Genomic DNA, 56,729 nt, shown 5'->3' with positions numbered 1-56,729 from the left:
CGGGCGAAGATGCCGGCGGGCTCGAATGTCTGGCAGACCGCCAGGATCCTTGCCACCGCCGTGGCGTCCGTGCCGAGGCGGGCCGCGATCTCGGCCATGTCGGCACGCATGTAGCCGGCCTCGTCGAGGCCGTCGGCAAGCTCGCTGGCGATCAGGCGCGCCGCCGGATCGGCAAAGGCGAGCGCTACCTGCTCGCCGACATGGTCGCGCAGCGTGATGGCAGCCGCCGCCATGTCCGCGACGTCGAAGCCGTCGGAGGAAGAGGTGGAACCGTTGCCGGACGCCGATTTCCATTGCGCCGTCAGGTCGGGCCCGAGCCGCTCGCTCGTACCAGGATCATCGGGAAACAGGTTTTCCAGCGATGCATCGAGCTTTTCCGAGATCGCCTCGGCGCTCCACGCCGTCTCCGCTTCGAACCAGTCGCCGTCGGCAGCCGGTTCCGGTGCAGCGTCGCCCTTCTGCGCCTGGTCGCTGGCGGCGTCCTCCTGCGGTTCGGCACGTTCCAGCAGTGGATTGCGTTCGAGCTCGTCGTCGATGAAGCGTTCCAGCTCTAGGTGGGTGAACTGCAGCAGGCGGATCGACTGCATCAGTTGCGGCGTCATCACCAGCGACTGCGACTGTCGTAGCTGTAGTTTTGCCGCCAACGCCATGGTTCGGTTTCAAACGCCCCGTCTACGCACCCGCACTGCTGGAAGGAATTTTCCAGGCCAGCATAGAAACTGGCCCGGCTTTTGCTTGTCAAGGCGAGGAGCGGTAAAACTCGCCTGCCGACACGTTTTCAGGCAAAAAATTGAAGAAAAAGCTGCTGGACTACGCCGGAAATCCCGCTCGAACCGGAATTTCGCACTTAGAGCGTAAATCCCTCGCCGAGGTAAAGCCGCCGCACATCGGCATTTGCGACTATCTCGTCGGCCCGGCCATGGGTCAGCACCTGACCGGCATGGATGATGTAGGCGCGGTCGATCAGGCCAAGTGTCTCGCGGACATTGTGGTCGGTGATCAGCACGCCGATTCCACGTGCCGTCAAGTGGCGCACGAGCTGCTGGATGTCGGCGACGGCGATCGGATCGATGCCGGCGAACGGTTCGTCGAGCAGCATGTAGGCAGGGCGGGTTGCCAACGCACGGGCAATTTCGAGGCGTCGCCGCTCACCACCGGAGAGCGACAGCGACGGAGCCTTGCGCAGATGGCTGATGTGGAATTCCTCGAGCAATTCGTCGAGCAGCCGCTCACGCTCCTTGCGGCTCTTTTCGACCACTTCGAGCACGGCCCGGATGTTTTGCTCGACATTCAGGCCGCGAAAAATCGACGCTTCCTGCGGCAGGTAGCCGATGCCGAGACGGGCGCGGCGATACATCGGCATCGACGTGACGTCGAAACCGTCGATTTCGATGGTGCCTTCATCGACCGGCACTAGGCCGGTCACCATGTAGAAACAGGTCGTCTTGCCGGCGCCGTTGGGGCCGAGCAGCCCAACCGCCTCGCCGGCGCGCACGCCCAGCGTCACGCCGCTGACGACTTTGCGGCCCTTGTAGCTTTTGGTCAGCCCTTTGGCGATCAAGGTTCCTTTGAACTTTGCCGCTTCGACGGTGACCCTGGCCGGTGCCGCAAGTTTGCTGGCGGCGCGCCCTGGAAGACGCGCCAGCAGCGACGATATGCCGGTCATCAGGGTTTCGCTGCTCCAGACTTCGCCGGCGGCGTGATCGACATCATGACGCGGCCGCCGCAAGCGTCGACCTGGGCAAGGCCGCTCTTCATCTGCACGGTAAGCTTGCAGCCGACAAGCACGTTGTCGCCTTGCGAGAGCACGACCTTGCTGCCGGAAAGCACCAGCACTTCGGTCTTCATGTCGAAGGTGCCCCGGTCGCCGGTGGCAACCTGATCGTCCGATTTGATGTAGACCTTATCGTCGACCTCGAGATGGTCGATGTTGGCGGATCCGGTCATTGCCGCGGCACCCGCGGGCTGGGCGCCTTTGGCGGCGCCTGCATCCCTGACGTAATAGACCGTCATTTTGCCGGCCTTGAGCACGGTCGGACCCTGGACGACGTTGACGTTGCCGGTGAAGACGGCGACGCTTTCCGCCTGGCGCACCTCGAGCTTGTCGCTTTCGATCTGGATGGGCTTGTCGCCCGACAGCCTGAGGCCGGACATTTGGCTGGTGGCACTGGATTGCGCCAGCGACGGCGCCGTCCCGAAGGTCAGCCCCAAGGGCAACCCAAGCGTTAACGCCGAGATCGCGGCGAGGCGCCGTGCCGAACTACTGAACCGCATTGGTCTCTCCGCTCTTTGCCTCTGCCGCCTTCAAACTGGCGGGATCGATGTCGACGCGCACCTTGTTCTCGAAAATCAGGACCTTGCCATTGTCCCGGACCGACATCGAATCCGCCCTGATCCGCGACCCGCCGCGGCTGACATCGACGGGTTCGCTTGTCTTCATAGTGCCTTCGGCCATGTCGAGATAGACTGATTTGAATTTTGCCACCACGCCATCCGTGGTCGACACGGTCACGTCGCTGGTCAGGCTGAACGTGTTGCCGTCGCGATCGTAGGTGCCGTGCGCAGCACCGATGGCGGCGGTGTTGTCGGCCGCAATCGGCAGCTTGGCCTTGATACCTTCCAGATCGATGATGCCCTGTTTGCTGACATCCTGTATGGCGCGCAGCGCTGTCATCGAATAGGGCAGGTTTTGCTTGGTGAAGCCGTTGAGCTTGGGATTGGCCATCACCAGCTTGCCATCGGCAAAGGCGCCGCCGTCGGCCTGCACCTCGATTGCAGCGGGTGCCATGAGATAGGAATAGACCGGAAACGCGACCGCGATCACGGCAGCGACCAGCGGTACGGCCAGCTTCAGGATCCGGACCCGGCGCGAATGACGCTGCGCAATGTCAAACGCGTCGACCCGCGCCCGGCCTGCGGCCTTGGGAGCCAACTCCGTCTCGGTGTTGGTCGGTTCGATTGGTCCCGCTAACATGACTGCTTCTTCTAAACCCCTGCCCGCCAGGCCGCCCTATAGGTGGGATGCCGGCGCCCTCAAGCAAGCACAAGCCGAGGAAAACCGCAAAAATGTGACAGCCGCCCCTGTACAACGAAAATGGCCCCAGCGCAGCCTGTACCTCATACCAGATATAGGCGCACAGTGTTAGAGCCTGTGGAACGCGACAGGTTGAGGCTTGCCGCGAATGCCTAAGGCCTTTGTCGCAAGGCCGTCAGGAAACGGTAGCCGGGCGCGAATGGTTGCTTTAAAAGCATCTGCTCCCACCGACTACGAGGCTGACCATGGCATTGAGAGCCGACGACCTGATCGACCGCCGCCGCTTGCGCCGCAAGCTGACATTCTGGCGTATCGCGGCGATTATCGTCGCCGCAGCCGGGCTGATCGCCTTTTCGGCGTGGATTTATGGTGACGACTTCACCAGCGCGGCAGTCGACCACATCGCCAAGGTCAAGATCGAAGGTACCATCACCGAAGACGAAGAACTGATCAAGCGGCTGGAGGCCATCCGTCAGTCGCCGCGCGTCAAGGCTGTGATCCTGTCGATCGATTCACCCGGCGGCACCACCGTCGGTGGCGAGTCGATCTATGAGGCAGTGCGCAAGCTCGCCGCCGACAAGCCGGTGGTGGCCGAGGTCGGCACGCTCGCGGCTTCGGCGGGCTACATGATCGCCACTGCGGCCGACCATATTGTTGCACGCAAATCCTCGATCGTCGGCTCGATCGGCGTGCTGATCCAGTACCCGGACGTCAGCGGCCTCATGGACAAGCTCGGCGTCAAGCTGGAGGAGGTGAAATCCTCGCCGTTGAAGGCCTCGCCTTCTCCCTTCAAGCCGACCAATGACGATGAGCGCGCCATGGTCCGCAAGCTCATCCTCGACAGCTACGACTGGTTCGTCGGCATCGTCGCCGAGCGCCGCAACATGACCAAGCCAGAGGCGCTGGCGCTCGCAGACGGGTCGATCTTCACCGGCCGGCAGGCGGTCGCCAACAGATTGATCGACGCGGTCGGCGGTGAAGCCGAGGCGATCGACTGGCTTGCAGGCAAGGGTGTCGATGCCAAGCTCAAGGTGGTGGAATGGAAGGACACGGAAAAACGCGGTGGTTTCCTGTTCTCCAAGGCGATGGCGCAGACCGTCGGCGCTGCGCTTGGCCTGCCCGGCCATGGCGGCGACGTCCTTCACGAAATTGGAGTGGACCGCTTGTTTCTTGACGGTCTCGTTTCCGTCTGGCACCCTTGAGGAACCGCTTGGGACGAGTGAAAAACCAAATAAAATCATTCTGATAATTTCGGCGGCACTGCTTTCACGGGGAGCCTTTTCATGATCAAATCCGAACTTGTTCAGATCATCGCCACGCGTAATCCGCATCTTTTCCTGCGCGACGTCGAAAACATTGTCAGCGCTATCTTCGATGAAATCACCGACGCGCTTGCCGAGGGCAACCGGGTCGAGTTGCGCGGCTTCGGCGCGTTTTCGGTGAAAAACCGCCCTGCCCGCACCGGCCGCAACCCGCGCACCGGCGAATCCGTGGAGGTTGAGGAGAAATGGGTACCGTTCTTCAAGACCGGCAAGGAATTGCGTGAAAGGCTGAACGGAGGCAAATAGGCGCGGCACCCGCCACCGCTCCTGCCTTTTCTTCCGAACGGAAAAACATGTTCAATCGCTTCATTCTCATCGTGGTTTTCGTGCCGCTGGCCGTCATCCTGATTGCACTGGCCGTCGCGAACCGCGAACCGGTAGCCTTCACACTCGATCCGTTCAATCCCGGCAATCCGGCGCTGACGCTGACCGTGCCGCTCTTCATTTTCCTGTTCCTGGCGCTGGCTATCGGCATGATCGTCGGCAGCCTGGCGACCTGGATCAAGCAGGGCCGCTACCGCAAGCTGGCGCGCCAGCGCGGCGCCGAGGCCGAGAACCTGCGCCAGGCGGTCAGCCGCGCGCCCACCGCGTCGCAGAGCCCAGTCTTGCCGAAGGCGACGAACTGAGCCGCGACTCGGGCCTGAGGCACAACCGGCCTAGTTCTCCACGGAGCCTTTCATGCTGACCATTTCCGCCGCCGAGGTCGACCGCGCGCTGACCTTTTCCAAGCTGGTCGAGACGTTACGCGCCGCCTTTCGCGATGGCGCCGTGCAGCCGGTCAGGCACCATCACACTGTCGAGCGGCCCGATGGCGCCGCCTCAACGCTGCTTTTGATGCCGGCCTGGACCGACTTCAACGCAGCCGGCACCTCGGCCGATGGCCATATCGGCGTCAAGATCGTCACCGTGTCGCCTGACAACAATGCCGTCGGCAAGCCCGCGGTGATGGGGCTTTACCTCTTGCTCGACGGCGCCACAGGCGAGCCTCAGGCCTTGATCGATGGCCAGAGGCTGACACAGTGGCGCACGGCCTGTGCCTCGGCGCTGGCTGCCTCCTATCTGGCCCGCGAGGATGCATCACGGCTGCTGGTGGTCGGCGCCGGCGCGCTGTCGCCATTCCTTGCAAAGGCGCATTCGGCGGTGCGTCCGATCAAGAACATCCGCATCTGGAACCGCACGTCGTCGAATGCCGAAAAGGTCGCGGCAAAATTGCGTGCCGAGGGTTTTGCGGCCGAAGCAGCAGGCGATCTCGACGCCGAACTCGGAAAGGCCGATATCGTATCGTCGGCGACCATCACCACCATGCCACTGATCAAGGGCGCACTCTTGAAGTCCGGCACCCATGTCGATCTGGTCGGCGGCTTCACGCCGGCGATGCGCGAAAGCGACGACGACGCGATTGCACGCGCCCGCGTCTATGTCGACACCCGCGCCGGCGCCACCAAGGAAGCCGGCGATATCGTCCAGCCGCTGGCCTCCGGCGTTCTGAAGCCGGAAGCCATCGTCGCCGACCTCTATGAACTGGCGCGCGGCCAGAAAAAAGGCCGGCAGAACGACGACGAGATCACGCTGTTCAAGTCGGTCGGCGCAGCCCTCGAGGATCTCGCCGCCGGCATTGCCGTGTATCGGGCAAGCGAAAGGGGAGTAGGGGAGTAGGAAACCACACTGATCGTGCGGCGCCGCGCCAGCTATGTTTCCTGTCACGTACTCCCCTACTGCCCTACTGCCCTACTCCCTTTGCCAATAAACCCGCAGCCGGTGGCTGTCGGGATCAAGCGCGACGAAGGTGCGGCCGAAATCCATGTCGGTCGGCGTCTGCAGAATTTTCAGCCCGCGGCCGGCCCACTCGGCATGGGTGGCGTCGACGGCACCCGGCGTGTCCAGCGCAATGACGATCTCGGCGCCGCCGCCCGCTGCCGCGGCGGCCGGTTCCACGGTGTGACGCGACCAGAGGCCGAGCTTGAAGCCGTTGTCGAGCACGAACAGCACAAAGGTCGGCGAGGTCTCGACCGGTTGCCGCCCAAGCAGCGCGCTATAGAAGGCGCCGCTTTGCTCAGGCTTGTCGACATAGAGGATGACGAAATTGGGCGGTGTCATGAATTGCTCTCCAGATGGTTTCGATTGGAGGAGCATAGCGTATGCCACTGCCAGATTCTGGCAGCAGTCTCAACTGAGCAGCAGCCTTAGGTTGGCGTGTCGAGCGTCGCCCGCCATTCTTTGAGCAGCACCTGACGGCGGCGCGGATAGCGCATCTCGGTGGCGTTGAGGCCGGATATCCGATCGGCGCGAAAGTGCCTGAAATCCTGGCGCATCTCGCACCAGGCCGCGACGACGCGCACCTTATCGAAGAAGCCGAGTGCGAACGGCCAGACGGTGCGCTCGGAGGCAGCGCCGCCGGCGTCGCGATAGACAAAGCTCAGCTTGCGCTCCTCGCGGATGGCCTGCCGCACCACGCCGAGATCGATGCCTTCTGTGACCTCGGTGCGCGACCCGACCAGCAGCGTCGAGGCATCGAGTTCCTCGCGCAAATCGTCCGGCAGCACCGCCGCGATCTTGGCCAGCGCGTCGGTGGCGGCGTTCGCAAGCCGCCAGTCCGGCTGCTTGGCCACCCAGCGCGAACCGAGAACGATCGCCTCGATCTCCTCATCGGTGAACATCAAGGGCGGCAGCATGAAACCTGGCCTGAGCACGTAACCCAGCCCCGCCTCACCCTCGATCGGCGCACCCTGCCCCTGCAGCGTGGCGATATCGCGATAGAGCGTGCGGATCGACACACCCATTTCGCCCGCGAGGCTGCGGCCGCTGACCGGCCGGCGATGCCGGCGCAGGATCTGGATCAGGTCGAGCAGGCGTTCGGCGCGGGACATGGATCGCAACCCGGTTTGATGGATGTCCAATTTGAATGGACGATAGTGCGCCTGCCCTTTCGACGGCAAGCAAGACGATCGCCGACCGGAACGTCTGCGCCCTGACGCCGTTGTCTGGCCATTATGGACATACGCGGTTTTCTGTTGTTCTGGTCGGTTTTGACCGCCATCGTCGCGGCGCTCAGCCTTGGGCCGTCTTTCGCCCATGTGCTGGAATCGGTGCCGCGGCTGACCAGATGGCCGCCTTCGCTCTGGCGAGAAACCACTGTCTTTAACGCTCAGTTCCAATTCTTCGCGATTGTCGGCGCACCGCTGGACCTGGCGGCAATCGTCTGTCCGGGCCTCCTCGCCTGGATGCTGCGCAGCGATCGTCCGGCATTCTGGTGGGTCTTGGCCGCCACCGTGCTCTACCTGCTAGCGCTTGGGGCGTGGTTTGCGCTGGTCAAACCGGCAAACGATGTCCTGGCCACTTGGGTACCTGGACCGATCCCGGACAATTTCGAAACTATCCGGAGCCGCTGGGAAACCGGCCATACGGTCGTCACCGGCTTCAAGGCCGTTGGTTTTATAGCGCTCGCAATCGGCCTGCTGTCGATCAGGCGCGGCTGATCCGGTTGCGCACGTCGGCAGCCCTTTTGTTGCGCCGGTCAATGTGCTGTGGCAGAAGCGGCCAAGCCGCCGTCCGGAGATGCGCCTTCTTGAAACCTTTTCGCGACAGACGCCGCGACAGCCGACCGCCCGCAAAAGGCGGGGCGGAGCATGTCCGGCGGCGCGACGCCGGCCCAACCGCCGGTCCGGAGCCTAAACCGCAAGACCGGTCCGAGCCAAAGGCCGCGCCGCGCATGCTCTCGCGCCGCGATGGCGCGCTGCCTGCCGAACATTTGCCGCTGATCCTCGAAGTCGGCCCCAATCAGGACTACGCGCTGCTAGACAGTGGTGCCGGAGAAAAACTCGAGCAATACGGCCCCTACCGCATCGTTCGGCCGGAGGGCCAGGCGATCTGGCAAAAGGCATTGGCGGCCAGGGACTGGGAACGCGCCGACGCCATTTTCACCGGCGATACCGACGAGGAAGGCATCGGCCGCTGGCGCTTCCCCAAGACGCCGCTCGGCGAGACCTGGCCGATGAAGCATGACGGCATCGACTATCTCGGCCGCTTCACTTCGTTTCGCCATGTCGGCGTCTTTCCCGAGCAGGCCTCGCACTGGGACCACATGGCCGGACTGATCGCGGCGGCAAAACGGCCGGTGAAGGTGCTGAACCTGTTCGGTTACACCGGCCTTGCCTCCCTGGTGGCGGCGCATGCCGGCGCCGAGGTCACCCATGTCGATGCTTCCAAGAAGGCGATCGGCTGGGCACGCGAAAACCAGGAGATGGCGGGCCTGTCGCAAAAGCCGATCCGCTGGATCGTCGACGATGCCGTGAAATTCGCCGAACGCGAGGAGCGCCGCGGCAGCCGCTACGACATCATCCTGTTCGACCCGCCCGCCTATGGCCGCGGACCGAAAGGCGAGGTCTGGCAGTTGTTCGAGGACCTGCCGGCGCTGACCGATATCTGCCGCGCGATCCTGACGCCGAAGCCGCTCGCCGTGGTACTGACCGCCTATTCGATCCGCGCCTCTTTTTTCGCGATCCATGCCCTGATGCGCGACACCTTCGCCGGCATGGGCGGCACGGTTGAGTCGGGCGAATTGATCATCCGCGAGAAATCTGCCGGTCGGGCGCTTTCGACCTCGCTGTTCTCGCGCTGGGTGGCCTGAATGAGTGCGTACGAACGGCACGCAGGCGCGCCAGGGCAGGTGAAGGAAGTCACCAGCCTCGCCAACCCGCTGATCAAGGACATCAAGGCGCTCGCGCTGAAGAAATTCCGTGACCAGCAGAATGCCTTCATGGCCGAAGGCCTGAAGCTGGTCATCGACGCGCTCGATCTCGGCTGGTCGATCAGGACATTGGTCTTCGCCAAGGCCGGACGTGGCAACGCGGCAGTCGAAAAGGTCGCGGCGCGCACGGTCGCCGCCGGCGGCACGGTACTTGAAGTCTCGGAAAAGGTGCTGGTCGCCATCACCCGCCGTGACAATCCGCAAATGGTCGTCGGCGTGTTCTCGCAGAAATTGCTGTCGCTGAAGGACATCCGCGTCCAGGACGGCGACGTCTGGGTAGCACTCGACCGCGTTCGCGACCCCGGCAATCTCGGCACCGTCATCCGCACGGTCGACGCTGTCGGCGCCAGGGGCGTCATCCTGATCGGCGAGACCACCGATCCCTTTTCGGTCGAAACGGTGCGCGCCACCATGGGCTCGATCTTCGCCGTGCCCGTCGCCAAGGCGCCGCCCGAGGCTTTTCTCGCCTGGCGAAAGAGCTTCCCCGGCCTCGTCGCCGGCACCCATCTGAAGGGTGCGGTCGACTACCGCTCGGTCGATTTTTCAAAAGGCCCGCTGCTTTTGGTGATGGGCAACGAGCAGCAAGGCCTGCCTGACGAGCTTGCCGCAAGCTGCGACAAGCTGCTGCGGATACCGCAGGCCGGCCGCGCCGATTCGCTCAACCTTGCGGTGGCCACCGGCGTCATGCTGTTCGAGATCCGGCGCGACGCGCTGAAGCTCGGCCCGGAGGACGCCAGATCGTGACATCTCAAACCGTGAAACTGCAAACCATGAAGTCCTGGAGGCCGTATGCTCTTCTGGTCGTCGCCGCGATAGCGCTCGACCAGTGGCTGAAATACCTGGTCGAAACCGGCCTTGCCTTTCAGGAACGGCTCGACCTGCTGCCGTTCCTGGCGCTGTACCGCACCTACAACACCGGCATCGCGTTCTCGCTGTTTTCGTCCTTCGGCGACACCGGCCTGGTGGTCGTCGCAGTTCTGGTGGTCGCTTTCGTGCTCTATCTTGCGGCCCGCACGCCGCCCGGCCACCTGCTTGCCCGCATCGGCTTCGCACTGATCGTCGGCGGCGCGCTCGGCAACCTGATCGATCGCGCAATCTACGGCCATGTCATCGACTATGTCCTGTTCCATACGCCAGTCTGGTCCTTCGCCGTCTTCAACCTCGCCGACGCCTTCATTTCCGTTGGTGCCGTCCTGGTCGTCTTCGATGAGCTCATTGGTTGGCGGCACGGAATGTCGAGCGATTGACCTCACTCGCCTGGCGCCGCACATTCTGATCTGCAAGCCCGAGGAGAAAACATGCCCGAAACCTTCAAAGCCATCCTCGTTTCGCGCGACGCCGAGAAAAACCAGTCGGTCGCGGTGACCGAGCTTACCGAGGCAGACCTGATGGAGGGCGACGTCACCGTCGCGGTCGAGGCGACGACGGTGAACTACAAGGACGGCCTTGCAATTACCGGCAAGGCGCCGGTAATCCGCCGCTGGCCGCTGGTGCCGGGCATCGATTTCGCCGGCACCGTCATCTCGTCCTCCAATCCTGACTGGCGCAAGGGTGACAAGGTCATATTGAACGGCTGGGGCGTCGGCGAGACGCATTTCGGCGCCTTTGCCGGGCGCGCCCGCGTCAAAGGCGACTGGCTGGTACCGCTGCCGGACGGAATGAGCCCGCACGATGCGATGGCGATCGGCACCGCCGGCTACACCGCCATGCTTTGTGTCATCGCGCTGGAGCGCCACGGCATCGTGCCCGATCGCGGCCCGGTGGTGGTGACCGGCGCTGCCGGTGGCGTCGGCTCGGTCGCGATCTCGATCCTGTCCAGCCTCGGCTATCATGTCATCGCCTCAACCGGCCGCGCTGCCGAAAGCCCCTATCTGATCGACCTCGGCGCCGCGGAAGTGATTTCACGCGACGAGCTTGCCCAGCCGGCAAAACCGCTCGCCAAGGAACGCTGGGCCGGCGGCGTCGATGCCGTCGGCAGCCACACGCTGGCCAACGTTCTGTCGATGACCTCCTATGGCGGCGCCGTCGCCGCTTGCGGCCTCGCCGGCGGCATGGACCTGCCGGCCAGCGTCGCCCCCTTCATCCTGCGCGGTGTCTCGCTGCTCGGCATCGATTCGGTGATGGCACCCAAGGCGGTCCGCCTCGAGACCTGGCGCCGCATCGGCACCGATCTCGATCACGCAAAGCTTGCCAGTCTGTCGACGAGCATCGGCTTCGACGGCATCATCGGCGCCGCGCATGACATCGTCGAGGGCAAGATCCGCGGCCGTGTGGTGGTGGACATGTGAGCCCCGGGGAAAAAGAGCGCGACCGCTAAAATTCGAACGATCAATCACAACCTTCGATAAGCTCTGTCTGGCAGGAGTTCCGTATGATTGCGGAACCCGGCATCAGAGCGGCGGAACCAGCCGAACGGGCAGACGGGACGGCCCCCGAGGCGCCAGGACGGCAGCTTGTCGCCGCGCCACCGCTGGCGCCGGAATTACCCGACGCCAACCGCGAAGGCCTGTCCTTCCTGACGCTGGTCGCCATTGTCGTGCTGGCGGGCCTGTCGCATTTGACCGGAGCGCCGATCTTCATCACCATCGGCCTTTTGGCGACAGCCATGGCCGGGCTCGCCATGCATCTGCGCAACAGGCGCACCGAGCGCCGCGCAGTGGCCCTGCTCGATGCGACCACCGCCCGCAGCCGCGCTGAAATCGAGACGCTGGCCGACCGCATGTGGGAGATGCAGGAGAGCGAGGAGCGCTTTCGCGGTCTGATCGATGCACTCGGCGATCTCGTCGTCCACCGCGACCGCGACGGCCACATTGTCTACGCCAACAAGGTTTTCGCCGACCTTGTCGAAACCGACCAGCGCGAGCTTGCCGGCAAGACCCTGGCCGAACTAGGCATCGATGTCGGCATCGTCCCCGACGCCGCCTTTTCCGACCATGAATGCCTGAGTTCCACCGACGTCGCCATTCGCACGCCGGACGGTCCACGCTGGTTCTCTTGGATCGAGCTGTCGGTGCGCGACAAGGACAGCGGCGCCGTTTCGCATCGCGCCATCGCCCGCGACATCACCGCCCGCAAGCGCGCCGAATCCTCGCTGATCACCGCCCGCGAGCGGGCCGAATATGCGAGCCAGGCCAAATCGCGTTTCCTCGCCACCGTCAGCCACGAGATCCGCACGCCGATGAACGGCATCATGGGCATGGCCCGGCTTCTCGCCGACACCAGCCTTTCACCCGAGCAGCGGACCTATGTCGGCGCCATCTCGACCTCGGCCAGCGCGCTGCTGGCGCTGATCGAGGACCTGCTCGACTACTCCAAGATCGAGGCCGGCCGCTTCGACCCCGAACCGCAGCCGATGTCGGTGCGTGAGATCGCCGACAATGTCGTCGAGCTTTTGGCGGCGCGGGCTTTTGCCAAGGATATCGGCCTCGGCTGCCATGTCGAACCCGACGTGCCGCAGCTGATCACCGCCGACCCCGGCAGGGTCAGGCAGGTGCTGCTCAACCTCATCGGCAACGCCGTCAAGTTCACCGACAGCGGCGGCGTCCTGGCAAGCATCGCCCGCGTCCGCACCGAAACCACCGACCGCATCCGCTTCACCATCACCGACACCGGCCCCGGTCTGCGCGAGGAGGACATGGAGCGCATCTTCGAGGACTTTGAACAGGCTGACGGCACCTCGACCCGTGCGCATGGCGGCGCCGGCCTCGGTCTTGCCATTTCCAAGCGCCTGGTGGCCGCCATGGGCGGCACCATCTCTGTGTCGAGCCGGCTTGGCCAGGGATCGGAATTCGTCTTCGAGATTCCCGCTATTTCCGCCGTCGAGGCGCCGCAGATCCGCCAGAACCCGCTGTCGGGCCGGCATGCGGTGATCGTGTCGAAGAACCCGGTCGAGGCCGAAGCCATCGCCCGCACCATTCGCGCCAATGGCGGCACGGTCGATCTGGCCACCGCCGTCGCCCAGGCCACCGCTTTCGCCGAGGGCTGTGACGTGCTGCTGATCGATGCTGCCATGGAGCAAAGCGACGGCAGGCTGCTCAGGCGCCTGCGCCAGAGCGGATTTGCCGAGTGCGAGGCAGTGACGCTGATCGCGCCGACCGACCGCGGCATGCTTGGCGAGTTCCGTGCCAATGGTTACGCCACCTTCCTGGCGAGGCCGGTGCGCGGCGAGACGCTGCTGCGCGTGCTTTTGACCAGCCACGCGCCGGTCATCGCCGAGCCGCAACTGCAAAGGCGCGGCGCGCAGGCGGGGCATGCCATTGGCGCCCGCCAGCAGGGCCTGTCGGTGCTGATCGCCGAGGACAACGACATCAACGCCATGCTGGCCCGCGCCACGCTGCTGAAGGCCGGGCATCGCGTGAAAGTGGTCGGCAACGGCAAGGCCGCGGTCGAGGCGGTCATCAGCACCGGCCACAAGCACCGCTACGACGTGGTGCTGATGGACTTGCACATGCCTGTCATGGACGGCCTGGACGCCATCGCCGCCATCCGTCGCCATGAGGAGGAGACCGCGGTGCCGCCGGTGCCGATCATGGTGCTGTCGGCCGACAGCCAGGAAAAGACCCGCCATGCCGTGCTCGCTCACGGTGCCAGCGGCTTCGTCACCAAGCCGCTCGACCCCGATGCCCTGGTTCATGCCGTCGAGGGGCAAGTGGCCGCCTGAGGCACAACATAGACGGTTGATAGATTACCCAGCCGACGAAGTATTGCCCGCAGAGCCGTATCACGGTACTGTCACAATCCTGTTGCACCTACACCGTATCCCCGTGCCAAGAGGGATGGCTCGAAGGAGAATCACTCGTGCATACAGTCATGCCGGAATGTGATGCTCGGCCGAACGCCAGCGGGCCTTTGCTCGTCGGCCGGAACGCCGATGCCGTCATAAAAGGCGCATCGCTCGGCCGCATCGGCAATCTCGAAGTGCGGCTCGCCCGAAACGAGGCCGAGATCGCTGCCGCGCAGGAAGTGCGCTACCGGGTGTTCTACGACGAGCTTGGTGCCAGGAAGGACCTGTTCCAGATGCAGGACCGCCGCGATGCCGATCGCTTCGATCCCCTCTGCGATCATCTGCTTGTGTTCGATACTTCGCTTTCCGGCCCCGAGCATCGCCGCATCGTCGGCACCTACCGCCTGCTGCGGCAGGAGATTGCCGCGGCGGCCGGCGGCTTCTATTCCGAAGGCGAATTCGAGCTGACCAAGCTGATCGCGCGGCATCCCGGCCAGCGGTTCCTCGAGCTCGGCCGCTCCTGTGTTCTGCCCGAATACCGCTCGAAGCGCACCATCGAGGCGCTGTGGCAAGGCATCTGGGCCTATATCAACCATTACGGCATCGGCGTGATGACCGGCTGCGCATCGTTCCACGGCACCGTGCCGGCGGCACATGCCGAGGCGCTGACCTATCTTGCCCACCATTGCCGGACGAATTCATCCTGGGACGTGCGCGCCGTCGCCGGGCGCTATTGTTCCATGGATCTGATGCCGATCGAGGCCGTCAATACCAAGGCGGCGATTGCCGCGATGCCGCCGCTGGTCAAGGGCTATCTGCGCGTCGGCGCGCGCATCGGCGACGGCTGCGTCATCGATCGTGAATTCTCGACGGTCGACGTGTTCGTGGTGATGCCGGTCAAGGAGATCGGTGCCCGCTACGTCAATTATTATGGCGGAGAAGCGCAGCGGTTTGCGGCCTGAGTAGGGGAGAGAAGGCAACGGCCGGAGTAGGCAAGTGCTCTGCTCTATTTTACCCGACGTAGCGGTATTCCCTACTCCCGTACTGCCTATTCCCCCACTCCCCTAACTTACGCATCCTTCTCGGCTTGCTCATTCACCGGCCCCGGCTCCGCCGGCGCTTCGCTCGCCACATGCTTGGGGCCGCCCTTGGCGACGCCGACCATGGCCGGCCGCAGCACACGCTCGCCGATCGAATAGCCGGGCTGCACGACCTGCACGACCGTGTTGGCCGGTACGTCGGGATTGGGCACCTCGAACATCGCCTGGTGGAAATTCGGATCGAATTTCTCGCCCTCCGGCTCAAGCTTCTTCACGCCGTGACGTTCCAGCGCCGACAGCATGGCGCGCTCGGTGATCTCGACGCCGTCGATCAGCGCCTTGAAACCGGCATCGCCCGAAGCCTTGGCTTCCTCAGGGATGGCATCCAGAGCACGGCGCAAATTGTCTGACACCGAAAGCATGTCGCGGGCAAAGTTGGCAACCGCATAGGCACGCGCATCGTGGACGTCGCGGGCGGTGCGGCGGCGCAAATTCTCCATGTCGGCCGCGACGCGCAGCGCGCGATCCTTCAGCTCTTCGTTTTCCTTCAGAAGCCGCACAAGCGCTTCATAGTCGCTGTCGACGCCGCTTTCCCTTGGCTCCGCGGCAGCCTCGGTCTTCTCGGCTTCATCGGGCGCGCGTTCGTCTTTTGCCTGGTCGCTCATCGCCGTTTCCCGTCATTTTCGATGGTGTGGATTTGCGCCCGATATCGAGGTTTGGCGGCCAAAAATCAAGGGGCAAGCGCTACTGCAGCCGCTGCCGCGGCTGGAAGGCGAACAGCGGAGACTTTTCGATTTTAATTCAAACTTTACCGTATCCGACGGCTTTGCTTGCCAGGCTACTACAATGCGGGAACCATTTCTCTCCTGGAGGAGTTTCGAAGCCGACACAGGATTTTGGAAGATGTCCCGCACCAATGGCGAAAAGCACGACGCGCTCGCCGTCGATATCCGGCGCCAGCTCGGCAATGAGACCACCAAGCGCTTCCTGCGCACCCTGCCGGCATTCCGCACGGAGACGGATATTCCCGACCGCCTGAAGAAATTGCTCGACCGCCTGGATGGCATCGAAACCAACATGGTCGCAGGCGGGCGCCGTCGATAGGCGCCGTTGCCGGCGACGCGCCCGGCGACTGTGGCCGGAATTCGTCGCATCGCGCGACATTTACCCGCAGTAACTTTGCGTGATCTTCGTCTTGCGGCAGCGCCCTGCTCCGCCTATGTTTCATGATGAACATGATTTCCCCCGAAGCTGTGGCAAACAGCAAGCGCGCCTGGTTGAAAATCCTGTCGCGCTATAAAAAGCCCGACAGGCGTCGCAGCGCCGTCGAACTCGCCATCACCCTCATTCCCTTCGCCACGCTGTGGGCACTGTCTTCGGCCGCCTATGCCTATGGCCATTGGTGGGGTCTGGTCCTCATCCTTCCGGCAGCCGGCTTTCTGGTGCGGATCTTCATGATCCAGCACGATTGTGGCCACGGTTCCTTTTTTGCCAATCGCTATGCCGACGACTGGATCGGCCGTGTGCTTGGCGTGCTGACGCTGACGCCCTACGATTGCTGGCGCCGCGCCCACGCAACCCATCACGCCAGCGCAGGCAATCTCGACGAGCGCGGCACCGGCGACATCAAGACACTGACCGTCGCTGAATATCGGCAACTGTCGTGGCGGGGCCGGCTCGCCTATCGCCTCTATCGCCATCCGCTGGTGATGTTCGGCCTTGGCCCGATATGGATTTTCATGTTCGAGCAGAGACTGCCCTTGGGCATGATGCGGGGCGGTTTCACCCCCTGGGTGTCGTCGATGTCGACCAACCTCGCCATTGCGGTCATCGCCGCGCTGCTCATCTGGTTCGTTGGCCCCGGCGCGTTTCTGGTCGTGCATCTGCCGATCGTCATCCTCGCCGGATCGGCCGGCATCTGGCTGTTCTATGTCCAGCATCAGTTCGAGGAGACGGAGTGGACAAAGGACTCCGAGTGGGAATTCCAGCACGCTGCCCTGCACGGTTCGTCCTATTACGACCTGCCGCCGGTGCTGAACTGGATCACCGGCAATATCGGCGTCCACCACGTGCACCACCTTTCGGCCAAGGTGCCGTGCTACCGGCTTCCGGAAGTGCTGAGGGACTATCCGGAATTGCGTGAGATCGGCCGCGTCACGCTCCTCGACAGCCTGCGCTGCGTCAAGCTGGCGCTGTGGGACGAGACCCGCAGCAAGCTGGTATCGTTCCGCGAAGCGCGGATGGCCGTGTAGGCGCACCGCCGCACCTAAGGCGCGTCGCGCTCGACCAGCCTCATGCGACGCGCTCTAGGTTCTTGTTTATGCATGCCGTTATCACAAAACCGCTGAACACACTTTTGCGCGACATGCGTTAGGGGTGCGGCAGGCTCCAAATTCCGAGCTTAAGCCGCCTGGCGTTGGTCGCGCATCAGGATCTCGCCCTGGCGGATCTCGGTGCCCAGCACTTTCAGGCATTCGCGCATGAACGCGGCAAGGCCCGGCCAGCCCTTGGCCGACACCAGATTGCCATCGACATGGGCGCCGGTCGGCGCAACATCGATATAGATGCCGCCGGCCAGCGTGACTTCCGGTTCGCAATATTGCAGTGCCGCGACTTCGCGGCCGCGCACCACACCGTCGACCGCAATCAGGATCTGCACGCCGTGGCAGATGGTGAAGATCGGCTTCCCCGTCTCATGGAAATGCCGCACCAGCGCCTGCACGCGTTTGTCGATGCGGATATATTCCGGCCCGCGCCCGCCCGCCGCGTAGACGGCATCGTAGTCGGCGGGATTGACCTCGGAAAACGTCTTGTTGAGGATGTAGTCGTGGCCGAGCTTTTCCGTATAGGTCTGGTGGCCCTCGAAGTCGTGCAGCGAGGTCTTCAGGATATCGCCGGCCTTCTTGTCGGGGCAAACGACATGGACGGTGTGGCCGACCGCATGCATGGCCTGTTCAAAGACGAAAATCTCGTACTCCTCGCTGAACTCGCCAACGAGCATCAATATCTTCTTGCCAGCCATACCCGGTTCCTCCCTTGTGGCCACATTTATTCGGATCGCGAAATAATGGGCCTATCCTAAGGCGGATAGGCGCAAAATAAAAGGCTGGAATCAGGATGTGGTCCGACCAGACAGGCTTCTGGCCCTCTGGAGCGGATCAGCCGGGGCGCACCCGCCGCCAGGAATATTTCGGACCTTTAGGCTCCGGCTTCACCGCCGGCTGATAGAACAGCGGCAGTCCGCCTGTGCGGCCTTGCTCGAGCCGCTTCAGCAGCACCGGGTGCGAGATCTCGAATTCGTCGAAGCCGAGGCGCAGCATATGCGGCAGCTGGTCGATAAGCACCTGCCCGGTGGCGCGCATGGCGCCGGTGAAGTGGTAACGGCTGCGCAGCAATTCGCCCTTGGAGAACGAGCGGCCGTCATTGAACGCCGGAAAGGCCAGCGCCACCAGCGACAGCTGATCGAGCAGGCCGGCGATCTTGTCGAGCTGGTCGCCGGGCTGCAACAGCACGCCGATGCGTTCCTTCGCCGACCGCCGCACCTCCGGATCGAGGCCGAGAAACGCCTGCAACGGCAGGATGAAACGGCCATTGCCGACCAGCGCCTCGGCGCTTTCGGCATGAACCCACTCGTCCTCGCGGAACCCATCCGGTGTCCACAGCCGCGTGCCGTTTTCGGCTATCAAGTCGCTCATCAAGAAAATTCCCAAGTCCAAAGAGTCTAAAGTGCTAAGCACCTCAGGGTGCGTTGAGATTCAGGTCAGGCCGAGCCGGAGCCGAAGGCGGGCGCGAAGCGACCAAACTGCGTGGCTTCCGAAAACCGGAGCGGAGCGTACTCTTTGGTACGCGAGCACCGGAAGCGCAGGAAGCCGCCATTTGCAGGCCGGCTGAATATCAATATGCCCTAAAGTGAGGCGTCAGTCAGCGACCTTTCCAAACCCGACAAGTGGATGCCGCATTCGGTCTTGGCGTGCCCGGCCCAGCGGCCGCTGCGCGCGTCGTCGCCCGGTTGCACCGGCTGCGTGCATGGGAAGCAGCCGATCGACAGATAGCCATAGGCGACCAGCGGGTTTTCACGCAGCGCATGCGCGCGCATGTAGCCGGCCTGGTCCGATGTCGTCCAGTGCGCCAGCGGATTGATGCGGATGCGCGAGCCGACCGCCTCGAACACCGGGAGCGCTGCCCGGGTCGCCGCCTGGAAGCGCTTGCGGCCGGTGAACCAGGCGCGGAACGGCTCGACGCCGCGCGCCAGCGGCTCGACCTTGCGCACGTCGCAGCAGGCGTCAGTATCGGTCTCGTTCAGATTGCCGGTCGGGTCGATCCTTGCCAGCGCCGCATCGTCGGGCCTGATCACCCGGATATCGGTCAGCCCGAAATCGGCGGCCAGCGCGTCACGATAGCCGAGCGTCTCCTCGAAATGCTTGCCGGTGTCGAGAAAGATCACCGGCAGCGTGCGGTCGATCTCGGCGATCATGTGCAGCAGCACCGCCGAATCCGCGCCGAAGGACGAGACGGCGGCGATATCGCCATGAAAGAACTCCCGGGTCGACCGCTCGATGATCTCCAGGGGCTTCAGATGGCCGTAGAGTGCGTCGAGACCCGCCGCTTGGGCGGCGATACCGGCCTCGACGTCGACGATACGGTCAAGCGGCCTTGGCTTCGCCAGCATAGAGCGCCTCCTTGAACGGCGCGGGACCGACACGGCGGAAGGCGTCGATGAATCTTTCGTTTCTGTCCAGCCGAAGCCCGAGATAGGTCTCGACGATCTGCTCGATGGCATCGGTGATCTCTTCCGAACTGAAGCCGCGGCCGATGATCTCGCCGACCGAGGTGTTCTCGTCGGCCGAGCCGCCGAGCGTCACCTGGTAGAGCTCGGCGCCTTTCTTCTCGACCCCGAGGATGCCGATATGGCCGACATGGTGATGGCCGCAGGCATTGATGCAGCCGGAAATCTTCAGCTTCAATTCGCCGATCTCGCGCTGGCGCTCCAGTGAGGCGAAGCGCCGCGAGATTTCCTGCGCCACGGGAATCGAGCGCGCCGTCGCCAGCGCGCAATAATCGAGGCCGGGGCAGGAGATGATGTCGCTGATCAGGTTCGAATTGGCCGTCGCCAGCCCGATATCGACAAGCGCGTCATAGACCGCTTTGAGGTCGGCCCGCGCGACATGCGGCAGGATCAGGTTCTGCTCGTGGCTGACGCGCAGCTCGTCGAATGAATATTTTTCGGCAATGTCGGCGACCGCTTCCATCTGGCTGTCGGTGGCATCGCCCGGCGTCTCGCCGATGCCCTTGAGCGAGATGGTCACCGCCGCGTAGTCGGGATGGCGATGGGTGACCACATTCTGGTCCAGCCATTCGGAAAAGCTCTTGGAGTCGAGGCGGGCAAGCTTGACCGCCTCGTCGCCTTCCGGCCGGTCGACAAGCGGAGGCGGCGCGAAATAGGCATCGATGGCGCGGATGTCTTCTTCCGGCAGCCTCAGCTCGGCGTCCTTCAACTCCTGCCATTCGGCCTCGACCTGGCGGGTGATCTCCTCGACGCCGGTCTCATGGACCAGGATCTTGATGCGCGCCTTGAACTTGTTGTCGCGACGGCCGTAGAGGTTGTAAACGCGCAGGATCGCCGTGCAGTAGGACAACAGATCCGCTTCCGGCAGGAAATCGCGGATCTTCTTGGCGACCATCGGCGTGCGGCCCTGGCCGCCGCCGACATAGACGGCGAAACCAAGCTCACCGGCGGCGTTCTTCTTCAGGTGCAGGCCGATGTCGTGCGTCTGGATGGCGGCGCGGTCGCGCTCGGCGCCGGTCACCGCGATCTTGAATTTTCGCGGCAGGAACGAGAATTCCGGATGCACCGAGGACCATTGCCGCAGGATTTCGGCATAGGGACGCGGATCGGCAACCTCGTCGGCGGCGGCGCCGGCGAAGTGGTCGGCGGTGACGTTGCGAATGCAGTTGCCGCTGGTCTGGATGGCGTGCATCTCGACGCTTGCCAGATCGGCCAGGATCGCCGGGATGTCCGACAGCGCCGGCCAGTTGAACTGGATGTTCTGGCGCGTCGTGAAATGCCCATAGCCCTTGTCGTATTTGCGGGCGATGTGGCCGAGCATGCGCAGCTGCTTGCTGTTCAGCGTGCCGTAGGGCACCGCGATGCGCAGCATATAGGCATGCAGTTGCAGATAGACGCCGTTCATCAGCCGAAGCGGCCGGAACTGGTCCTCGGTGATCTCGCCGGCAAGGCGCCGCGCGACCTGGTCGCTGAACTCGGCGACGCGGGCCTTGACGAAATCGTGGTCGAACTCATCGTAACGGTACATATTCAGGTCTTTCCGGGCGCGTCCGCCCGTTATTTTCTTCGTTCGAGCATGATCGGGATCATGCTTGTGTCATCTATGCCGCGCGTGCGGCTTGCAGACGGGCCTGCTTGCCCAGATCGTTGCGGGTGGTCGGGCCGGCGGCACGGATCTTTTCGCGCAACCGGACCGCTTCGACCGTGCCGTTGGCCACGGTCACGTCGATCAGGTTGACGTCGACCACTTCGTTGGCGGCGGAGGCCTTGGCGCCGATCGCCTCCAGCCGGTCCTCGGCCGCCTTGTCATGGGCGATGTCGGCATGGTCGATGGTCTCAGCCCAGCCGCCATTGGTGTACCAGACGGCTATGCCGTCGGCGAGGCGGTTCGCGGTCAGGACTTTCATTGGCTCACTCCTTGCGCGGCAGACCGGAGCACGCTTTCCTGCCTGTGTGCCGCCAGCGGCTCGGAGCGTTCGAAATTGGCGCCGGCGACCGCGTCGCCGATGATGGTCATCACCGGGCCGCTAAGGTCGGCGCGCGCCTCCAGCGACGGCAGGTCGGCGAGTGTGCCGTGGAAACGGCGGCGGTTGGCAAGGCTGGCATTCTCGACCACGGCGACGGCCGTATCCGGCGACAGGCCGGCTTCGATCAGCCGGCCGGCGACCTCGGCGGCGACCGAGCGGCCCATATAGACGGCGACCGTCGCGCCGGAAATGGCGAGCTTTGCCCAGTCGGGCAGCGAATTTCCCTTGAGGTCATGGCCGGTGGTGAACACCATCGACGACGACACGCCGCGCAGCGTCAGCGGCAGTTCGAAATCGGCGGCGGCAGCGAAGGCGGCGGTGACGCCCGGAACCACTTCGTAGGCGACGCCGGCATCGCGAAGCGCCGCCATCTCCTCGCCGGCCCGGCCGAACACCAGCGGGTCGCCGGACTTCAGCCGCACGACACGCTTGCCGGCGTGGCCAAGCTCGACCAGCAACGCATTGATCTCGGCCTGGCTCTTGGAATGGCAGCCCTTGCGCTTGCCGACCGGCAGGCGCTCGGCATCGCGGCGGCCCATGGCGACGATCGCCTCCGGCACCAGCGCGTCATGGACGATCACGTCGGCTTCCATCAGCAGGCGATGGGCGCGCAGCGTCAAAAGGTCCTCGGCGCCTGGACCGGCGCCTACAAGCGAGATATGGCCCGATGCCGGTTCTTTCGAAAGCAGCAGGCCGACGGCCGCATCATGCGCCTGCGAAAGCTCGCCGGCCTCGACAGCGCGGGCTGGCGCGCCGCCAAAGAAATCGCTCCAGAAGCGGCGGCGGGCATTGCCCTTCGGCAGCAGTCTTTCGGCGGTATCGCGAAACGAGGCGGCGAGCGCTGCGAGCGGACCGAGCGACGGCGACAGCATGCGGTCGATGCGGCTGCGCAGCATCTGCGCCAGCACCGGGCCGGCACCTTCCGTGCCGATGGCAATGGCGACCGGCGCGCGGTTGACCAGCGCCGGCGTGAAGAAATCGCATAGCTCCGGCCGGTCGACGGCATTGACCGGAATGCCCAGCCGGCGCGCATCCCCGGCAACGCGGCGATCGAGCGCCTCGTCGCCGCTGGCGGCAAACACCATCACCGCGCCGTTGAGATGTGCTGCATCATAGGCGTCGGCGATGTGGGCGGCCCCGGTCTCGGCGATAAAGGCCAGCAGCTCCGGGCTTGTTTCATCGCTGACGATGCGCAGCACAGCGCTCGACTGCGCGAGCAGCCGCGCCTTGGCCAGCGCTTCCTCTGCGCCGCCGACGATGGCTATGGCTTCGCCCTCGACCCGCATGAAGACGGGAAAGGCATTGAGCTTGGGCGTGGCTTGCGACATGACGAGCGGAATCCTGGAACCGTTTGTCAGTTCTACGCGGGGGCGCGAAAAACCAGAAGGCACCCACTCGCGCATCGCTTCGTAGCAGGCAATCTCTTTTCTGCAAGCATGAAGGCCAAGAGAAAAATATTCCACATTCAAATGCGGAGCAGATTGAAGCTGCTGTTGCAGCCCTTGATCCGCTGCCTTTTTAGCGGCCGGAGGAGCTAACCACAAACCAGATTTTTCTAAATTCTATCAATTTAGTAGATTAAGCCGCCGGATGCTGACCGAGCAATCGACGGCAGCCCCGCACTCTCGCCGACCTCTGTCGGAGCACCGGGTCCGAGTGCCGGAACATTCCCGCCTCGGTACGCGTTTGCCCTATGGACCCGGGCCGGTCACACCCCTGCAGCAAAGGCCCGGCGATGGGTTCGAAAATCAAAAAGGAGCGCCCCATGAGCAACGTCAGACTGAAACGCGGACTGTGGATCGTGGTGGCAGATGGCGAAAAGGCGCTGTTCCTCGAGAACCGTGGAGACGTCCAATATCCCGACCTTCAAGTCGTGCACGAGATGGAGCAGGAAAATCCGGCAACCCGAGAACAAGGCACGGACCGCCCCGGCCGCTACAGCGACGGCCCTTCCGTCCACCGCAGTGCGGTCGAGGACACCGACTGGCACCGTCTCGGCAAGGAGCGTTTTGCCGAAGAGATTGCCGACAGGCTCTACAAGCTCGCGCATCGCGGCACATTCAAGGAGATCGTGCTGATCGCGCCGCCGCCGGTGCTGGGCGACATGCGCAGGAAACTGCACAAGGAGGTCACCGACAAGTTAACGGCCGAAATTCCGAAGACGCTGACCAACCACAGCATACCGGATATCGAGAGCCTGCTGCAGGCGACCTGATCGGGCATCGGCGGCGTGCAATTTCCTTACTAATCCCAGGCTGGGGCAGGTCCTCCCGTGAAGGATGGGGAGAGGGGGTCGCCAGCGCTGGGGCTCCCCTTCTCCCGTTCTTCACGGGGGGAAGGGGCAGCGCCGACGATTGATAAAACTCAGCCGCTCAAACGTGCTGGCCGCCGTTGATGTGAATTTCCGAGCCGGTCACGTAGGACGCCTGCTGCGAGCACAGGAAGAAAATGATGTCGGCAACTTCCGCCGTGGTGCCCAGCCGCCTCAGCGGGATCGTCTCGACGATTTTTTCTGTGCCCGGCGACAGGATCGCCGTATCGATCTCGCCCGGCGCAATCGCATTGACGCGGATGCCGTGCGGGCCGAAATCATGCGCCATTTCGCGCGTCAGCGAGCCGAGCGCCGCCTTCGATGTCGCATAGGCGGTGCCGGCGAAAGGATGCACGCGGGTGCCGGCGATCGAGGTGACGTTGACGATCGAGCCCTTGGCCGAAGCCAGCTCCTTGAACAGACCGCGCGCCAGCATGATCGGGGCGAAGAAATTGACCTGGAAGACGTCGCGCCAGACATGCATCGGCGTGTCGATCGAGTTCATGCGGCTGTTGCCGTCCTTGAGCTTCGGCGAGATGCCGGCATTGTTGACCAGCGCGTGCAGCTGCCCGCCATGCGCCTCCAGCCGGTGGCGGATCTCGGAGATCGCGATGCCGACATCCTCCTGGTCGGCGAGGTCGACCTTGATATGGTCTTCCGGGCCGGCCGGCCACGGGCAGTCCTCGGCAAAGGCCTGGCGCGAGCAGGTGATGACGCGCCAGCCTTCGCGTGAAAAGCGCTTGACCGTGGCATGGCCGATGCCGCGGCTGGCGCCGGTCAGCACGATCGTCTTTCTGGTGTCGAGTTCAGCCATGTCGCTTGTCTCCAGGCGGACATGTAGCGGAACACGGTCGCGGTTGCGAGGGGGATCAGCCTCAGCCGCCCGTCAGAATATCCAATATCGAGGTCTGCCGCTTCTTGACCGAGCCGCCGACTTCGCCGGGCGGCACCGGGTGCTTGATCGATGCGGTGGCGCTGTCGACGCCCGGCATGGCCAGGCCGCCGGCATCGACCGTCTCGGCAGGACGCCCGGGACGCGAGGCCGGCTGGGTAGCTGCTGTTGGCGGTGCCGATTGGCCGACGGAAGCGACCGGCGCCGGCGGCGCCGTGTCGGACGGTATGTCGTCCGGGACGATGGTGTCGGGCGGCGTCGACTTCCAGGTTCCAGGCAGCGGCCGCACCGGCACGCCCTCATGCGCGGCGACCATGAACTCGTGCCAGGCCTGCGCCGGCAGCGCGCCGCCGGTGACCTTCTTCATCGCGCTGCCGTCATCATTGCCGAACCAGACGCCGGTGGTCAGATTGGCTGTATAGCCGATGAACCAGGCGTCGCGCGAATTCTGGCTGGTGCCGGTCTTGCCGGCCGCCGGCCAGGCGAACGCCGCCTTCCTGGCAGTGCCGATCTCGACCGTGCCGGTCATCATCGAGTTCATCATCCCGACGACATCGGGCTTGACGACGCGCGGCGCACCGCCGCCATTGTTTTCGTAGAGCACCTTGCCGTCACTCGTCGTGACCCGGCGGATGAAATGGATGTCCGGCTTGTAACCGCCATTGGCGAAGGGAACATAGGCCGAGGTCAGTTCCAGCGGCGTCACTTCCGAGGTGCCGAGCGCAATCGATGTGTTGGCCGTCAGCTCGGACTGGATGCCCATGCGGTGCGCCGCCTCGACCACCGCGTTCGGCCCGACTTCCATGGTCATCTGCGCGGCCACCGAGTTCAGCGATTTTGCCAGCGCCGTCGCCAGTGTCACCTTGCCAAAATATTTGCCGCCGTAATTGTCGGGCATCCAGTTGCCGATCTTGATCGGCGCGTCGTTGCGCACGCTGTCGGGCGTGCGGCCGGATTCCAGCGCCGCCATATAGACGAACGGCTTGAACGCCGAGCCCGGCTGCCGGCGCGCTTCCGAGGCGCGGTCGAACTGGCTGGTCGAATAGTCGTAACCGCCGACCATCGCACGCACCGCGCCGGAATTGTCGATCGACACCAGCGCGCCCTGGCTGACATTGAGCTTCTTGCCGCTCTGGTCGATCAACCTCCGGATCGATTGCTCGGCGAGCTTCTGCAGCGTCAGATCGACGGTCGTGTCGACGACGATATCGCGGCGCACGTCGCCGATCAGGTCGGGCAGTTCTTCCATGATCGTATCGGCGACGTAGTTTTCCGAGCCGGTCCAGTAGGACGGCGCGCGTGTCGCCGGCGCGCTCATTGCCGTGGTCTGCTCCTTGGCGCTGATCTTGCCCTCGTCGCGCATCGCAGCGAGCACCAGCTGCGCGCGCTGCTCGGCCGCCTTCGGGTCGCGCGCCGGCGACAGCCGCGACGGCGCCTTGAGCAGGCCGGCGAGAAGTGCCGCCTCCGACAGCGTGACGTCACGCGCGCTCTTGCCGAAATAGCGGCGCGAGGCCGCTTCGACACCATAGGCGCCAGAGCCGAAATAGACCCGGTTGAGGTACATTTCGAGGATCTGGTCCTTCGTATGCTTGTGCTCCAGCCAGAGCGCCAAGAGCACTTCCTGCACCTTGCGTTCCAGCGTGCGGTCCGGCGTCAGGAACAGGTTCTTGGCCAGCTGCTGGGTCAGCGTCGAGCCGCCCTGCGAAAAATGCCCGCCCAGCACATTGGTCACCATGGCCCGGGAAAGGCCGATCGGGTCGATGCCGAAATGCGAATAGAAGCGGCGGTCTTCGATGGCGATGACGGCCTCGGGAATATAGGGCGACATTTCGTGCAGGCCGACGGCCTCGCCGCCGCTCATGCCGCGATTGCCAAGCAGCTGGCCGTCGACCGAGACGATCTTGATGTTGGGGGCGCGATCGGGAATGGCCCATGTGGTGGCCGCCGGCATTTTCGCGCCGTAATAGACGACGATGCCGGCAGTGGCGATGCCGCCCCAGATGGCCAGCACGAAGCACCAGTAGAACAGCCGGCCAAGCACGCCGAACACACCGCGCCGGCTCTTGCCGCGCCCGCCACGAGACGGCTTGGCCTTGGTCGATTTGCGCTTTGCAGCGGCTTTACGGTTGCTCGGCACGACGCGGTCCTCCTCGCTCACCGAAAAACCGGCCGAGGATCTCGCCCCTGGCGATGCCTCGAAGCTGGGCTCGATGCGGCTGTCTTTCCGGTTCGCCATGCGGTGTGCTGTCTTCCCGATGCCTATGGCGTTCGGGTTGAAGACTAGATGCGGCGATTTAAGGGCGGGTTAAGTCGGGAAAAATCGAAGTAAAGTGTATTCAACCGTTTGCGGAGCAGGCGCGGCCCGCGACAGCGCCAAAGCCGGAAATGAAAAACCCGCCTCGGCGGGCGGGTTGTTGGAGCCAATGAGCACCATAGGGAAATTAGTAGCATAGCTGCCGGCACAAAGCAAGAACAAAATACGCGTTGCCGCAAAATAATCGCTCGGTTGGCGCTGCCCCTCACCCTTACCTCTCCTCGTGAAGGACGGTGCGAGGGGAGATCGCCGGCGTTGCGGCCAAGCCCCTTCTCGCCGTTCTCACGGGGAGAAGGTCCCGGCAGGGGTTGAGGGGCAGCGCCGAGTTCGACCTTGCGACAACCCTCAGTCGTCCGCGCCCGGGTCGTCGGAGGCCGGCCGCCAGCTGATTGGCTCGATCTTCCTTTGCGTATGGCCGTCCGTATAGGCCCACCAGCCGGCATCGCTTTCGTCCCAGTCGCCGCCGGCCGCCTTCAGCCGGTCGAGCGAACGGTACTGGGCGATGCTCTCGTTCATCACGCCGTCGCTGTCCTGCCAGTAGACGGTGACCTTGGAACCGTCCTTTGGTGCCGTTTCGATCGGTTTTCGCGCAGCCATTTCAATTCCTCCCGGCCGACGGCGTTAAAGTGCCGGAAGGCCATTAGCTGTGGGCGAAGATGTCCTCTTCATCCCAGCCCATCAGGTCGAGTTTCGCACGCGTCGGCAGGAAGCGGAAGCAGGCATCGGCCTCCCTGGTCCGGTTGTCGCGCGCCAGACGCGCGCTCAGTACGTCGCGCAGTCGGTGCAGATAGAGCACGTCGGAGGCGGCATATTCGAGCTGCTCAGGCGACAGCGTCTCGGCTGCCCAGTCGGATGATTGCTGCGCCTTCGACAGGCCGATCCCGAGAAGCTCGAAGCAGATGTCCTTCAGCCCGTGCCGGTCGGTGTAGGTGCGCGTCAGCCGCGACGCGATCTTGGTGCAGAACACCGGCTCCGGCATGACGCCGAAGGCGTTGTAGAGCACGGCGAGATCGAAGCGGCCGTAATGAAAAAGCTTGGTGATGCTGCGGTTCTTGAGCAGGCTGACGAGGTTCGGCGCCTTCTTCTGGCCGGGCGCAATTTGGATGACGTCGGCCGAGCCGTCGCCCGGCGAGATCTGCACGACGCAGAGCCGGTCGCGATGTGGGTTCAGCCCTAGCGTCTCGGTGTCGATGGCGACCGCCCCGACATCGTAATGCAGCAGGCCGGGCAGATCGTTTTTGTGGAAACGTATGTCGCTCATCGTCTTCTCCGGTCGCGGCCCCGTGCAGCGATGCGCGACGGACCGTGCCCGTCCTTGCCGCGATCCGGCGAAAAATCAACAAAAACTTGAGTCTGGCGCAATTTCAGCGTGTCAGCGCCTCGAGAATGCGCGCCCAGGAGCGCTGGCCCTTGTGGAAGGAGCTCATCTCGTACTTCTCGTTCGGCGAGTGGATGCGGTCGTCGTCGAGGCCGAAACCGACCAGCAGCGATTCCATGCCGAGATAGGTCTGGAAATCGCCGACCACCGGGATTGACCCGCCGCCGCCGGTTATTACCGCCGGCTTCGGCCATTCGTCGGACAGCGCCTGCTTGGCCTTGGCCAGGAAGGGCGAGTCGTAGGAAAGCTGGATTGCCGGCGAGCCGCCATGCGGATGAAATTCGACCGAGCAGTCCGCTGGCACGCGCTGCCTGGCAAATGCCTGGAAGGCGGCGCGGATTTTTTCCGGATCCTGTTTGTGAACCAGCCGGAAGGAGACTTTTGCCGAGGCTTGCGCGGCGATCACCGTCTTGAAGCCCTTGCCGGTATAGCCGCCGATAATGCCGTTGAACTCGGCCGTCGGTCGCGCCCAGGTGAGCTCGAGCACCGAGCGGCCCTTTTCGCCGGACGGAATCGACAGGCCGATCGGGCCGAGGAAGGTCTCGGCCGTCTCGCCGAGCGACAGCCACGACTGCAATATCTGCGACGGCGTTTCCTCGACGCCGTCATAAAAACCCGGAATGGTGACGTGACCATCGGCATCGTGGATGTCGGCCAGGATCTTTGCCAGGACGCGGATCGGATTGGCGGCCGCACCGCCATAGAGCCCGGAATGCAGGTCGCGGTCGGCGGCAGTCACCGTGATCTCCTCGCCGACCAGCCCGCGCAGCGAGACGCAGATCGACGGCGTATCGCGGTCCCACATGCCGGTGTCGCAGACCAGCGCGAAATCGGCCTTGAGCTCATCCGCATTCGCCTCGAGAAACGGCTTCAGCGACGGCGATCCGGACTCCTCCTCGCCCTCGAACAGGATTGTGATTCGGCACGGCAATCCGCCATGCACCTGCTTCCACGCCCGGCAGGCCTCGACGAAGGTCATCAGCTGGCCCTTGTCGTCGGCCGCGCCGCGGCCGGTGATCACCTTGTGGCCGGGCCCGATCTCCTTGACCGCCGGCGCGAACGGGTCGCTTTCCCACAGCTCGATCGGATCGACCGGCTGGACGTCGTAATGGCCGTAAAACAGCAGATGCGGCGCGCCCGCCGGCCCATCGTGATGCGCGACCACCATCGGATGCCCCGGCGTGTCGCGCAAGCTGGCGTCGAAGCCGATCAGCTTGAGCTCGGCGACCAGCCATTCGGCGGCCTTGCGGCAGTCGGCGGCGTAGTCCGGATCGGTGGAGATCGACTTGATGGCGAGCAGGCCGAACAGGCGTTCCAGGCTCTGGTCGAAGTTCTTGTCTAGGCGGTCGAGAACAGGGGAAACTGCGGACATCTGGCGGGCCTTTCGATTCTGGCGGCAAATCTAGAGCCCATGCGGCGAAACGGAAAGCCCGCGACCGTTGGGCCACAGCTTGCTGTCCAACGGCAAAAAAATGCCGCCGTGGTGGAGGGGAACCACGGCGGCCTTTACTCGAAACGATGCGGCAGCCCGGAGAGGGGGGATAGGCTGCCGCAAGTGTCCGGGATAGGCGGGGGACGGGCCTTGCTCCGGACTTCGGCGAAAACTGCCGATGCGTTTTATCTGTGTCTGCGAACGTGGCGATTCAAGGGCACAAAAATTACACTTTTGTAACATAGGCGTGAGCGAACAAAGCTGCGGCCAAGCGCCAGGGCCGGCCAAGCTCGCACGCCATTTGTCAGGGTGTTGCCGGAACCCTTGGCGCAAGCCGCCTTTGGCATGGACCGCGGCGCTGCGCCGCGCTATCCCTCGTGCCATGAAAAAAGGCGATCATCTCTTCCTTGTCGACGGCTCCGGCTACATCTTCCGTGCCTATCACGCGCTGCCGCCGCTGTCCCGCAAGTCCGACGGGCTGCCGACCAGTGCCGTGCTCGGCTTCTGCAACATGGTCTGGAAGCTGACGCAGGACGCCCGCAACACCGATGTCGGCATCGTGCCGACGCATTTCGCCGTGATTTTCGACTATTCGTCGAAGACCTTCCGCAACGATCTCTACCCCGAATACAAGGCCAACCGCTCGGCGCCGCCGGAAGATTTGATCCCGCAATTCGGCCTGATCCGCCAGGCGACCAGGGCCTTCAACCTGCCTTGCCTCGAGACGGAAGGCTACGAGGCCGACGATTTGATCGCCACCTATTGCCGGCTTGCCTGCGAAGCCGGCGCCGACACCACCATCATCTCCTCCGACAAGGACCTGATGCAGCTGGTCGGCCCAACGGTTGCCATGTACGACCCGATGAAGGACCGCCAGATCGGCGTTTCCGAGGTGATCGAGAAATGGGGCGTGCCGCCGGAGAAGATGATCGACCTGCAGGCGCTGACCGGCGATTCGGTCGACAATGTGCCGGGCGTGCCCGGCATCGGGCCGAAGACGGCGGCGCAATTGCTCGAACAGTTCGGCGACCTCGACACGCTGCTCGCCCGCGCCGGCGAGATCAAGCAGGACAAGCGGCGCGAATCGATCATCGCCAATGCCGACAAGGCGCGCATTTCGCGTGACCTGGTGAGGCTGAAGAACGACGTGCCGGTGACCGAAGGGCTTGACGAGTTCGTGTTGCATGCGCCGGACGGACCCAGGCTGATCGGCTTTCTCAAGACCATGGAATTCTCGACGCTGACCCGCCGCGTGGCCGAAGCGACCGGAACCGACGCGGGCGATGTTCCAGCCACCCCCGTCACCATAGAGCGTGCCGATACCGCGCACGGCCCCGATATGGGTTTTGGCCTGCCCGCGGCCGCCGAGAGCGCACCGCCGCCGGACGAAGCGGCGCTCGAGGCTCCGGCTGCAGCCAAGCAAGGCGACACCCCATCCCTGCTTTCGGCGCTTCGCCTGGAGGCTGCGACCACCCGCAAGATCGACACCAGCGCCTACGCCTGCATCCGCGACGCCGCGACGCTGAAGGTCTGGATCGCCGAGGCGATGGAGAGAGGCATCGTCGCCTTCGACGTTAAGGCCTCCTCGCCCGATCCGATGCGGGCCGAACTGATCGGCCTTGCCATGGCCGTCGCGCCTGGCCATGCCGCCTATGTGCCGCTTGCCCATAAAAACGGCAATGGCGACCTGCTCGGCGGCGGCGCGGTCGAAAACCAGATCCCGGTCCGCGACGCGCTGGCGTTGCTCAAGCCGCTGCTCGAGGACAAGTCCGTCCTCAAGATCGTGCACGACATGAAATACCGCCTTGTCGTGATGAGCCGTCACGGCATCGAGGTCGGCCCTTATGACGACACCATGCTGATCTCCTACGTGCTCGAGGCCGGCACCCACGGTGGCCACGGCCTGGAGGCGCTGGCCGATAAATGGCTCGGCCACGCGACCATTCCGCTGAAGGAACTGGCCGGTTCGGGAAGAAGCTTCGTCGGCCTCGATCAGGCCGACCTCGGCAAGGCGACGGCTTACGGCGCCGAGCACGCCGACGTCGCGCTCAGGCTCTGGCAGGTGCTGAAGCCACGGCTTGCCGCCAAGGGCCTGGTCTCGGTCTATGAACGGCTGGAACGGCCGCTGGTGCCGGTCTTGGCGCGGATGGAACAGCGCGGCATCTCCGTCGACCGGCAGATCCTGTCGCGGCTCTCCGGCGAACTGGCACAGGGTGCCGCACGGCTCGAGGACGAAATCTACCAGCTGGTCGGCGAACGCATCAACATCGGCTCGCCAAAACAGCTCGGCGACATCCTGTTCGGCAGGATGGGCCTGCCCGGCGGTTCTAAAACCAAGACCGGCCAGTGGTCGACCTCGGCGCAGCTTCTCGAAGACCTCGCCGCCGAAGGCCATGAATTGCCGCGCAAGATCGTCGACTGGCGCCAGCTGACCAAGCTGAAATCGACCTATACCGATGCGCTGCCCGGCTTCATCCATCCCGACACCAAGCGCGTCCACACCTCCTACGCGCTTGCCGCAACGACGACCGGGCGGCTGTCGTCCTCGGATCCCAATCTGCAGAACATTCCGGTGCGCACCGTCGAAGGCCGCAAGATCAGGACGGCCTTCATCGCAGACAAGGGCAACAAGCTGGTTTCCGCCGACTACAGCCAGATCGAGTTGCGCGTGCTCGCCCACGTCGCCGAAATCCCGCAGCTCAAGCAGGCCTTCGCCGACGGCGCCGACATCCACGCGATCACCGCGTCTGAAATGTTCAACGTGCCGGTCGAGGGCATGCCTTCGGAAGTGCGCCGCCGTGCCAAGGCGATCAATTTCGGCATCATCTATGGCATTTCCGCTTTTGGCCTCGCCAACCAGCTGTCGATCGCGCGCGAGGAAGCCGGCGACTACATCAAGAAATATTTCGAGCGTTTCCCCGGCATCCGCGACTATATCGATGCGACCAAGGCCTATGCCCGCGAGCACGGCTATGTCGAAACCATTTTCGGCCGCCGCATCCACTATCCGGAAATCAGATCGTCAAATCCTTCGGTCCGTGCCTTCAACGAGCGCGCCTCGATCAACGCCCGCCTGCAGGGCACCGCGGCCGACATCATCCGCCGCGCCATGATCCGCATGGACGATGCCCTGGAAAAAGCCAGGCTTTCCGCGCGCATGCTGCTGCAGGTGCATGACGAGCTGGTCTTCGAGACCGTCGAAGCCGAGGTCGAGGCGACGATCCCGGTCGTCTGCCACGTCATGGAGAACGCCGCCATGCCGGCGGTGTCGATGTCGGTGCCGCTGCACGTCGACGCCCGCGCCGCCGACAACTGGGAAGAGGCGCATTAGACTAGCGTGCGGACGTCCGCGGCCGACCAATTGTAATCTGTAGCGATCTTTCGCGCCCCCTCTGTCCTGCCGACATCAAAAGGTCGCCACCGCTATGTTTCGGCCTAACCGGCCTTCAAGCCGCTTCAGCCAAGCACTTCGCACATGTCCCACGAAACTCGATCACCGCCTTCTTGGCGGCGAAGCCGGTCGAGCGCACCCATTCGTCGAGCCGGTGGCCGACATCGTGGTCGGAGAACTCCGTCACCTGGCCGCAGGTGTCGCAGATGGCAAACGCCGTCATCGAATGGCTGTGGTCGTGCGGCTCGGCACAGGCGACGAAGGAATTGAGGCTTTCGAGCCTGTGCACGAAGCCGGATTTCACCAGCGTGTCGAGCGCCCGGTAGACCTGCAGCGGCGCGCGAAAACCGCGCTCGCGCAATTGGTCGAGCAAAGTATAGGCGCTGAGCGGTCCGCTGGCGGCCTCGAGTTTCTCGAGCACGCAAAGCTGGTTCTTCGTCAGTACATCCCTTGCCGCCATGATCCCGTTCCAAGCCGCTCCGTGCCGATCGCTGCCATTAGGCATGCAATCCGGCCTCTTCCACTGAGATAGCGACGAACTGCCTTTTTTGCTACTGTTTGTATTCGCAGCCGATGGTCGGCCGGCCGGCGACGCCCATATTCAAAATACTGACATCCTCGGCCAGGCTGATCGTGCTTGGAAATTCGATCGGGCTTGGGGAAGCAATCATGATCAAAGTGACGCGGCGCACGCTGCTTGCCGGCACGTCCGCGCTGGCCGCTGCCGGCCTGGTGCCGTTTCGGGCATTCGCAGCGGCGCGCACCTACCATGCGCTGCTTGTTGCCTGCACCGATTATCCGAACCTGCCGAAGAAGAACTGGCTGATCGGACCGAAGAACGATGCCGGCCTGGTGCGCGATTACCTCCTGAAGTACACGCCCGCGCCGGTGAAGTTTTCAGCCGAAAACGTCGCGCTGCTCGCCAAGGATGTCGAAGGCGCCAACGGACCGCCGACACATGCGGCGATCAAGGCAGCACTCGCCGAGCTCGCCGCCAAGGTCCAGCGTGACGATTTCGTCTACCTGCATTTGTCAGGTCACGGCGCACAGCAGCCTGCAGCGACCAACGGTGATGAGACGGACGGCCTCGACGAGATTTTCTTGCCGTCCGACATCGACAAATGGGTCAACCGCGAAACGGGCGTGCCCAATGCGCTGGTCGACAACGAGATCGGCACCGCGCTCGACGCTATCCGCGACAAGGGCGCCTTTATCTGGGCCGTATTCGACTGCTGCCATTCCGGCACTGCGACGCGCGCCGCCGAGGTCGACGACGAGCTGGAACGCAAGGTCGAGTTCGCCGATCTGGTCGGCGGCGACGACGCTGCCAGGGCGGCTGCGGTGAAAGCCTATGACGAGATTGCGTCGGCCGCGCCGCGCGGCTTTGACGAGGACGGGCAGCGCAAGCCGGCCTTCAAGCTGACGCCGACCGGCGCCGAGCCGACCACCAAAGGCAAATTGGTCGCCTTCTACGCGGCGCAGACGGTGGAGACGACGCCCGAGATGCCGCTGCCCAAGGGCACGGCCGATGCGCCTCGATTCGGGCTGTTCACCTTCACCATCCTGTCGAAACTGGCCGAGAACCCCAACATCACCTACCGCCAGCTCGGCCAGGCCGTACTGCAGCAATATTCGGCGGACGGCCGCACCCGGCCGACGCCGCTGTTCGAAGGGGAACTCGACGCCCGCGTCTTCGGCACCGACAAGACAGACGCGGTCATGCAATGGCCGATCGTCATCGAGAACGACAAAGCCACGATCGGCGCCGGACTGCTGCATCGCCTCACCCCCGGTAGCAGGCTCGCAATATTGCCCTCGGCGCTGTCGCCGCTGTCCGACGCGCTTGGCTATCTCCAGGTGCAGTCGGCGAAAAACCTGGAAAGCCGGGTCAAGCCGGTCGAGTTCGGCGGCAAGCCGGCGCTCAAGCTGGCAGACATCCCCACGAATGCCTATGCCCGGCTCGCCGAGCTCGCCGTCGACTACAAGCTCGTGATTGCGCGGCCGGCGGCGACCAAAGGCCTCGAGAACGAGGCCGCGCTGGCGAACTCGGTTCTCGACGATCTGGCGGCCAGGGAGAACTCAGGGTTCCACATCGCGCTGGTCGAGCCGGGCAAGAGCGCAGATCTGCGTCTCGCCGTGCTGCGCGAGAACGCCATTGCCGGCGCCGCCGGAGATGCCACCGACGCGCCGGCGCTGTGGTTCCTGCCGGCTTCGGGCGACATGACGCTCAAGGGCGGCAGCAAGCCGCCGATGATCGTCATTCATCCGGACGGCCGCGAAAAGTTGGTCGATGCAGCGGCCAAGAACCTGACGAAAATCTTCCGCGCCATCGCACTGTCGAGGCTGGCCGCCGCTTCCGATTATCGGCCGGAAGAGGTCAGCGTCGAGTTCCGGATCAAGCGTTTTGACAGCGACACGCTGCAGCCGATCGAACCGTCGACGGTGCCGCGTGTTTCGCCCGACGATCAGGTCCACGTGCTGGCCAGGAACGGTTCGACCAACCTGGTCGACATCAACGTGCTCTATGTCGGCTCCGACTATTCCATCCAGCATTTTCTTGCCGAGCGCCTGACCGAAGGCGCCGTGCTCGAGGAAGGCCTGTTCAAATTCACCGACACCAGCTTCGGCATGGAGCGGATGATCGCCGTCTTGACCGAAGCACCCCCGCAGAGCGAGAAGCAGGATCTGAGTTTCCTGGCGCAAGAGGGCGTTGTCTCTGTAACGCGCGGACTTGGACAACCAAACTTCTCCGATATGCTGGCCGATATCGGCATGGCGCCGGCGACGCGTTCGGCCATGCGGCTCACCGACGACAAGGGGTCGAAGGGCGCCGTGATGATTTTCCCGATGGAGACGGTGCCGCGCGCCTGAGGCGGGGTCAGGTGCCCGGCCGGGCCTCTTGCCTAATCGGCTGATAATGAACATTCTTCGACCGCTGCTGTCGGCGGCCGAACGGAACGGATGAGGGCGTTCGTGAACAGGATCGTATTTTCGTGGCGCGCAACAACCGCCGGTCTTGTCGCCGGGCTGCTGCTGGCCGCCAATGCTTCGGCGGACGAGGCTTGCGGCCTTTGCGCCAAGGAGGTCGTCATCAATTCCGAACTGGCGAGTTGCTTTCTCGACCAGTACGACCAGATCGCCAAAACCGGCAACGCCGCCGTCGTGGTCGATCTCAGCAGTTGCACCTCACGCGGCGTGGTCGAACCATTGCCGTCGCCGGGCAAGGCGCAGGTGGCGCCTGACGTGCAGTTCATCGTTTCGCGGGCGCAGCTGGATTGCCTGAAGAAGAAGCTGGAGACGCCGGGCATCGTGCTCGACCCGTCCGCCACCATAGAACTGGACAGCTGCGGATGACGAAAGCGGGGGGCAACGCAACGCAGCAGGCAGTGACGGCGCCGGTACCGCAAAAGAAGCCGGTGTCGCTGCCGGAAACCGTCGAAGGCCTGCCGTGGGTGAGCAATCACGAGGTCAAGAACGAGGCGAACCCATTCACCGATCGCGACTGGCGCATGCTCGTCTATGCCTGGTCCGGATTGCTGGTGCGCCTGGCGATCATCTTCACCTTGATCTTTTCGGTCTACCAGTTCCTGGCGAACCAGGAGCAGAAGCGCGTCGAGCAAACGATGTCGCTGGTCGAGCTCTGGGAAAGCAAGGATTACCAGCAGGCGCAACGGGCCCTCAAGCAACGCCTGGCGGCGCTCAACGCCAAATACGGCAATCTGCTCAGTGCCAATCCGACGCCGACCGAGGAACAGGTGTTCAGACAACGCATCGGCATCGAAGCGATGAGCGCAACCGGCGGCGACATGCCGCTTGCCGAGTTCAGCGACAATTTCGACCGCATCGTCTATTTCCTCAACCGCCTGTCCTTCTGCGTCGAAGGCAGGCTGTGCTCGCTTGAGGTCGCCGACTCCTATTTCCGCGACTATGCCGCTTCCTTCTGGAGCTATTTTGCCGGCTATATCGACAAGGAGCGCAAGGCCGGTTCACCGACTTTCGCCCAGCCGATCGAGAACTATGTCCGCCAGGCGCCAGCCTCGGCCCAGTCCAGATAATCCCCGAAAAATGCGAAGCCGGCGACGGAAATGCTCCGCCGCCGCCTTTGATTGGAGCATTTTTGCAGCCGAGTGTGACCACACTTGGCGTCGCAGAAATGCGGCTAGTAGATAACCCGCCCCGACGATCGCGGCGGAAACTCTGCAGGCCTATTTATACAGGCTGTTGATCCACTGGACGTTGATGGCGTTCAGACGCACGGCGGTGTTGGCATCCGGGCTCTCGGCCACGTTCACGCCGGTGATGACGCGCTGCTTTGAGCCATTGTCATAAGCGTAGACCGAGCTGCCGCTCGATCCTGGATAAGTGTCGCAGTCGTACTGGAAATACTCGGTGGCGATGTGTTCGGCGAGCACTTCGCAGGTCGCCTTCCACATCGTGCCCATCGGCTTGTCGCCGGGATAGCCGACGATGTTGGCGGTGAAGTCGCCGAGATCCACATAATTGGCATAGCCCAGCCAGCCGAGGTTGGTGCCGACATCCTGCTTCAAGGTTACGATGCCGAGATCCCATGGCACGACCGAGCCGTAAAAGCCCTGATAATTGTCGATGAAGCCCTGGACGATATAGGCGCTTTCATAGGTGAAGGCGCCGAACGGTGCGTCGTCGGCAGTCTTGCCGTTGAGAGCCGGCACGAACAGGATATCGTCCAGCCAGGCCTTGTCTTCGTGGCTGTAGAGACAGTGCGCCGCGGTGAGCACCGTGCGCGGGCCGATCAGCGTCGCCGAGCAGCTGCCATAGCTGCCGCTCTTCGATTTGCCTTCGAGGTAGCCGATCGCGGTGAACGGGTAGGTTTTGGTATTCTTGATCTGCTCCCGGTCGTCCGTCCCGAACACCTGGCGGCCTGCCTCTTCGCCTCCGCTCAGCCCGGAATTCTCGGACTTCTGTCCCTCGGCGGGCGCGTTCATTTCCCTGATGACAAGGTCCTTCAGCGTCTCGTTCGGATCGATCTTGATGTCCTTGCCATCGGCGGAGCGGCCGATGATGCCATAGGATTTGACGGCCGTCGCTTCGTCGGTGAGCGGCGCGGCGCGGTTGGCCTCGTCCTCTGTCAGTTTCGGCGGGGCGATCGGTTTCGCCCGGCCAGGCTTGTAATCGCCCGATGTCACGTCACGCATGCTTTCGCCGTTGCCGGCATTGGCGGAACCTGGCTCGGCTGCCAAGGCAGGAACCGCCCACATTGCGGTGGAAAGCAACGCGGACGCAATAATGCACTGTGTCAGTTTTGTCATGGTGAGACTCTCCCAAAAGTCAGCAAGGACTGGATCAAGATATAGAAATATTGTCGAGATCGTGGTGGCGCCGAAAAATGAATTTGGTTGCCGGCGCCTTTACCGGGCCATTATTCAGTGCAGCCAGTTTAGGTCCCCGCCAAAAATGCCAGCAACGGTATACTGCCTAAAATAATCCAACATTGGCAACGGCAAATTGCTTCCACATAGCCCGTGGGGGATTATAGATTTGGGCGGGTTTGGCTCGACACCACGATTTAGCAAAAGTGGTACTCGGTTTTGGGACGGATCACGCTCCACATCGGCGCATGATCGGCTCACCGGCCGGTTCCCCTTTCAGTGGATCACGCGTCGAGGCTGATCTGTCGGAACATCGTCTCAGGGGGTTCGAGGTGAACATCATCCATAGGTTCAGACCGATTGCTGCAGCCTCGCTGCTTGCCATCGCGGCGGCCTTGCCGGTCGTCAATTCCGTTCATGCCACGGACGCGGCCGCCCGGCCGGAGGCGGCGATCTCGCCGATGAAACGCGTGGCCGAGGCCAGGGCAAAAGCCAAGGCGGAGAACCCCGACGGCACCGATCGCGTCTACGGCGGCAAAGAGGCCGAGAAGGGCGCCTACCCGTTCCAGGTGGCGTTGCTGACCACCGGCAAACTGGACGAAAGTCCGGCCTCGCAGGCAAATGCCCAGTTCTGCGGCGGCAGCCTGATCGCGCCGCAATGGGTGCTGACGGCGGCGCACTGCCTCAACGACGACGGCGAGCCGATTTCGCCTGACGTGGTCACCGTGCTCACCGGCGCCACCGATCTCAGCGAGGGCAAGCGCTACAAGGCGGTGGAGATCATCGTCAACGAGGGCTACAGCGAGCAGACGCTGGACAACGATCTCGGCCTGATCCGGCTGGCCGAGCCGGCCGATGCCCCGACCATCAAGATTGCCCGAGAGCCGACCCCCGACGCCGGCAAGACCACGGTCACCGGCTGGGGCAAGATGCAGGACGGGACATTTCCCACCGCGCTGATGGTTGCCGACTTGGACCTCCAGCCGAACGCAACCTGCAACAGCGGCATCAAGGCGATTTATGCGCGTGATTTGAAGGCTGCGCTCGGCGAGCTCGCCCGCCGCATGCGTTACTCGGAAAGGAGCATCGAGGCGGCCGCCAATGCAATTGCTGCTGATATGGCCGATCCGCTGACCGGCAACATGATCTGCGCCGGCACCGCCAGCGGCGAGCGCGACGCCTGCAATGGCGACAGCGGCGGACCGCTGTTCATGACCGGCGCCGATGGTCCGGTGCAGGTTGGCGTCGTCAGCTGGGGCGAAGGTCCGGCCGACGGCAGCACCGCCTGCGGCCACAAGAACGCCTACGGCATCTACACGCGGCTGGCCAATTACACCGGCTGGATCGAGGAGAAGATGAAGACGGCAGCGCCTGCAGCGCCCAAAGCCCTCGGCACGGCGCAGAAGCCCGCCACGCCCTGACCGGTGTCATTTGCTGAATGACGGGGGAGCAATCCCGCCGTTTCTGCCCGGAACCTTAGGTTGGGACTAGAACCAGCGATCGCGGCGCTGGTCTGTGGCGGCCAAGGTGAGGCCCAGTAGCGCCCCTACGGCCGCCCCGAGTATGAATGCGGACGATACCGTGCCGGGATTCTCCTGGACGACCCCGGACACCGTCTGCGCCCTGTTGCGCAGCGCTTGTGCCGTCCGCGAGGCGCGCTCGGCAGCGCTGTCATACCAATCGCCGGCGTCTTCGATCGCCTCTTCCGCGCGTTCGGCCAAGGTCCGATTGATCTTGCTGATCTCGCGCTTCAGCTGCGCGACCTGCTTCTCCAGGGCTTCCTGAGCTTCACGTTGAGTCATCTTCGGTGTTGCGGATTCGTTCGGTTCGTCGGCCATGGTAATCTCCTTTGCTCAGGTTCGGCTCAACGGCCGGCCCGCTATCTAGGTTCCTCCCCAAAACGCATCTGTCCGGTGTTTGTTCGATGAGAGACCGGGTTTTGTCCGGCATGTGTGCGAAATCGGCCTGAACATAGGATCGTTCCGGCGCTCCCCGCGTTGGTGAAAGCGCCACAAGGGAGGAACCGTCATGGACAACGATCGGCATGAAAAGATTCGGCAGCGAGCCTATGAAATCTGGATGCGCGAGGGCCGCCCGGATGGCGCGCATGAGCGTCATTGGCAGCAGGCGAAGCAAGAGCTTGGCTACGATGAGACGACGACCGGCCAGGCTGATAATGACGCGGCCGAGCACCGTCCCACTGGAACGATCGCCAGTTCCGACGTTCTGACGGTCGAGGCACTGGCGATGCGCACCGGAATAACCGGTGATCAGGCGCAAGAGTTGATCGACAGGCTTGGCAACGACAGGGCGACGCTCGAGCAAGCCGCGCGGAACATCAAGGCAGCCGAAAGTTAGAGCCTGTTTGAGGAGAAATCTCCAACGTGCCTCTGGCGTGATTCATCGCACGCTCTTAGCGGCGCTCGACACCCTTTGCCGCCAGCATGTCGTCAACGGCTGCCGACATCAGAAATTCCGACAGCTGCTCGGCAGCTTCTGCGTTCGTTGAACCGGCACTGATGCCAATGGTGAAGTCGACGTAACTTTGGAGTTCTGCCGGAAACCGACCGACAAGCACGACCTCGGGAGCGGCCGCGAGAATCGAAGTCACGGGAACGACCCCCAACTCGGCTTCCCCACGGCCCACGGCTTGCGCTGTCTGCCCTCCTGGTATTGCCACCAGCTTGGGCTTCACCTCATCCGCTATCCCCAAACGTTCCAGCAAACCGAAGAAGTAGCCACCGCTGGTTCCTTCACTGGCGTAGGCGATCGATCTGGCGCTCTTCAACGCCTGTTCGAATGCTTCCACGGACGCGATATCGAGCGGTCGACTGCCTGCCTTGGCTGCCACCCCCATTGCTATCCGGCCGAACGCTACCTGGCTTCCCGCCTTGACCTTTCCCAAGGCGGTCAGATCCTGAACCAGGTTCGGATTGGTGATGACGATGTCAAAAACTTCCCCAGCTTCAATCTGCTTCTTTACTGCTGGATTGAGCTCCCACCTGACCGCAACTGTGAACCCCGTCGTCGTTTCGAACTGGGATATGAGAGCAAGGACGGCGGGGCGGACCGCGATAGCGCCAAAAAGCCGGATTTCCTGATTCACCGCCTAACCCCGAATCGGTCGAAACAACCTTCTTGCGATACGCATTTGGCCTTCATTCCCGGCCATTCCATGCTCAGCGTGCCGGAAGCCGTCGCCGTTCGGCGACCGGATGCCGGAGTCGCCTACTTCCGTGGCGGCCCCTTGCGCTCGGCCGACGCCGCCCAGAGGTTGATGTCCGACTCGCGGGCAAAGGTGTCGATCTCGGCGAGCTCGGCATCGCTGAAGTCGAGCGCCTCAAGCGCGCCGACGCAATCCACGACCTGTTCCGGCCGGCTGGCGCCGATCAGCGCCGACGTCACCCTGCCCCGGCGCAACACCCAGGCCAGCGCCATCTGCGCCAGCGTCTGGCCGCGGCGACGGGCGATGACGTTCAGCGCCTCGATATTGGCGATCGATTTGTCGTTGATGAATGCCGGGCGCAGCGACTTGCCCTGGCTGGCGCGGCTGCCATCGGGGATGCCGCCGAGATATTTGTCGGTCAGCATGCCTTGCGCCAGCGGCGAGAACACGATCGAGCCGACGCCAAGTCCCTCCAGCGTATCGAGCAGGCCATCGTCCTCGACCCAGCGGTTGAGCATCGAATAGCTCGGCTGATGGATCACGCAAGGCGTGCCGAGCTGCTTCAAAATGTCGGCGGCCTCGCGGGTGCGCTGCGAATTATAGGAGGAAATGCCGGCATAGAGTGCCTTGCCCGAGCGCACCGCGTGATCGAGTGCGCCCATCGTCTCTTCCAGCGGGGTGTCGGGGTCGAAGCGGTGCGAATAGAAGATGTCGACATAGTCGAGCCCCATCCGCTTCAGGCTCTGGTCGAGGCTGGCCAGCACATATTTGCGGCCGCCCCATTCGCCATAGGGCCCTGCCCACATTTCGTAGCCTGCCTTGGTCGAGATGATCAGCTCGTCGCGATAACCGGCAAAGTCCGTCCGCAGGATCTCGCCGAACGCCCGCTCCGCCGAGCCGGGCGGCGGGCCGTAATTGTTGGCGAGATCGAAATGCGTGATGCCCAGATCGAAGGCCCTGCGCGTGATCGCCTGCTTGGTTCTATGCGGCGTGTCGTCGCCGAAATTGTGCCACAGCCCAAGCGAGATCGCCGGCAGCTTCAGGCCGGACCGCCCGCAGCGATTGTAGACCATCTTTTCGTAGCGGTTTTCGGCGGGAACATAGGGCATGGGAAATCCTCATATCGAAACGAGCCGACAGCTGCCGCCGCAATGACGGGCAAGTCGACTCCGGCCCACCCTTAGCCTCTCCCCGCGCAAACGGGGAGAGGCTTTTTGCGGTGCTTGGGAGGTGCGCCGCCCTACTTGGTTTTCTTCTTCGCTAGCAGCTCCTTCGCCGCCTTGACGCCGAGTGCCGCCGGCCGCTCGCAGCTGGTCTGCATGGCGACGAACTTTCCGGTCTCGCCCGAACGCAACAGGCCGGTCATGACGTCGACGGCATGCAGCGCCAGTTCCATCGAGCAGCGGTGCGGCCGGCCTTCTCTGATCGCGATCGCCATGTCGGCCAAACCGGCGGTGCGGTAGTTGGCCATCATGCCTTGCGAATGCATCTCGTTGGGCACGCCGAACGGATGCGGCCATTTCGGCAGCTTCTTCACCGGCTTGGCGGCTTCGGTGTAGCGCACCTCGCCGCCGAAGAAGTTCGGATCCGGCACGAACACCGTGCCCGCCTCGCCGTAGAGCTCCATCGGCGCGTGGCCGTGGCTCCAGACATCCCAGCTGGTGTTGAGCGTCACCACGGCGCCGTTCTCGAATTCCAGCACGCCATGGATCGTCGTCGGCGTGGAGACCGGTATCTTTTCGCCGGCGCGCGGCTTCGAGCTGATGATGCGTTCCGTCATCGGGATCGAAGCGAAGGCGGCGACCCGCTTCACCGGCCCGATCAGCTGGATCAGGTTGGTGATGTAATAGGGTCCGATGTCGAGCACCGGCCCGGCGCCCGGCTGGAAGAAGAAGTCCGGATTGGGGTGCCAATGCTCCATGCCATGGCTCATCACATGACAGGTGCCGCTGGTGACCTTGCCGAGCCTGCCGGTGTCGATCAGGTCGCGGACAAGCTGGTGCGCGCCGCCAAGGAAGGTGTCGGGGGCAGAGCCGATGCGCAGCCCCTTGCTTTCCGCACGTTTCTTCAGGTCGAGCCCTTCCTTGACCGACAGCACGAAGGGCTTCTCCGAATAGACGTGCTTGCCGGCGTCGAGGATCTGCTTCGACACCTCGTAATGCACCGCCGGAATGGTCAGGTTGACGATGATGTCGATATCGTCGGCCTTGAGCAGCCCCTCGACGGTCTCGGCGCGCAGCTTGAACTCCTTTGCCCGCGCTTTCGCCGCTTCCATGTTGATGTCGGCGCAGGCGCGCATCTCGATGCCGCGAAACAGCGGCGCCAGCGAGAAATACGCCTTCGAGATGTTGCCGCAGCCAATGACGCCGATGCCAAGTTTTGTTGCCATGCTGATGTGCTCCTAATAGGTCTTGGCGGCTGCGATGGAGCGGCGGGCGAAGCGCTCGATGTCGTTGGGGTTGTCCTGTTCCATGACGTAGTATTTCGCAGCGCTTTTGGCGCGTAGCGCCTTGATCAGGCCGGGCCAGTCGATGGTGCCGTGGCCGACGTCGGACCAGCCGTCCTCGTCGAGGCCCTCGCCCGCCTTGGCCATGTCCTTGACGTGGACGGCGACGATGCGCTTGCCGTGCTTCTCGATCCAGGGCAGCGGATCGACGCCGCCGCGCACCACCCAGGCGACGTCCATCTCCCAGCCGATGTCGGGTGCGGAAGACAGGATATGGTCCTGCGGTACCGAGCCGTCGGCGAGCGCCTTGAATTCGAAATCATGATTGTGCCAGGCAAAACCATAGCCGGCTTTCCTGGCCGTCTCGCCGACCTTGGCCAGGCGTTCGCCGAAGCCGCGCCAGCCGGCCGTGTCGGCCGGCCTGAACTCGGCGTTCAGGAAGGGGCAGATGAGCAGCGTGATGCCGAGCGCATCGGCCGTCGTGCGCACACCGTCGAAATCCTTCTCGAGCGCGTCGATCGAGAAATGCCCGGTCGGCATGGCAAGGCCGTTCTTGTCGAGCTCGGCACGGAACGCCTTGGGATCGTCATAGACGCCGCCGAACCCTTCGACTTGGCTGTAACCAAGCTCGCCCAGCATTTTGAGCACGCCCTCCCAGGGCTGGAAATTACGCGCGCTGTAAAGTTGGAATGACCAGTTCATCGTCTCTGTCCGTTTCTTGGGGATGGTTAGTCTTGGGGGGAAATGGAAAAGTCTTGGGAGGCTAAATCAGGCTCTAGAGGCGGTTACCTGTAGCGGCGTCGAACAGCGAGGCCCGCATCGGGTCGAAACCGATGCCGACCGCCTCGGCGTTGTTTGGCGTACGCTCGGCTGTCACCCGTACCGTGAAATTCTGGCCGGCCAGCTTCAGCCAGACCAGCGTGTCGGAACCCATGGGCTCGACGACCTCGACATTTGCCGTGGCTGCGAACGGCCATCCCGTGCCACTGTTGAACGCCACATGCTCGGGGCGGATGCCGAACACGGCCGGCCCCGGCACCGGGTTCTTCTCGAAAGCATAGGTGGCAAGCGGGATCCGCACATCCTCGACGACGAAGTGCCAGTCGCCATCCGCCTGCTCCAGCCTGCCGTCGAGAAAGTTCATTGCCGGCGAGCCGAGGAAGCCGGCGACAAACCGGTTGACCGGCCGGTTGTAGATGGTCTGCGGCGCATCGAGCTGCTGGATGACGCCGCCCTTCATCACCGCGATGCGGTCGGCCAGCGTCATCGCCTCGATCTGGTCGTGGGTGACGTAGATCATGGTGTTCTCGAGCTTGCGATGCAGCAGCTTGATCTCGACGCGCAATTCCGCGCGCAGCTTGGCGTCGAGGTTGGAGAGCGGCTCGTCGAACAGGAAGACGTCGACGTCACGCACAAGTGCGCGCCCGATCGCCACACGCTGGCGCTGGCCGCCGGACAGGGCCGCCGGCTTGCGATGCAAAAGCGGTTCGATCTGCAGGATCTCGGCGGCCCGGGCGATGCGCTTGGCAATCTCGTCCTTGGCGAGGCCGGCAACGCGCAGCCCAAACGACAGGTTCTTCTCCACCGTCATCTGCGGATAGAGCGCGTAGGACTGGAACACCATGCCGATGCCGCGATCCTTGGGCTCTTCCCAGGTGACGTTCTTGCCCTTGATGAAGATGCGGCCTTCGGAAACGTCGAGCAGCCCGGCAATGCAGTTGAGCAAGGTCGACTTGCCGCAGCCGGACGGGCCGAGCAGCACGATGAACTCGCCTTCCGCGACATCGAGGTTGAGCGTCTGCAGCACCGATATCGCGCCGAAATTCAGCGACAGGTTCTGGATCGAGACGCTGGTGCCGTTTGTCCCCTTGCTGCTGTTTGCCGCAATGCTGCCGTTTGCGTTCATCGCCATCATCCTTTCACCGCGCCGGCGGCGATGCCGCGCACAAACAATTTTCCGGACAGGAAATAGACGATCAGCGGCACCAGGCCGGTCAGGATGGTGGCTGCCATGTTGACGTTGTATTCCTTCACGCCTTGCACCGAGTTGACGATGTTGTTGAGCTGCACCGTCATCGGATAGGTGTCGGGGCGGGTGTAGACGACGCCGAACAGGAAGTCGTTCCAGATGCCGGTCACCTGCAGGATGATGGCGACGACGAAGATCGGCAGCGACATCGGCAGCATGATGCGGAAATAAATGCCCCAGAAGCCCGCGCCGTCGACACGCGCTGCCCGGAACAGCTCCTCCGGCATGGAGGTAAAGTAGTTGCGGAACAACAGCGTGAGGATCGGCATGCCGAAGATGGAATGGACGATCACCAGGCCGCTGAGGCTGCCGTAGAGGCCGACTTCGCGCAGGATGATGACGATCGGATAGATCATCACCTGATAAGGGATGAAGGCGCCGACGATCAGGATGATGAAGAAAGTGTCGGCGCCTTTGAACCGCCAGTTGGCAAGCGCATAACCGTTCACCGAGGCGAGCGCGATCGACAGGATCACCGACGGGATGGTGATGCGCACCGAATTCCAGAAGCCACGCGACAGCCCGTCGCAGTTGAGCCCGGTGCAGGCGCTCGACCAGGCCTTGACCCACGGCTCGAAAGTGATCTCCATCGGCGGCGAGAAGATGTTGCCGAGGCGTATCTCGGGCATGCCTTTGAGCGATGTCACCACCATCACGTAGAGCGGCAAAAGATAGTAGAGCGCCACCACGATCAGCGTGCCGTACAGGAAGATGTTACGGCGCGAGAATGTGTGGCGCGGCTTCGGCCCGCTCGGCCCGTAGGCTTCGAGGCCGCCGGCGCCGGCAATGGCAGGCGATGAAACGGCTTGGTCAGACACGCTTCTTGCCTCCGAACTCGAGATAGGCCCACGGCACGATGACGATGATCACCGACAGCAGCATCATCGTCGAGGCGGCGAACCCTTGGCCGAGATTCTGGGCGAAGAACATGTAATCATAGACATATTTGGCCGGGACTTCGGAGGCGATACCGGGCCCGCCGCTGGTCTGGGCGACGACCAGGTCGTAGACGCGAACGATGTTGGAGGCGACGATGACCAGCGTGGTGATGAAGACCGGCCGCATCATCGGTATGATGATGAACAGATAGGTCTTCCAGGTCGGTATCCCGTCGACCCTTGCGGCCTTCCAGATATCCTCGTCGATGCCGCGCAGGCCGGCCAGCATCAGGCACATTATGAGCCCGGTGCCTTGCCAGAGAGCGGCGATCAATATGCCGTAGATGACGATGCTGGAATCATAGAGCGGATTGAAGCTGAAGCTCGTCCAGCCGAGGCTGCGCACCACGCCCTGGACACCGAATTCGGGGTTGAGCAGCCACTGCCAGACGAGACCGGTGACGATGAAGGACAGGGCGAAGGGATAAAGGAAAATGGTCCGGAACGTGTCCTCGAACCGGATCTTCTGGTCGAGCAGGGCAGCAAGCAGAAAGCCGATGACCAGCGAGAACACCAGCGACAGCACGCCATAGATCAGCAGGTTCTCGATCGAGATCAGCCAGCGCGGCGTTGCCCACAGCCGATAGTACTGGTCGAGACCGACGAAGTGCAGCCGCGGCAGCAGCTTGGAATTTGTGAAGGAATACAACACTGTCCAGAGGGTGCCGCCGACAAAAATCACCAGCGCGGTGAAAATCATCGGGATCGAAGCGACTTTCGCATTGAGGTTGCGAAAGAGTTGGCTAGGGCGTTCGCTCTTGCTCATCTGCACAGCCGCGCTGGATCGGGTAAGGGCCGGAGGGTCAAGAGGCCTTGACCCTAGCTCCCGACCCTGCGTTCGCAGGGGCGGGAGTGAGGCGGTTGGTCGATCGCTCAATCGGCCGAACCGACGATGGTGGCGAAGCGCTTCTGCGCATCTTCCACGGTCATGTCCTGCTTGGCGAAGAACTCGGAGAACAGATCCTCCTTCTGCTTCTGCGTATCCTGCGAAAGCAACTGGTCGGTCCAGGGCATGACATTGCCCTTGGCGAGAATTTCGAGCCCCTTCTTCATGCAGTCGTTCGCCGCCTTGAGGTCGACGTCGCCGCGCACCGGCAGCGAACCTTTCTTGAGATTGAAGGCGACCTGCGTCTTGGGATCGAGCAGCGTGTGGGCCAGCACTTCCTGTGCCTTCGATTTTTCGGGATCCTTCAGCAGCGGAAAGTAGAAAGCGTCGCCGCCGGTGGCGATCATCTCGTTGAGACCGAGGCCCGGAAGGCAAGTATAGTCCTTGCCGGCGACCTGACCGGCAACCTGGAACTCGCCCTGCGCCCAGTCACCCATGATCTGGCCGCCCGCCTTGCCGGTGATGACCAGATTGGTGGCCTGATTCCAGTCCTGCACATTGGTGTTCTTCGCCATCTTGCGGGCGTCGTCCGCGGCCTTGAAGACCTTGGCGACTTCGGGCCCGGCGGCGAATTCGGCGTCCTTGTCCTTGTAGACCTTGAGGAAGGCGTCGGTGCCGCCGACCGCCGCAAGCAGCACGTCGAAAGCGCCGGAGGCCTGCCAGGGCTGGCCGCCGACCGCAAGCGGCAGGATGCCTGCCTTTTCCAGCGCGGGCGCCGCAGCGACATATTCATTCCAGTTCTTCGGCACCGGCACGCCGGCCTTTTTGAAGGCGGCGTTCGACAGCCACAGCCACTGCCAGGAGTGGATATTGACCGGCACGCAATAGATCTTGCCGTCGAGGGTACAGCCGTCGAGCAGGCTCTTCGGCTGCACGATTTCCGTCCACTTTTCCTTGGTGGCGAGATCGGTGAGGTCGCGCATCAGCCCGGCCTGCACCAATTCTTCCGCCTGCCGGCCGTGATTGAACTGGGTCGCGCCCATCGGGTCGCCGCCGGTGATGCGGCTGATCATGATCGGCCGCGCCGTGCCGCCGGAGCCGGCGATGGCGCCGTCAACCCAGTGATTGCCGGTTGCGTCGAAAGCCTTGGCGAGTTCGGCGACCGCTGCCGCCTCGCCGCCGGAGGTCCACCAATGGGTGACTTCCAGATCCGTCGCGGCCGCCGGGCCGGCAAATTGCAGCGCGACCGTCGCTGCCAGCGCAGCAGTCATGAGTTGGTATCGCATTTCGTTCCTCCCAGAATCTGAAACGTTACAGATTTTCGATACGGCAATTGCTTGAGGCGCGCAACCCCTCAGGCGGAGGCGGCATCAAGTTTTTTCGAAGCGCGAATAAAATCGCGCGGCTTGCTGGCCTTCCGCATCGCAACCAGAGTGGTTGCACTGCAAAATGCAATGCTGCGACGCCAAAAGATCGGAAAAGCCCGTTCCAATCACGGTTTTGCGCCGATTGCAGCGCCGCTCGTTCCGCACCTGTCACCAGTGATGTGGCGATGGTCGTGACAATCTGTAACGTTTCAGTATATAGCGGTCTCATTCGGTGAAGGGCGCGGCGTGCCCGCGGCCGGCCGATTGCCGGGCTGTCCGGCAATTGTTATGCGCCTGACGGGGCGGGACGAATGAACAGGCATCAAAAAGAGAAGGCCGACGAGGCGTCGGGCCAGGGCCGGCCGACGCTGAAGACGCTCGCCTTCATGACCGGGCTGGGCGTCACCACCGTGTCGCGCGCGCTGAAGGACGCCCCCGAGATCGGCGCCGAGACCAGGCGGCGCGTCCAGCTTGTCGCCAAGCAGATCGGTTATCGCCCCAACCGTGCCGGCGTACGCCTGCGCACCGGCAAGACCAACGTCATCAGCCTGGTGCTCAACACCGAGCACGAGATCATGAGCTTTGTCTCGGACATCATCTACGGCGTTTCGGAAGTCATCGCCGACACGCCCTATCATTTGATCGTGACGCCCTATTCGCGCTCGCAGGATCCGCTCGACCCGATCCGTTACCTCGTGGAAACCGGTTCAGCCGACGGCGTCATCATTTCGCGCACGCAGCCGAACGATCCGAGGGCCCGTTATATGCTGGAGCGCGGCATCCCCTTTGCCACGCATGGCCGCACCGATATGGGGCTGATCCATCCCTACCATGATTTCGACAATTACGCTTTCGCAGCCGAGGCAGTGCGCCATCTGGCCGGCCTCGGCCGCCGCCGGCTGGCTCTGCTGGCGCCGCCGGTCGAGCTGACCTATCACGGCCACACGCTCGCCGGCTTTGCCGATGCGCTGAGCGAGGTCGGCGCCAGCGAGATTCCGTTCAACACCGTTTCAATCGATCATTCGATCGAGCAGATCAGAATGCGGACGGCGCAGCTGATGCGCCGCGAAAGCCGCCCGGACGGTTTCATCAGCAGCGCCGCCGCCGCGACGCTCGCCATCGTCGCCGGCATCGAAGACGCCGGCCTCAAGCTTGGCCGCGATGTCGATGTGGTGTCCAAACAATCGTCGGAGCTTCTGCACCTGTTTCGCAGCGAATTGCTGGTCGTCAACGAGAACTTCCGGCTGGCCGGCGCCGAGCTCGCCCGCTCGGTGCTGGGCTGGATCGGCGGCGCCGCCCCCGGCACCCTGCAGAGCCTGAGCGAACCGGGCGAAGTGCAGGCCTATCGCCGCCCCGATTAGAGCGGAATACGTTCAAATTGAACTGGGCATCCCGCTCCATCTATTTGTCTTAGCCGCATTTCTGTGACGCCAAGTGATTCCACATGGCTGCAAAATGCGCGCTGCTGACTGGCAGCCTTTGGGCCGGGAGCTGACTGGCAGCTTTGAGGCTCGGATTATAAGAAGCGGCCGTTCCGGCCCCGTGGGTACCGACGTGATCTGCCTCCCAAAAGACGATCGCCGACACGACCCTTCGAACGGCAGCTTCGCCCCGGTCAGCGGCCTCTGGCTAATCGACAAAAAGAAGGCGGTCGGAAGGTAGCAGACTTGCGATCAACAAAAGCGTAGATTTGCTCCAAGGCCTCAGCTGAATTTTCCGAGGGCAAGGTGGAACGCAGACTGACCGCTATCCTCGCAGCCGACGTGGTGGGCTACAGCCGCCTCATGGGCATCGACGAGGAAGGCACGCTGGCAAACTTGAATCGCCTTCGCGCAGAATTGTTCGATTTCACGGTTGCAGACCACCAGGGGCGCGTCTTCAAACATACAGGCGATGGCTTTCTCGTCGAATTTCCAAGCGTTGTGAATGCTGTGGCCTGCGCCGTGGCGATCCAACGCGGCATGCGGCAAAGAAATGCAGATGTGCCGGCGCCCAGCCGCGTCGAGTTCCGCATCGGCGTCAATCTGGGTGACATCATAGCCGAGGATGGTGACATCTTCGGCGACGGCGTCAATCTGGCGGCGCGGCTTGAAACGTTCGCGGAACCGGGCGGGATCTCCGTTTCGAGTTCCGTGCGCGACCAGGTGGGTGCCCGGCTCGACCTCAATTTCGAAGACATGGGCGAGCAGTCGCTTAAGAACATCGATCGGCCGGTGCGAGTCTATAACATTTCGGTCGACGCTACTTCGGCTCGAGGCGAGGATCGCGCCGCGCCCCCATCGGTGAACAGGCGCGAGAAGGAGAGGCCGCGGATTGCCGTACTGCCGTTCAACAATATGAGCGGCGACCCGGAGCAGGAATATTTCTCCGACGGAATAACCGAGGACATCATGACCGATCTGTCGAAGGTGTCCGGGCTTCACGTCGTCGCCCGCAATACCGTGTTCACCTACAAGGGCAAGCCGATCAATGTGCAGCAGACGGCGCAGGCACTCGGCGTCAGATACGTTCTGGAAGGCAGCGTCCGCAAGGCGGGCCAGCGCGTGCGCATCACCGGGCAGCTCATCGACGGGGAGGACGGCGCGCATATCTGGGCAGAGCGCTATGATCGCGAACTGACCGACATCTTCGCCATTCAGGACGAGATCACCCACACCATCGTCGAACAGCTCAGGGTCAGGCTGCTGCCCGAGGAGAAGAAGGCGATCGAACAAGCGCCGACCTCGAATGTGGAGGCCTATACCTATTTTCTGCGAGGACGGGAATTTTTTCGCGAGTGGACTAAATCGTACCTGCTCCTGGCGCGCCGGATGTTCACGATGGCGGTGGACCTGGACCCAGATTATGCGCGTGCATATGCGGGCATCGCCGATTGCGACTCTGCCCTTCTCGTGTGGCACTCCCAGGACGTTTCGCTTGACGCCATCATGAATACGAGCGCCAAGGCGCTCGCGCTCGACCCGGGCCTGGCGGAGGCCCATGCTTCGCTTGGGCTGGCGCTCCTGCATGACGGGCGTCCCGAAGAGGCTGTTGTTCCGTTTCAGCGGGCTCTCGCACTCGATCCCAACTCCTACGAGGCGAACTTCTTCTATGCCCGGTATTTCTTTGTGAAAGGCGACTTGGAGGCTTCAGTCCGATATTTCGGGTGCGCCGCCGAAATTCGCCCCGATGACTATGTATCGGCGATGTTCCTCACATCGGCGTATCGCCGGCTCGGGCGCTTCGCGGATGCCGAACGGTGGGCGCGCGTCGGGATCAAGCTGGCCGAAGGCGTGCTCGACCGGCATCCGGAAAATGCCGGCCCCGCGCACCGGGCAGCGATCATGCTGGCGTATTTGGGCGAACGTAACCGGGCAAGGGATTTGGCCTCCCGCGCCTTGGCGATCGACCCCGATGAGCTTGTCGCCCATTACAATATCGCGTGCGCATATTCCGTCCTGGGCGATCACGACGAAGCCTTGGACCTTTTGGAGAAGATCCTTCCGCACAGCACCGCGTATCAGCGAGCCTGGTTCGACAATGAACCCGACTTCGACCCGATCCGCGGTTACCCGCGCTTCCGGAAAATCTTTGCTGCTTTTGCCGAACCGCCGGTGCCCAACAGTCCGTCCTCTTCGGGCCGGATCAAAGCCGGATGAGCGTTACGCGTCACGAGCGGACGCTTGGGCGACGTAATGAATGTCTTTCAGGGGGCCCCGGCAGGCTCAAGGCTCGGATATTGAGAAGCGGACCTTCAGGACTCCCGCGGGGGCATCGACGTTCATGACACCCCGAGCTGACTTTCGGCGTCACGGTGTGGATGTCCGAAATTGGCAGGACATCGGCTGCGTTCAGATGGCGAGCCTTGATCTAACCCAAAGTCGCTCTGAACGGGACACCGAAAATTTCCGCTTTTCCTGTGTCTTCCTGATAGTGTGGAGACGAGGAGATGGCCCTGTGAGCGAGAACCGCAAGCTAGCCGCGATCCTGGCTGCGGACGTGGTCGGGTACAGCCGGTTGGCGAGTGCAGACGAAGACCGTACTTTGGCCAGGTTGCGGGCACTGCGCAGCGACCTGATCGACCCGACCATCGCTGTCCACAACGGACGCATGATCAAGCGCACAGGCGATGGCGCGCTGGTCGAGTTCCGCAGTGTGGTAGACGCCGTGCGCTGCGCCATGGAAGTGCAGAACGGCATGGTCGAACGCAATGCCGGCGTGCCGGAGGGCCGCCGCATCGAGTTCCGGATCGGGATTCATCTGGGCGACGTGGTCGTGGAAAGCGACGGCGATCTGATGGGCGACGGTGTCAACATCGCCTCGCGTCTGGAGGGCGTCGCGGCGCCCGGCGCCATCTGCCTGTCCGAGGATGCCTATCGCCAAGTCAAGACGAGGCTCGACCTTTCGGTAAGCGATCTCGGCAACACGCAGCTCAAGAACATCGCCGAGCCGATCCGGATCTATTCGCTCCGAGTGGACACCGCCGCTCACGCAAAGGCAACTGTGCCCCCCGAATTTTCGGCAGCTCTGCCTTCGACAGCGCCGCCGCCGAAGTTATCGGTCGCGGTACTGCCCTTCGCCAATATGAGCGGTGATGCCGAGCAGGAGTATTTCGCCGACGGAATCTCCGAAGACATCATCACTTCTCTCTCAAAGCTGTCGCAGTTGTTCGTAATCGCTCGCAATTCGTCCTTCACTTTCAAGGGCAGGAACGTGAACGTTCTGGAGGTCGGCCGGAACCTCGGCGTGCGCTACCTGCTGGAGGGCAGCGTCCGCAAGTCCGGCAACAGAGTACGGATCACTGCGCAGCTTATCGACACGACCACGGGCGGACATCTGTGGGCGGAGCGTTTCGATCGCGACCTGACTGACATATTCGCGGTGCAGGACGACGTGACACAGCAAATTGTCGACGCACTCGCGCTCAACCTGACGGAGGGCGACCAGCAGCGGCTCGCGACCGAGCAAACCGGCAACCTGGAAGCGTATGACTGCTTTCTGCATGGTCGAGAGCAGCTATGGCGATTCACGAGAGAGCAAAACATCCAGGGTCGGGAACTGTTGCAACGCGCCATCGAACTGGACCCGCAATTCGCTCCCGCCTACGCGTTCCTCGCCTTCGCAAACATGCTGGACTACGGAAACCAGTGGAGCCCGTCGTCATCGACATCAATGCAACAAGCAGAAGTGTTCGCGACACGGGCAGTGGCGCTCGACGACCGATATCCTTACGCGCATTGGGCGCTGGGCATCATCGAATTGTATTCGCGACGGCACGACGTCGCCATCGGCGAGGCCAAACGCTTGATCGCCCTCGCTCCAAATCTTCCCGAAGGACACGAAAATCTCGGAATTGCACTGCATTATTCCGGCAGGTCTGCGGAGGCACTTGGGTGTTTCGACAGGGCAATGGCCTTGAACCCGTATTATCCGGACGTATACCTCCACTTCCAGGCACAAGCGATGTTCCAGTTGCGCAGGTACGAAGAGGCAATCGGCATCCTGAAGCGGCGACTTGTCCGTAACCCTGACACCGACGTCTCACGCGTGCTCCTGGCGGCGAGCTACGGCCATCTGGGCCGCTTCGAAGAAGCCCGCCATGAGTGGCAGGAAGTGTTTCGCGTCAACCCTGATTATTCTCTGGAACACCGCCGCAAAGTGTTGCCTTACAAGAACCCAGACGATTTCGAGCTAGTCGTGGACGGACTTCGCAAGGCCGGCCTGGTGTAATTACCTGACCGGGCGAGTGTCCGGTCTTGCACCTTCTGCAGCCATGAGGAGCAATGACCGGTGTCTGGCGAAACCGCGACCTCCAGCGTGGTCGCCGGTAATGTACGCCTTAGGCAGCGGCAAAGCTGACCTCAACGGCCGAGATGCGGCGCGTGATGGCCCCTCGGCAGGCCCGAGGCCATTCTGATCAAATCTCAGTTCCCTCGGCGAGGGTGAGCGCATATTCAATGTCCACGCCAAGATGGCGAACCGTATTCTCGATCTTGGTGTGGCCAAGCAGGATCTGTACCGCTCGCAGATTGCTCGTTGCCTTGTAGATGATCGAGGCCTTGGTTCGGCGGAGCGAATGCGTGCCGTACCCTTGTTCGCCATTTGCCTATGTCTGCTCTCGGGGGACGGCAAGATGGGTCTCAACAGTCCCGACGTCCAGATGGCGAACCGCTGGATCGGCCGAGAAATCCCAACGGCGCGCTTAAGATCACCCGCGCTCGGCTCTACTGGTCCGAAAACCTCACGCTCACGCCGCGCTGCCGAAAATAGGCCTGCATCAACTTGCGCCCCGAGCGGTTGTTCTGAGCCAACTTGGTCGGATCGAACACCGCCTGTTTTATCCCTTCTCGTGTCAGCGCCGCTTTAAGCGTCGCGATATGTGCGTCGATGTCGGCATTTTCCGCCCGGAGGGAGGCATAGATACTTTCGGTCGCCTGGGCCACGGTCGGTTCGCTCACAGGTGTCGTCCTTCGGTTGGTTGAGCGGCGGCTTACCACAGATTCGCGGCTCCGCCGATACCGATGAGACCGTCAATCGTCTCTACCGGCATAGCAAGGTTCCTGGCGCGACCCGCCCCCAGTTGGTCGCTGGAGATGTCTGCGTTCTGGCAACCGCAAAATTGGATTCTAAGTCCAAGCACGAAGCACTAACCCGCCGCGCCGCTTCCCCACGGGCCATGGAAAGCACCTTGCCCATCGATGCGCTCGAAGCCGTGCGCGCCGAAGAAATCGCGTTGCGCCTGGATCAGGTTCGAAGTGCCGCGGCCCTGCCGATAACTGTCGAAATAGGCAAGTGCAGATGACAGGGCCGGCACCGGCGAGCCGGCTTCGGCCGCCCTTGCCACGACACGGCGAAGCGACGGATGTGCCTCCTGCATCAACGAGACGAAAGCCGGCGCCATCAACAGGTTGGTGGCCGCACCGCCGGCGCCGAAGGCCGCCGCCATCGTATCCAGCAATTGCGAGCGTATGATGCAGCCGGCCCGCCAGATCTTGGCGATGACCGGCATTGGCAGGTTCCAGTTGAATTCCTTCGACGCGCCGCTCATCACCGCGAAGCCTTGCGCGTAGGCGGCGATCTTGCCGGCAAACAGCGCCAGTTCGAGATCGGCGAGCAGGGCGTCCCTGTCTCCGGAAATCTTGCTCACGCCGCCGCCATAGACCTTTTCGGCGGCCAGCCGCTCGTCCTTGATCGACGACAGCACGCGTGCCGCCACCGCCGCCTCGATCGCGG

At 63.2% G+C, this 56,729-nt stretch carries 54 protein-coding genes and 1 pseudogene (2 of these 55 cut by a window edge); 23 read left to right on the top strand and 32 right to left on the bottom strand.

Annotation, left to right across the window (positions count from 1 at the left end; translation table 11 throughout):
* The 4 genes from rpoN to lptC all read right to left on the bottom strand — a co-directional run.
* A protein-coding gene (rpoN, locus tag NMG46_RS06175; protein ID WP_254816817.1) for an RNA polymerase factor sigma-54 crosses the window boundary here: on the bottom strand, nt 1–650 show its 5' end (the start). 877 nt of this gene lie to the left of the window's left edge; the window shows 650 of its 1,527 coding nt (coding positions 1–650); its start codon is at nt 648–650; its stop codon lies off the left edge, out of view.
* A gap of 197 nt (nt 651–847) precedes the next feature.
* Entirely contained in the window at nt 848–1,666 is an 819-nt protein-coding gene (gene lptB, locus NMG46_RS06170; protein WP_023718959.1) for an LPS export ABC transporter ATP-binding protein, read from the bottom strand.
* The gene (locus NMG46_RS06165; RefSeq protein ID WP_254816816.1) at nt 1,666–2,274 is read right to left on the bottom strand and encodes an LptA/OstA family protein; all 609 of its coding nucleotides are present in this window, start codon (nt 2,272–2,274) and stop codon (nt 1,666–1,668) included. Before NMG46_RS06165 ends, lptB begins: the two co-directional genes overlap by 1 nt.
* Entirely contained in the window at nt 2,261–2,974 is a 714-nt protein-coding gene (lptC, locus tag NMG46_RS06160; protein WP_254816815.1) for an LPS export ABC transporter periplasmic protein LptC, read from the bottom strand. The genes NMG46_RS06165 and lptC overlap by 14 nt, the downstream gene beginning before the upstream one ends.
* Before the next feature lie 305 nt (nt 2,975–3,279).
* Here lptC and sppA point away from each other — a divergent pair, with 305 nt between their 5' ends.
* The 4 genes from sppA to NMG46_RS06140 all read left to right on the top strand — a co-directional run bounded on the left by sppA (nt 3,280) and on the right by NMG46_RS06140 (nt 6,012).
* Nucleotides 3,280–4,236 (top strand): signal peptide peptidase SppA, encoded by a 957-nt coding sequence (gene sppA, locus NMG46_RS06155; protein ID WP_254816814.1) that lies wholly within the window; start codon nt 3,280–3,282, stop codon nt 4,234–4,236.
* 81 nt (nt 4,237–4,317) lie between these two features.
* Nucleotides 4,318–4,602: an integration host factor subunit beta gene (locus NMG46_RS06150; RefSeq protein ID WP_023675261.1), complete on the top strand. Its 285-nt coding sequence runs from the start codon at nt 4,318–4,320 to the stop codon at nt 4,600–4,602.
* A 47-nt stretch (nt 4,603–4,649) separates the two neighbouring features.
* Nucleotides 4,650–4,982: a DUF1049 domain-containing protein gene (locus tag NMG46_RS06145; RefSeq protein ID WP_254816813.1), complete on the top strand. Its 333-nt coding sequence runs from the start codon at nt 4,650–4,652 to the stop codon at nt 4,980–4,982.
* 52 nt (nt 4,983–5,034) lie between these two features.
* On the top strand, nt 5,035–6,012 hold the full coding sequence (locus tag NMG46_RS06140; protein WP_254816812.1) for an ornithine cyclodeaminase family protein: 978 nt from the start codon (nt 5,035–5,037) through the stop codon (nt 6,010–6,012).
* Nucleotides 6,013–6,084: 72 nt separating this feature from the next.
* Here the strand turns inward: NMG46_RS06140 and NMG46_RS06135 are convergent, their stop codons facing one another.
* Nucleotides 6,085–6,453, bottom strand: coding sequence for a VOC family protein (locus NMG46_RS06135; RefSeq protein WP_254816811.1), 369 nt, complete (start codon nt 6,451–6,453; stop codon nt 6,085–6,087).
* A gap of 86 nt (nt 6,454–6,539) precedes the next feature.
* Complete coding sequence (locus NMG46_RS06130) at nt 6,540–7,223, bottom strand: YafY family protein (protein ID WP_254816810.1); 684 nt, start codon at nt 7,221–7,223, stop codon at nt 6,540–6,542.
* Between the two features lie 123 nt (nt 7,224–7,346).
* Between NMG46_RS06130 and NMG46_RS06125 the strand changes: the two genes are divergently transcribed.
* The 7 genes from NMG46_RS06125 (at nt 7,347) to NMG46_RS06095 (ending at nt 14,788) form a co-directional block, all read left to right on the top strand.
* Nucleotides 7,347–7,832 carry a DUF1772 domain-containing protein gene (locus NMG46_RS06125; RefSeq protein WP_254816809.1) on the top strand — a complete coding sequence of 162 codons (486 nt, stop codon included), beginning with the start codon at nt 7,347–7,349 and terminating at the stop codon, nt 7,830–7,832.
* A gap of 89 nt (nt 7,833–7,921) precedes the next feature.
* Entirely contained in the window at nt 7,922–8,983 is a 1,062-nt protein-coding gene (locus NMG46_RS06120; protein ID WP_254816808.1) for a class I SAM-dependent rRNA methyltransferase, read from the top strand.
* Complete coding sequence (locus tag NMG46_RS06115) at nt 8,984–9,847, top strand: RNA methyltransferase (RefSeq protein WP_254816807.1); 864 nt, start codon at nt 8,984–8,986, stop codon at nt 9,845–9,847.
* Nucleotides 9,848–9,873: 26 nt separating this feature from the next.
* Entirely contained in the window at nt 9,874–10,350 is a 477-nt protein-coding gene (gene lspA, locus NMG46_RS06110) for a signal peptidase II (RefSeq protein ID WP_254817070.1), read from the top strand.
* Nucleotides 10,351–10,401: 51 nt separating this feature from the next.
* On the top strand, nt 10,402–11,391 hold the full coding sequence (locus tag NMG46_RS06105) for an MDR family oxidoreductase (protein ID WP_254816806.1): 990 nt from the start codon (nt 10,402–10,404) through the stop codon (nt 11,389–11,391).
* Between the two features lie 83 nt (nt 11,392–11,474).
* Complete coding sequence (locus NMG46_RS06100) at nt 11,475–13,763, top strand: PAS domain-containing hybrid sensor histidine kinase/response regulator (RefSeq protein ID WP_254816805.1); 2,289 nt, start codon at nt 11,475–11,477, stop codon at nt 13,761–13,763.
* 149 nt (nt 13,764–13,912) lie between these two features.
* Entirely contained in the window at nt 13,913–14,788 is an 876-nt protein-coding gene (locus NMG46_RS06095) for a GNAT family N-acetyltransferase (RefSeq protein WP_023675251.1), read from the top strand.
* A 107-nt stretch (nt 14,789–14,895) separates the two neighbouring features.
* Here the strand turns inward: NMG46_RS06095 and grpE are convergent, their stop codons facing one another.
* Nucleotides 14,896–15,531, bottom strand: a complete 636-nt coding sequence (grpE, locus tag NMG46_RS06090; protein ID WP_254816804.1) for a nucleotide exchange factor GrpE — start codon at nt 15,529–15,531, stop codon at nt 14,896–14,898.
* Nucleotides 15,532–15,769: 238 nt separating this feature from the next.
* On the opposite strand from grpE, the gene NMG46_RS06085 reads away from it, so the two are divergent.
* Nucleotides 15,770–15,970 (top strand): hypothetical protein, encoded by a 201-nt coding sequence (locus tag NMG46_RS06085; protein ID WP_254816803.1) that lies wholly within the window; start codon nt 15,770–15,772, stop codon nt 15,968–15,970.
* Between the two features lie 125 nt (nt 15,971–16,095).
* Nucleotides 16,096–17,118 (top strand): fatty acid desaturase, encoded by a 1,023-nt coding sequence (locus NMG46_RS06080; protein ID WP_254816802.1) that lies wholly within the window; start codon nt 16,096–16,098, stop codon nt 17,116–17,118.
* A gap of 149 nt (nt 17,119–17,267) precedes the next feature.
* Here the strand turns inward: NMG46_RS06080 and NMG46_RS06075 are convergent, their stop codons facing one another.
* From NMG46_RS06075 to cysG, 6 genes are all read right to left on the bottom strand, one after another.
* Nucleotides 17,268–17,888: a DJ-1/PfpI family protein gene (locus NMG46_RS06075; RefSeq protein ID WP_023675247.1), complete on the bottom strand. Its 621-nt coding sequence runs from the start codon at nt 17,886–17,888 to the stop codon at nt 17,268–17,270.
* Nucleotides 17,889–18,024: 136 nt separating this feature from the next.
* Complete coding sequence (locus NMG46_RS06070; RefSeq protein WP_254816801.1) at nt 18,025–18,561, bottom strand: DUF934 domain-containing protein; 537 nt, start codon at nt 18,559–18,561, stop codon at nt 18,025–18,027.
* 209 nt (nt 18,562–18,770) lie between these two features.
* The gene (locus NMG46_RS06065; protein WP_254816800.1) at nt 18,771–19,535 is read right to left on the bottom strand and encodes a phosphoadenylyl-sulfate reductase; all 765 of its coding nucleotides are present in this window, start codon (nt 19,533–19,535) and stop codon (nt 18,771–18,773) included.
* Nucleotides 19,510–21,180 (bottom strand): nitrite/sulfite reductase, encoded by a 1,671-nt coding sequence (locus NMG46_RS06060; RefSeq protein WP_254816799.1) that lies wholly within the window; start codon nt 21,178–21,180, stop codon nt 19,510–19,512. Before NMG46_RS06060 ends, NMG46_RS06065 begins: the two co-directional genes overlap by 26 nt.
* A 73-nt stretch (nt 21,181–21,253) precedes the next feature.
* Nucleotides 21,254–21,559: a DUF2849 domain-containing protein gene (locus tag NMG46_RS06055; protein WP_254816798.1), complete on the bottom strand. Its 306-nt coding sequence runs from the start codon at nt 21,557–21,559 to the stop codon at nt 21,254–21,256.
* Entirely contained in the window at nt 21,556–23,007 is a 1,452-nt protein-coding gene (gene cysG / locus NMG46_RS06050) for a siroheme synthase CysG (protein WP_254816797.1), read from the bottom strand. Before cysG ends, NMG46_RS06055 begins: the two co-directional genes overlap by 4 nt.
* Nucleotides 23,008–23,444: 437 nt before the next feature.
* On the opposite strand from cysG, the gene NMG46_RS06045 reads away from it, so the two are divergent.
* Nucleotides 23,445–23,894: a host attachment protein gene (locus NMG46_RS06045; protein WP_254816796.1), complete on the top strand. Its 450-nt coding sequence runs from the start codon at nt 23,445–23,447 to the stop codon at nt 23,892–23,894.
* A gap of 157 nt (nt 23,895–24,051) precedes the next feature.
* Here NMG46_RS06045 and NMG46_RS06040 read toward each other — a convergent pair whose 3' ends face one another.
* From NMG46_RS06040 to NMG46_RS06020, 5 genes are all read right to left on the bottom strand, one after another.
* Nucleotides 24,052–24,804: an SDR family NAD(P)-dependent oxidoreductase gene (locus NMG46_RS06040; RefSeq protein ID WP_254816795.1), complete on the bottom strand. Its 753-nt coding sequence runs from the start codon at nt 24,802–24,804 to the stop codon at nt 24,052–24,054.
* 61 nt (nt 24,805–24,865) lie between these two features.
* A complete protein-coding gene (locus NMG46_RS06035) occupies nt 24,866–27,118 on the bottom strand; it encodes a transglycosylase domain-containing protein (RefSeq protein ID WP_254816794.1) in 2,253 nt (750 codons plus the stop codon).
* 423 nt (nt 27,119–27,541) lie between these two features.
* Nucleotides 27,542–27,793, bottom strand: a complete 252-nt coding sequence (locus NMG46_RS06030; protein ID WP_254816793.1) for a hypothetical protein — start codon at nt 27,791–27,793, stop codon at nt 27,542–27,544.
* A 43-nt stretch (nt 27,794–27,836) separates the two neighbouring features.
* A complete protein-coding gene (locus NMG46_RS06025; RefSeq protein ID WP_254816792.1) occupies nt 27,837–28,457 on the bottom strand; it encodes a ribonuclease D in 621 nt (206 codons plus the stop codon).
* Between the two features lie 103 nt (nt 28,458–28,560).
* Entirely contained in the window at nt 28,561–29,946 is a 1,386-nt protein-coding gene (locus NMG46_RS06020) for a M20/M25/M40 family metallo-hydrolase (RefSeq protein ID WP_254816791.1), read from the bottom strand.
* A 442-nt stretch (nt 29,947–30,388) separates the two neighbouring features.
* On the opposite strand from NMG46_RS06020, the gene polA reads away from it, so the two are divergent.
* Entirely contained in the window at nt 30,389–33,337 is a 2,949-nt protein-coding gene (gene polA / locus NMG46_RS06015; protein WP_254816790.1) for a DNA polymerase I, read from the top strand.
* Between the two features lie 115 nt (nt 33,338–33,452).
* Here the strand turns inward: polA and NMG46_RS06010 are convergent, their stop codons facing one another.
* On the bottom strand, nt 33,453–33,857 hold the full coding sequence (locus tag NMG46_RS06010) for a Fur family transcriptional regulator (protein WP_023675234.1): 405 nt from the start codon (nt 33,855–33,857) through the stop codon (nt 33,453–33,455).
* Between the two features lie 209 nt (nt 33,858–34,066).
* Between NMG46_RS06010 and NMG46_RS06005 the strand changes: the two genes are divergently transcribed.
* The 3 genes from NMG46_RS06005 to NMG46_RS05995 all read left to right on the top strand — a co-directional run bounded on the left by NMG46_RS06005 (nt 34,067) and on the right by NMG46_RS05995 (nt 37,452).
* The gene (locus NMG46_RS06005; RefSeq protein ID WP_254816789.1) at nt 34,067–36,268 is read left to right on the top strand and encodes a caspase family protein; all 2,202 of its coding nucleotides are present in this window, start codon (nt 34,067–34,069) and stop codon (nt 36,266–36,268) included.
* Between the two features lie 102 nt (nt 36,269–36,370).
* A complete protein-coding gene (locus NMG46_RS06000; protein ID WP_254816788.1) occupies nt 36,371–36,751 on the top strand; it encodes a hypothetical protein in 381 nt (126 codons plus the stop codon).
* Nucleotides 36,748–37,452, top strand: coding sequence for a hypothetical protein (locus NMG46_RS05995; RefSeq protein ID WP_254816787.1), 705 nt, complete (start codon nt 36,748–36,750; stop codon nt 37,450–37,452). Before NMG46_RS06000 ends, NMG46_RS05995 begins: the two co-directional genes overlap by 4 nt.
* A 150-nt stretch (nt 37,453–37,602) precedes the next feature.
* Here the strand turns inward: NMG46_RS05995 and NMG46_RS05990 are convergent, their stop codons facing one another.
* Nucleotides 37,603–38,685, bottom strand: a complete 1,083-nt coding sequence (locus NMG46_RS05990) for a serine protease (RefSeq protein WP_254816786.1) — start codon at nt 38,683–38,685, stop codon at nt 37,603–37,605.
* Between the two features lie 392 nt (nt 38,686–39,077).
* Between NMG46_RS05990 and NMG46_RS05985 the strand changes: the two genes are divergently transcribed.
* The gene (locus NMG46_RS05985; protein ID WP_254816785.1) at nt 39,078–40,166 is read left to right on the top strand and encodes a trypsin-like serine protease; all 1,089 of its coding nucleotides are present in this window, start codon (nt 39,078–39,080) and stop codon (nt 40,164–40,166) included.
* A gap of 66 nt (nt 40,167–40,232) precedes the next feature.
* Here the strand turns inward: NMG46_RS05985 and NMG46_RS05980 are convergent, their stop codons facing one another.
* Nucleotides 40,233–40,583 carry a hypothetical protein gene (locus tag NMG46_RS05980; protein ID WP_254816784.1) on the bottom strand — a complete coding sequence of 117 codons (351 nt, stop codon included), beginning with the start codon at nt 40,581–40,583 and terminating at the stop codon, nt 40,233–40,235.
* Nucleotides 40,584–40,773: 190 nt separating this feature from the next.
* Here NMG46_RS05980 and NMG46_RS05975 point away from each other — a divergent pair, with 190 nt between their 5' ends.
* Nucleotides 40,774–41,103: a DUF2934 domain-containing protein gene (locus NMG46_RS05975; protein ID WP_254816783.1), complete on the top strand. Its 330-nt coding sequence runs from the start codon at nt 40,774–40,776 to the stop codon at nt 41,101–41,103.
* 55 nt (nt 41,104–41,158) lie between these two features.
* Here NMG46_RS05975 and NMG46_RS05970 read toward each other — a convergent pair whose 3' ends face one another.
* The 8 genes from NMG46_RS05970 to NMG46_RS05935 form a co-directional block, all read right to left on the bottom strand.
* Nucleotides 41,159–41,851 carry a substrate-binding domain-containing protein gene (locus NMG46_RS05970; protein ID WP_254816782.1) on the bottom strand — a complete coding sequence of 231 codons (693 nt, stop codon included), beginning with the start codon at nt 41,849–41,851 and terminating at the stop codon, nt 41,159–41,161.
* A 122-nt stretch (nt 41,852–41,973) separates the two neighbouring features.
* Nucleotides 41,974–43,020, bottom strand: a complete 1,047-nt coding sequence (mgrA, locus tag NMG46_RS05965) for an L-glyceraldehyde 3-phosphate reductase (RefSeq protein ID WP_254816781.1) — start codon at nt 43,018–43,020, stop codon at nt 41,974–41,976.
* A gap of 131 nt (nt 43,021–43,151) precedes the next feature.
* On the bottom strand, nt 43,152–44,300 hold the full coding sequence (locus NMG46_RS05960) for a Gfo/Idh/MocA family protein (protein WP_254816780.1): 1,149 nt from the start codon (nt 44,298–44,300) through the stop codon (nt 43,152–43,154).
* A 12-nt stretch (nt 44,301–44,312) separates the two neighbouring features.
* Nucleotides 44,313–45,059 (bottom strand): sugar phosphate isomerase/epimerase, encoded by a 747-nt coding sequence (locus NMG46_RS05955; RefSeq protein WP_254816779.1) that lies wholly within the window; start codon nt 45,057–45,059, stop codon nt 44,313–44,315.
* A 73-nt stretch (nt 45,060–45,132) separates the two neighbouring features.
* On the bottom strand, nt 45,133–46,263 hold the full coding sequence (locus NMG46_RS05950; RefSeq protein WP_254816778.1) for an ABC transporter ATP-binding protein: 1,131 nt from the start codon (nt 46,261–46,263) through the stop codon (nt 45,133–45,135).
* 5 nt (nt 46,264–46,268) lie between these two features.
* The gene (locus NMG46_RS05945) at nt 46,269–47,204 is read right to left on the bottom strand and encodes a carbohydrate ABC transporter permease (protein WP_254816777.1); all 936 of its coding nucleotides are present in this window, start codon (nt 47,202–47,204) and stop codon (nt 46,269–46,271) included.
* Nucleotides 47,197–48,090: a carbohydrate ABC transporter permease gene (locus NMG46_RS05940; protein ID WP_254816776.1), complete on the bottom strand. Its 894-nt coding sequence runs from the start codon at nt 48,088–48,090 to the stop codon at nt 47,197–47,199. Before NMG46_RS05940 ends, NMG46_RS05945 begins: the two co-directional genes overlap by 8 nt.
* Nucleotides 48,091–48,197: 107 nt before the next feature.
* Nucleotides 48,198–49,436, bottom strand: coding sequence for an ABC transporter substrate-binding protein (locus tag NMG46_RS05935; protein WP_254816775.1), 1,239 nt, complete (start codon nt 49,434–49,436; stop codon nt 48,198–48,200).
* Between the two features lie 392 nt (nt 49,437–49,828).
* Between NMG46_RS05935 and NMG46_RS05930 the strand changes: the two genes are divergently transcribed.
* From NMG46_RS05930 to NMG46_RS05920, 3 genes are all read left to right on the top strand, one after another.
* The gene (locus NMG46_RS05930) at nt 49,829–50,878 is read left to right on the top strand and encodes a LacI family transcriptional regulator (protein WP_254816774.1); all 1,050 of its coding nucleotides are present in this window, start codon (nt 49,829–49,831) and stop codon (nt 50,876–50,878) included.
* A gap of 366 nt (nt 50,879–51,244) precedes the next feature.
* Nucleotides 51,245–53,155, top strand: a complete 1,911-nt coding sequence (locus NMG46_RS05925) for an adenylate/guanylate cyclase domain-containing protein (protein WP_254816773.1) — start codon at nt 51,245–51,247, stop codon at nt 53,153–53,155.
* 298 nt (nt 53,156–53,453) lie between these two features.
* Nucleotides 53,454–55,226: an adenylate/guanylate cyclase domain-containing protein gene (locus tag NMG46_RS05920; RefSeq protein ID WP_254816772.1), complete on the top strand. Its 1,773-nt coding sequence runs from the start codon at nt 53,454–53,456 to the stop codon at nt 55,224–55,226.
* A 187-nt stretch (nt 55,227–55,413) separates the two neighbouring features.
* Here NMG46_RS05920 and NMG46_RS05915 read toward each other — a convergent pair.
* The 3 genes and pseudogenes from NMG46_RS05915 to gndA all read right to left on the bottom strand — a co-directional run.
* Nucleotides 55,414–55,584: pseudogene (locus NMG46_RS05915) on the bottom strand (tyrosine-type recombinase/integrase); the annotation flags it as partial.
* 136 nt (nt 55,585–55,720) lie between these two features.
* The gene (locus tag NMG46_RS05910; protein ID WP_254816771.1) at nt 55,721–55,954 is read right to left on the bottom strand and encodes a hypothetical protein; all 234 of its coding nucleotides are present in this window, start codon (nt 55,952–55,954) and stop codon (nt 55,721–55,723) included.
* A gap of 188 nt (nt 55,955–56,142) precedes the next feature.
* Nucleotides 56,143–56,729 carry the final stretch of an NADP-dependent phosphogluconate dehydrogenase gene (gene gndA / locus NMG46_RS05905; RefSeq protein ID WP_254816770.1) on the bottom strand. 838 nt of this gene lie beyond the right edge of the window, so the window shows 587 of its 1,425 coding nt (coding positions 839–1,425); the start codon falls outside the window, past its right edge — the gene reads right to left on this strand; it ends in the stop codon at nt 56,143–56,145.

Source organism: Mesorhizobium sp. LMG 17147 (genome assembly GCF_024297145.1).
Classification (GTDB): domain Bacteria; phylum Pseudomonadota; class Alphaproteobacteria; order Rhizobiales; family Rhizobiaceae; genus Mesorhizobium.
The sequence above is the reverse complement of the archived record's forward strand: the minus strand, read 5'-3'. Positions and strand labels throughout refer to the sequence as shown.

Coding starts and splice junctions, on each gene's coding strand:
- lptB (WP_023718959.1), bottom strand. CDS start 1,666: ATGACCGGCATATCGTCGCTGCTGGCGCGTCTTCCAGGGCGCGCCGCC.
- NMG46_RS06165 (WP_254816816.1), bottom strand. CDS start 2,274: ATGCGGTTCAGTAGTTCGGCACGGCGCCTCGCCGCGATCTCGGCGTTA.
- lptC (WP_254816815.1), bottom strand. CDS start 2,974: ATGTTAGCGGGACCAATCGAACCGACCAACACCGAGACGGAGTTGGCT.
- sppA (WP_254816814.1), top strand. CDS start 3,280: ATGGCATTGAGAGCCGACGACCTGATCGACCGCCGCCGCTTGCGCCGC.
- NMG46_RS06150 (WP_023675261.1), top strand. CDS start 4,318: ATGATCAAATCCGAACTTGTTCAGATCATCGCCACGCGTAATCCGCAT.
- NMG46_RS06145 (WP_254816813.1), top strand. CDS start 4,650: ATGTTCAATCGCTTCATTCTCATCGTGGTTTTCGTGCCGCTGGCCGTC.
- NMG46_RS06140 (WP_254816812.1), top strand. CDS start 5,035: ATGCTGACCATTTCCGCCGCCGAGGTCGACCGCGCGCTGACCTTTTCC.
- NMG46_RS06135 (WP_254816811.1), bottom strand. CDS start 6,453: ATGACACCGCCCAATTTCGTCATCCTCTATGTCGACAAGCCTGAGCAA.
- NMG46_RS06130 (WP_254816810.1), bottom strand. CDS start 7,223: ATGTCCCGCGCCGAACGCCTGCTCGACCTGATCCAGATCCTGCGCCGG.
- NMG46_RS06125 (WP_254816809.1), top strand. CDS start 7,347: ATGGACATACGCGGTTTTCTGTTGTTCTGGTCGGTTTTGACCGCCATC.
- NMG46_RS06115 (WP_254816807.1), top strand. CDS start 8,984: ATGAGTGCGTACGAACGGCACGCAGGCGCGCCAGGGCAGGTGAAGGAA.
- lspA (WP_254817070.1), top strand. CDS start 9,874: ATGAAGTCCTGGAGGCCGTATGCTCTTCTGGTCGTCGCCGCGATAGCG.
- NMG46_RS06105 (WP_254816806.1), top strand. CDS start 10,402: ATGCCCGAAACCTTCAAAGCCATCCTCGTTTCGCGCGACGCCGAGAAA.
- NMG46_RS06100 (WP_254816805.1), top strand. CDS start 11,475: ATGATTGCGGAACCCGGCATCAGAGCGGCGGAACCAGCCGAACGGGCA.
- NMG46_RS06095 (WP_023675251.1), top strand. CDS start 13,913: ATGCCGGAATGTGATGCTCGGCCGAACGCCAGCGGGCCTTTGCTCGTC.
- grpE (WP_254816804.1), bottom strand. CDS start 15,531: ATGAGCGACCAGGCAAAAGACGAACGCGCGCCCGATGAAGCCGAGAAG.
- NMG46_RS06085 (WP_254816803.1), top strand. CDS start 15,770: ATGTCCCGCACCAATGGCGAAAAGCACGACGCGCTCGCCGTCGATATC.
- NMG46_RS06080 (WP_254816802.1), top strand. CDS start 16,096: ATGAACATGATTTCCCCCGAAGCTGTGGCAAACAGCAAGCGCGCCTGG.
- NMG46_RS06075 (WP_023675247.1), bottom strand. CDS start 17,888: ATGGCTGGCAAGAAGATATTGATGCTCGTTGGCGAGTTCAGCGAGGAG.
- NMG46_RS06070 (WP_254816801.1), bottom strand. CDS start 18,561: ATGAGCGACTTGATAGCCGAAAACGGCACGCGGCTGTGGACACCGGAT.
- NMG46_RS06065 (WP_254816800.1), bottom strand. CDS start 19,535: ATGCTGGCGAAGCCAAGGCCGCTTGACCGTATCGTCGACGTCGAGGCC.
- NMG46_RS06060 (WP_254816799.1), bottom strand. CDS start 21,180: ATGTACCGTTACGATGAGTTCGACCACGATTTCGTCAAGGCCCGCGTC.
- NMG46_RS06055 (WP_254816798.1), bottom strand. CDS start 21,559: ATGAAAGTCCTGACCGCGAACCGCCTCGCCGACGGCATAGCCGTCTGG.
- cysG (WP_254816797.1), bottom strand. CDS start 23,007: ATGTCGCAAGCCACGCCCAAGCTCAATGCCTTTCCCGTCTTCATGCGG.
- NMG46_RS06045 (WP_254816796.1), top strand. CDS start 23,445: ATGAGCAACGTCAGACTGAAACGCGGACTGTGGATCGTGGTGGCAGAT.
- NMG46_RS06040 (WP_254816795.1), bottom strand. CDS start 24,804: ATGGCTGAACTCGACACCAGAAAGACGATCGTGCTGACCGGCGCCAGC.
- NMG46_RS06035 (WP_254816794.1), bottom strand. CDS start 27,118: ATGGCGAACCGGAAAGACAGCCGCATCGAGCCCAGCTTCGAGGCATCG.
- NMG46_RS06030 (WP_254816793.1), bottom strand. CDS start 27,793: ATGGCTGCGCGAAAACCGATCGAAACGGCACCAAAGGACGGTTCCAAG.
- NMG46_RS06025 (WP_254816792.1), bottom strand. CDS start 28,457: ATGAGCGACATACGTTTCCACAAAAACGATCTGCCCGGCCTGCTGCAT.
- NMG46_RS06020 (WP_254816791.1), bottom strand. CDS start 29,946: ATGTCCGCAGTTTCCCCTGTTCTCGACCGCCTAGACAAGAACTTCGAC.
- polA (WP_254816790.1), top strand. CDS start 30,389: ATGAAAAAAGGCGATCATCTCTTCCTTGTCGACGGCTCCGGCTACATC.
- NMG46_RS06010 (WP_023675234.1), bottom strand. CDS start 33,857: ATGGCGGCAAGGGATGTACTGACGAAGAACCAGCTTTGCGTGCTCGAG.
- NMG46_RS06005 (WP_254816789.1), top strand. CDS start 34,067: ATGATCAAAGTGACGCGGCGCACGCTGCTTGCCGGCACGTCCGCGCTG.
- NMG46_RS05995 (WP_254816787.1), top strand. CDS start 36,748: ATGACGAAAGCGGGGGGCAACGCAACGCAGCAGGCAGTGACGGCGCCG.
- NMG46_RS05990 (WP_254816786.1), bottom strand. CDS start 38,685: ATGACAAAACTGACACAGTGCATTATTGCGTCCGCGTTGCTTTCCACC.
- NMG46_RS05980 (WP_254816784.1), bottom strand. CDS start 40,583: ATGGCCGACGAACCGAACGAATCCGCAACACCGAAGATGACTCAACGT.
- NMG46_RS05975 (WP_254816783.1), top strand. CDS start 40,774: ATGGACAACGATCGGCATGAAAAGATTCGGCAGCGAGCCTATGAAATC.
- mgrA (WP_254816781.1), bottom strand. CDS start 43,020: ATGCCCTATGTTCCCGCCGAAAACCGCTACGAAAAGATGGTCTACAAT.
- NMG46_RS05960 (WP_254816780.1), bottom strand. CDS start 44,300: ATGGCAACAAAACTTGGCATCGGCGTCATTGGCTGCGGCAACATCTCG.
- NMG46_RS05955 (WP_254816779.1), bottom strand. CDS start 45,059: ATGAACTGGTCATTCCAACTTTACAGCGCGCGTAATTTCCAGCCCTGG.
- NMG46_RS05950 (WP_254816778.1), bottom strand. CDS start 46,263: ATGAACGCAAACGGCAGCATTGCGGCAAACAGCAGCAAGGGGACAAAC.
- NMG46_RS05940 (WP_254816776.1), bottom strand. CDS start 48,090: ATGAGCAAGAGCGAACGCCCTAGCCAACTCTTTCGCAACCTCAATGCG.
- NMG46_RS05935 (WP_254816775.1), bottom strand. CDS start 49,436: ATGCGATACCAACTCATGACTGCTGCGCTGGCAGCGACGGTCGCGCTG.
- NMG46_RS05930 (WP_254816774.1), top strand. CDS start 49,829: ATGAACAGGCATCAAAAAGAGAAGGCCGACGAGGCGTCGGGCCAGGGC.